Genomic DNA, 57671 nt, shown 5'->3' with positions numbered 1-57671 from the left:
AGTCATGGCGCTGACAGAATTTTTGCAAGCGATGCAGCAACAGTTAAAGGTTCGTTGCAAACTTTCTGAAGCTGAAATTCAAAATTATGCTGAAGATATCAATATATTTATCCGTGATAAATCGGTTAAAGAAATTCTTGGTCAGGCTTTTGATATTAAATGTGATTCTCTAGATTTTAAAACACTAGCAGATAGTTGGAAAAGACTTCAACTAGAACCTCTACCGCCTAAATTTAACTGGCAAACAATTATAGAGCAGTATCTGATACAAGTTCAAGATATTCTTTCGGATTCAGAAGAGTTACGCTATATCTTGGAACTTCAAAAATTATCTAGTATTGACAAGACTTTAAAAGAAAACGCTGATATTCCCAAGGATTTTAATTTACCACAATATTTAGAAACTATTCGGGAACGCTACGGCAATCTGAAGTTAGATAGTTTAGAAACTACATCCCGCGAACATCCGGTAAACTTATGGCAAATGTTTATCCCGCAAAATGTGCGGCAAGTTTATCAGGTTTTACCAGAACTGCCTAAAGAATATCTTCGCAGGTTACAAGAAAGTAACCAATTAGATGCGGAATTTGAAATAGAAAAATTTCAAGAAGAAACAGAACGTTATCAACGTACTTATTTTGAACAGCCAATCCGTTCAGTATTAGATGTTGTCCAAGATAAGCAACGCAAAAATTATCTAGTTATTTTAGGCGATCCTGGTTCCGGTAAGTCTACATTGTTGCAATATCTAGCATTGGATTGGGTCGAAAAAAGTCTCGAACAGAATGATTTTAATTTGCCAATTCCTTTGCTGATTGAATTACGCAATTATATGCGCGATCGCGATGCGGGTAGTTGTAATAATTTTCTTCAATTTTACCATAATAGTCCCAATTGTTTTTATCACCTCAATCAGCATAAATTGCATGAGCAGCTAAAGGCTGGTAACGCTTTAGTTATGTTTGATGGCTTGGATGAAATCTTTGAATCTGCCAAGCGAGAGGAAGTAATTACCTGTATTCATCGCTTCACTAATGAATATCCCGATGTGCAGGTAATTGTCACTTCTCGGATTATCGGCTATAAGCAGCAACAGTTGCGAGATGCAGAGTTTCGCCACTTCATGTTGCAAGATTTAGAACCAGCACAGATTCAAGATTTTATTCAACGTTGGCATGATAAAACTTTTACTCAAGCCGAAGAAAGAGATAAAAATATCAAACGTGAGCGTCTACAAAGAGTAATTAATGAATCAAAAGCAATTGCCGAACTAGCACAAAATCCTCTGCTGTTAACGATGATGGCAATTCTCAATCTCAAGCGAGAATTACCCAGAGATAGAAGTGAACTGTATAAAGATGCTTCAGAGGTTCTGTTGCATAATTGGGACGAGGGACGCAATTTAAAGCCCGATGAACGTCTGGACATTATTGATTATAAAGATAAACAGGCAATGTTGCGTCAAGTTGCTTATCAAATGCAAACCAGTGAAAAAGGTTTAGCTGGCAACATTATCTATGCAGATGATTTAGAAACAATCTTCACTAAATATCTGCAAAGCATACCAGTGAGTGATGCCAGAGATAAAGCCAGACGGTTGATGAAACAACTGCGCGATCGCAATTTTATTTTATGTTTTTTGGGTGCAGATTACTATGCCTTTGTGCATCGGACTTTTTTAGAATATTTCTGTGCTTGGGAGTTTGTCTGGCAGTTTGAGAAGGAACGCAGTATTACAAATGAGTATCTCAAAACTGAAGTTTTTGGCAAACACTGGCAAGATGAAACTTGGCATGAAGTATTGCTGCTAATTGCGGGAATGATTGAGGCGAAATTTGTTGGTGAAATTCTGGAATACTTAATGGCGCAAGATGGGGAAGAGGAAAAATTTATCAACCTGTTTTTAGCGGCTAAATGTCTTGCAGAACTGAGAAATCGCTCGGTAATTGTGTCAACGGCTAATAAATTGCTTGACAAGCTAAAAGAATTAACTAAATATGACCTTTGGTACTATTACTCCTTCGATGATCGCGAAGAAACTAAGCTAGTTCAGGAAATTTGCACTCAAGCAGTTGCAACAATCGCCACAATTTGGAAAGATAACAGCAATACTTTACACTGGCTCAAAGACTGCGCCACTGCTGATAATGAATCGTATGTGCGACGTGCAGCCATCCAAGCATTAGCCAGCAATTTCCAAGATGACCCGAACACCCGCTCGTTTCTCAAAGACCGCGCCACTGCTGATAATGAATCGTATGTGCGAGGTGCAGCCATCGAAGCATTAGCCAGCAATTTCCAAGATGACCCGGACACCCGCTCGATTCTCAAAGACCGCGCCACTGCTGATAATGAATCGTATGTGCGAGGTGCAGCCATCGAAGCATTAGCCAGTAATTTCCAAGATGACCCGGACACCCGCTCGATTCTCAAAGACTGCGCCACTGCTGATAATCAATGGGCTGTGCGAGGTGCAGCCATCGAAGCATTAGCCAGTAATTTCCAAGATGACCCGGACACCCGCTCGATTCTCAAAGACCGCGCCACTGCTGATAATCAATGGGCTGTGCGAGGTGCAGCCATCGAAGCATTAGCCAGTAATTTCCAAGATGACCTGGACACCCGCTCGATTCTCAAAGACCGCGCCACTGCTGATAATGATGAAGATGTGCGACGTGCAGCCATCCAAGCATTAGCCAAATACTTCAGAAATCAGCCTGAGTTGTTTGAAATTTACTACAACTGGGCTGTCAATGACTCCTTTGAGCGTAAGTATAACTATAAAACCAACCCTCGCCGCATTGCACTGGAGATAATTATCAAGCAATTTCCTCAGCATCCACAGACTTTACCACTGTTGCGTGACAAGGCAGAGAATGACGCAGATGAGCAAGTGCGAAACTTTGCTCAACAGAAGTTGGCAGAATTAGAGAAGTAAAAGAGTTTCAAAAATATGAACAACACAGAAGTTTGTCAACAAATCAACCAATATCTAGATGGGTTGTCTTCAGAACGCCTAGAACTGGTTGCTGACTTTAGCAGATAAAGAAAGTGAAGACGCTACCCAAGAGTTACTTGATAATTCGTAATTCGTAATTCGTAATTCGTAATTATGTTTCAGAAGAATGAAATATACAATAATTATTCAGTGGTCTGATGAAGATGAGTGTTTTTTTGTGAGTCTTCCTGAATGGGGAGAGTTTTGTCATACTCACGGAGATACTTACGAAGAAGCTTTCAAAAATGCTCAAGAAGTTTTAGAAATGCTGATTGAATCATCTTTAGCAGACGGTCAACTTTTACCAGAGCCAAAAACACTAGAAAAGTCTTTAAAATAATTCGTAATTTGTCAAATTAGAGAAGCATACGGCGATGCCTTCACGATAGGCATCGCGGATTTTAGATTTAATCTAATCTAAAATCCCAAATCGAGTTACCGATTCACCGCCGCTGCTTCTCTTGCTGCTGCTGCTTGGTCTGGGTGGATACCCAAGCGGGTGAGATTAATGCGACCTTTGTTATCAATTTCGCGCACTTTGATAATCACTTCATCGCCTACCGCTACTTCATCCTCAACTTTGCCAACGCGGTAGTCAGCTAGTTGTGAGATGTGAATCATGCCTTCTTTTCCAGGCAAAAATTCCACAAATGCACCTATCGGTATAATCCGAGTAATGCGTCCTGCATAGACATCCCCTTCGTGCAACTTGCGGGTCATGCCTTGGATGATATTTCTGGCTCTCTTCGCCTTGTTCTCATCCACAGCGGAAATTGTCACGGTGCCATCATCTTCGATGTCAATTTTTGCACCAGTTTCCTCTGTAATGCCCTTAATAGTCTTGCCTCCAGGCCCGATGACCAAACCAATCATGTCTGAATCAATCTTGATTGTTAACAGACGTGGAGCATAAGGTGAGGTTTCAGTCCGTGGTGTGTCAATGCAGGCGAGCATTTTCTCCAGAATGTGCAACCGAGCTGCTTTCGCTTGGTGGACGGCTTGGGCAATAACCTCCAACGACAAACCGGAGATTTTCATGTCCATTTGCAAGGCGGTAATCCCGGTATCCGTGCCGGCAACTTTGAAGTCCATGTCGCCCAAAAAGTCTTCAATGCCTTGGATGTCGGTCAGGACTCGTACTTCGTCCCCTTCCTTAATCAGACCCATTGCTGCGCCACTGACGGGTTTGATAATTGGTACACCAGCATCCATCAGGGCGAGGGTGGAACCGCAGACTGAACCCATTGAGGTGGAACCGTTGGAGGAAAGTACTTCCGATACGATGCGAATCACGTAGGGAAATTGTTCTTTTGACGGTAACACAGGTATTATCGCTCGTTCTGCCAATGCTCCGTGACCAATTTCGCGCCTTCCTGGGGCTCGCATTGGCTTGGTTTCACCGACTGAGAAGGGGGGGAAGTTGTAATGATGCAGGTAACGCTTGTGCTGATCTAGCTGCATGTCATCGTTGAGGTTTTGAGCATCCCCAGGTGTACCCAGAGTACAAGTGGATAATACCTGAGTTAGTTCTCGGTTAAATAAACCGCTACCGTGGACTCGCTTTGGTAAGACATCAACTAAACAAGAAACCGGACGCACTTGATCGAGTTTACGACCATCAACGCGGACGTTATCTTCGATGATTTGTCGCCGCATGAAGTGTTTGGTAATATCTTTAAAAGTGTTACCAAGTGCCTTCTTATTTGCAGTTGCAGCAACTCGAATGGGGTCTTCTTCTGACAGTTCAGTAATCGTCGCGGCAATTTCATCCTTAACGACATCTAAAGCTGCATCGCGTTCGGGTTTGGTCAAACTAAATTGAGACAGGATTTTCTTAATCTGACCGTTGGCGCGATCGCGGATATAATTTTCTAGGGTTTGGTCTACTTCTGGTGGTGCTTCTTGCACTATTACTAGACCCAGTTCGGCGATTAAATCTTGCTGCGCTTTGATTAAGTCCCGCACTGCTTCATAACCAAAGTCAATCGCCTCAAGAATATCTCGCTCTGGCAACTGATTGGCTCCCGCTTCTACCATGATCACGCCATGTGGTGAACCTGCAACTACCAGATCCAAATCTCCAGCTTCAGTTTCTGCATAAGTGGGGTTAATAATGAAATCATCTCCCACTAAACCAACCCGCACTGCTGCCATTGGCCCATTAAAAGGAATCTGGGCAATCAGGGTAGCAATGGAAGCGCCTGTAACTGCTAACACATCGGGTGGAACTAACTCGTCCATCGACAGCGTTAAGGCAATAATTTGCAGGTCATCCCGTAACCATGACGGGAACAAAGGACGCATGGGACGGTCTATAAGACGGCTGGTGAGAATTGTTTTTTCTGGTGGACGACCTTCGCGCCGCATGATCCCGCCGGGAATCCTACCAGCGGCATATAGCCTTTCTTCATAATCTACAGTAAGGGGAAGAAAATCTATGCCTTCTCTGGCTTGCGATCGCGTAGCCGTTACTAAAACGGATGTGTCCCCTGATTCTATCAAAACCGATCCACCTGCCTGGGGAGCTAGTAGGCCTACTTTCAGTCGAATATCCCTTCCATCGAAGGATATTGACTTATCAACTTCTGCCATTCAGTTTTTTTTCCTTCTCTTTCGCTATTCTCTTTCTGTGGCAATCCTAACATTTATGCCCTATGGCTGACTTCTACTACATACAAAGATAGACAAGTCGTTTAACGCAAAGTGTGATAAAAGATTAGCGCGTCTACTACCTGCCCATTCTCTAGCTTCGCCGCGCCCGGAATTCGCCCAATAATCTCAAATCCTAACGACTGCCAAAGTGTAATTGAAGGTATATTAGTCTCAAAGACCAAATTAAACATTACTGCTTCGTAGCCCAGGTTTGCTGCTATCGAAAGCATAGCCTCTCCCATGAACCGTCCTAAACCTTGACCGCGTAACTCAGGTTGTACAATAAAACCAGCGTTGCAAATATGGCTACACCGACCAGGAAAGTTTGGCTTTAAATAAAACGCCCCTAATATTTCTTTTGGCTTATGTGTAGGATCTACAACAGATGTCCTGACAACAAAGGCATCCTTGCTTAACCAGTAAGCTGAAAATTCTGTAGGAGAGAGAGGTTGCTTTTGGGGATAGGTTTTACCTTCAAAAATTACAACATTGAGTAACGATCTGACAACCTCGTGTTCTTGAGGATGCATATAATCCAGTTCCACTAACATCCTATTTTTTAAGACTTTAATTAGGGGAAAATTCATTATTAACAATGTTTATGTGGAATAATTACTTAAATTTTATTATATGAGAAAGTTTGCGAATAAATCTTATTGAAAAAATGTGAAAAGCAGAATATTTGCGATTTTAATTCTAGAATTTTGGGAAAATCTGAGTAGTTAGAAAATGGCTATTTTACACTGTAATTGGTTACTAAAAAATCAAAATGGTTGTTTATTTATTTGGGGGGAAACTTGGCGATCGCCACGAGTGAATTTCGAGTCTAATGGATCTGGAGATATACCAGTACATCCATTGGCAATGACATCAGTTGAGTTGAGTGAGTGGTTGCGATCGCAGAACATGGCAATTACCAACTTCATCCAAAAACCTCAAGTTGCGATCGCAACTACTGGGCGATCGCGCAAAGCCGCCAGTGCCACTGAGATCAGTTTACCAACGCACTCTCAAATCATTGCTCTACCAACTTATATCCCAGAAGATACTAACAAAGGAACAACAGCGATTTTCCCTGTACATTCTGCCAGCTTGGGCGAAAATACAGACTCCCCGCAATATTTGCAACCGTGGCGAGTTGAAGGTTTTTGTCTTAATGCCAACGAAGCAGTAAAATTTCTCGCCGCGATTCCCCTAAATGCTGCTAAAGGGGAAGATGCTTTTTTGGGTGGAGATTTACGCTTTTGGTCGCAGGTTGCCCGATGGAGTTTAGATTTAATCTCAAGGTGTAAATTTTTACCAACAATTGGCCGAGAATCAGATGGTGCATTTGCTGCCAAATGGCGAGTACTTCTAGACAGTGCTGTAGATGGAACCCGCCTAGAAAAATTTTCTGCGAACATACCGTTGGTTTGTCGTACTTATCAAGAGGAAGTGGGGACTGGGGAGGATTTTTCCCAATCCCTACTTTATGTAGACTTTCCCACAGAACCTCAAGAATTACTTTTGGGATTTCTCAACAGTACGATAGATGCCCAAGTGCGAGAAATGATGGGTTCTCAACCTCCAATGGAAGCTAAGGCGATGTCTACGACGGGCTCCGCCTACGCATCTTTACCGTCTGGGGTGCGACAGTGGTTGCCAGCCTTAACTAGTGCATCTCATATAGTCAATGCAGATGCAATTGAAGTGGAAAGACTGGAAGCGGCATTGAAGGCTTGGACTATGCCGCTACAATACCAATTAACTCTTAAAAGTCTATTTCGTACCTGTTTTCAACTGCGTTCTCCAGAGTCTGGCGAAACAGATTGGACATTGGCGTATTTTTTGCAAGCGGCTGACGATCCAGAGTTTTTAGTGGATGCGGCAACTATTTGGAACAATCCAGTTGAACGATTGGTTTATGAAAATCGGACAATTGAGCAACCACAAGAAACATTTTTGCGAGGTTTGGGGGTAGCTTCCCGATTATATCCAGCGATCGCACCCAGCTTTGAAACCGAATATCCCCAATCTTCTCGGATCGCTCCCATTCAAGCTTATGAGTTTATCAAAGCTGTAGCTTGGAGGTTAGAAGACAGTGGTTTAGGAGTAATTTTGCCTCCTAGTTTGGCGAACCGTGAAGGATGGGCAAATCGTTTGGGTTTAAAAATTACTGCTGAAACCCCAAAGAAAAAGCAGGGACGTTTAGGATTGCAAAGTCTACTAAATTTCCAATGGCAATTGGCAATTGGTGGACAAACTATTTCCAAAGCTGAGTTTGATAAACTTGTGGCTTTAAATAGTCCGCTAGTAGAAATTAACGGCGAGTGGGTGGAATTGCGCCCCCAGGACATCAAAACAGCCCAAACATTTTTTACCACTCGCAAAGACCAAATGGCGCTTTCGTTGGAAGATGCCTTGCGTTTCAGTACAGGCGATACTCAAGTAATTGAAAAGTTACCAGTGGTTAGCTTTGAGGCATCTGGGGCATTGCAAGAGTTGATTGGGGCGTTAAGTAATAATCAAGCGATCGCACCTTTACCCACACCAGCCGGCTTCAAAGGGCAGTTGCGACCTTATCAAGAACGTGGCGCTGCTTGGTTGTCATTCTTGGAACGTTGGGGTTTGGGCGCATGTCTTGCAGACGACATGGGACTCGGTAAAACTATCCAGTTTATTGCTTTTTTGCTACATCTTCAAGAACAAGATGCACTAGAAAATCCAACCCTGCTAGTTTGCCCAACTTCGGTTTTAGGCAACTGGGAAAGGGAAGTCAATAAATTTGCACCAAGCTTGAAAATTTTGCAATATCACGGTGACAAACGCCCAAAAGGAAAAGCGTTTTTAGAAGCAGTGAAAAATCACGATTTAATCGTTACTAGCTATTCACTGCTTCATCGAGATATCAAGTCATTGCAAAGTGTTTCTTGGCAGATAATTGTTTTAGACGAAGCCCAGAATGTGAAAAACCCAGAGGCGAAGCAGTCAAAAGCAGTGCGGGAATTAGAAGCGACATTTCGCATTGCATTAACGGGGACACCAGTAGAAAATAGGCTGCAAGAACTATGGTCTATTTTGGATTTTCTGAATCCTGGGTATTTAGGGAATAAGCAATTTTTTCAGCGGCGGTTTGCCATGCCAATAGAAAAGTATGGTGATACTGCTTCTTTAACTCAGTTACGTTCATTAGTGCAACCATTTATACTGCGGCGATTGAAAAGCGATCGCGACATCATTCAAGACTTACCAGATAAGCAAGAAATGACCGTATTTTGCGGTTTGACTGGCGAACAAGCTGCACTTTATCAACAAATTGTAGAACAATCTTTAGTAGAAATTGAATCTGCTGAAGGATTGCAACGTCGGGGGATGATTTTGGCTTTATTAATCAAACTCAAACAAATCTGCAATCACCCAGCCCAATATTTAAAAGAAGCGACATTAGAGCAACATAATTCAGCTAAACTTCTGCGCCTAGAAGAAATGTTAGAAGAAGTTTTAGCAGAAGGCGATCGCGCTTTAATCTTCACACAATTTGCTGAGTGGGGGAAATTACTTAAACCCTATTTAGAAAAACAGCTTGGGCGAGAAATATTCTTTTTATATGGCAGCACCAGTAAAAAACAACGAGAGGAAATGATCGACCGTTTCCAACACGATCCTCAAGGGCCACCGATTATGATTCTTTCTCTAAAAGCTGGTGGAGTAGGACTGAATTTAACACGAGCCAATCATGTATTCCACTTTGATAGATGGTGGAACCCAGCCGTGGAAAATCAAGCCACAGATAGAGTATTTCGGATTGGCCAAACCCGGAATGTGCAAGTACATAAATTTGTTTGCACAGGCACTTTAGAAGAAAAAATTCATGACATGATTGAAAGTAAAAAACAACTAGCTGAACAAGTTGTAGGTGCTGGTGAAGAATGGTTGACTGAACTGGATACAGATCAACTTCGTAACTTACTAATACTCGATCGCAATGCAGTAATTGACGATGATGCAGAATAATTTCGCATGCATTAGACTTTTCAAATAAATATTTTTTTAACTCACACAGAGGCGTAAATAAATAGTTAAAAATTGATACTTTTGCAAGGCATCTATTGAATTTTTCTATTTAAAAGCCTCTTAAATTTGTTTTTGATTTAAATCTATGGACGATCGAGAAGCATTGCAGAGAACTCTCAACCGCGCCCATCGCGCCCTCCATATATTAGAAGAACAAAAAGCTGGTTTTGGGATTCGAGTTCCAGTAGATTTGCAAATCGAACTGGAGGAAAAAGAAAAAGAAGTCGCTAGCCTAGAGGCGCGATTGAGTCATCTTAAAAACAGCATCAGTAAAGTAGAGTCAGAAAGCAAGCAAAAGGAAGTTTTTATCTCCTACACTTGGCGAGATAATCACAGCGAAACATTTGTACAAAAACTGGAGAAAGCATTTTACGCAAAAGGCATTACAATCATTCGGGATAAAAATTCAATTGGCTACAAAGGACGATTTCAAGAATTCATGCAGCGATTGAGTCATGGCAAATGCATAATTGTGATAATTAGCGACCAATATTTGAAGTCTGACAATTGTATGTATGAACTAGTTGAAATTGCCAAGACTGGAAAACTTTATAATCGAATTTTTCCCATAATTTTAGCAGATGCCCAAATTTATAAGCCTATTGAAAGAATTAAATATGTTGAGTATTGGGAAAAGCAAATTCAAGATTTAAATGACGCTATGAAAACAGTTAGCGCTGCTCATTTACAGGGATTCCGAGAAGAAATTAACCTATATACTGAAATTCGTAATATGTTTGCTAATCTCATAAACCTGCTGAAGGATATGAATGCTCTGACGGAAGAGATTCATATACAATCAGATTTTGAGGCACTGCTCAAAGCGATCGCAGAAAGTTTAGATGAGTAAGCTAAGAGCGGATGTACGAAGCGTCTGCCAAAAGCGATCGCCCTCAACAATCTAGGATTAGTTGCGCAATCGCAGGGACAATATAATCGTGCTGAGTCCAACTATAAGCAAGCATTGGCAATCGCTAAAAAGCTAGGTTTGAAAGAAGAGGAAGCTTATATTTCTGGCAACTTGGGAAATCTAACCCTTGACTGTGATCGCCCTTCAGAAGCCCGCTCCTGGTACGAGCGTGAGTTAGCCCTAGCCCAGGAAGTGGGACGGCAAGACTTGGTGGCTAGCGCTCAATCTGGTCTGACGCAAGTTCTGGAGAAAGAGGAACGCTACACAGAGGCGCTACCGTTAGCACAGTCTGCCCTGGAAATCCGAGAGCGTCTGCGCGATCAGGGCTTGGATTTTTCGCGCCAATTAGTTGAGCGGTTGCGGCGCAAGGCAGGAATGGAATAATTTATAATTCGTAATTAATTCAAGGTTTTACGTCTCTGTTTAGTCCCAGACTTCCAATCTGTAGGCGTATATTTGCGAAACTGATATACTCCCAACCATAAACGCTATAGTCTGAGGTAACTGTCACAAAATAAGATTAACTCATCCATTGCATAGTTCTAAATTTTAAATTGACTTATGACTAATTACACATTACAAGCAAGTCGAGAATGGTGGTCACAACAATGGCTAGATTTGCTAGATTCCTATCGTTTTAAAAAGCGTTTAGAACGTGCTAGAAACTATGCTCGTCAAGGAAATGTTTTGAGCATCGAATTTAAAGGTGCAAAAGTATTAGCTAGGGTTCAAGGTAGCGAAGTAGAACCCTATAAAGTTTCCCTTTCCCTTGAACCATTTACCGATGAACAGTGGGGTTATGTAATTGAAACCATGTCCCAAAGGGCAATTTTTGCTGCCAAACTACTAGCAGGAGAAATGCCACAAAATATAGAAGAAGTCTTCACGGCTAATGGTCTTTCGATATTTCCATTTACCCTTGGTGATGTTCACAGTAAATGCTCTTGTCCTGATAAAGAAAATCCTTGTAAACACATTGGTGCGATATACTATCAGTTAGGCGATCGCTTCAGTGAAGACCCCTTTGTACTATTTCAATTACGCGGACGTTCCAAAGAGCAAATTATCAGCGATTTGCGTAAATTACGTAGTGCCAAAATTGAACCCAATACTACAGAAACGCCTGATGTTCAACAGTCAATTACTAATAACAAATACTCAGTAAAAATTGACTCTTTCTGGCAATACAATGAGCCACTAGAGTCATCCTTGGTAGTGATTGTACCGTCTAGCAGCGAGACGATATTAGATGTATTGGGAGCGATTCCCCTAGCAAAGGAAGAGGAAAACACAGTAAATTCAACTTCGAGTGATGTGGTAATGAAATATTTGAATACCGTTTACAGAGATGTAAGCCAGAAGGCTGTTTTAGCAGCGATGAATGTAGGAGCAAGTTGATACTAATTCGTAATTCGTAATTCGTAATTCGTAATTATGAATTAAATTGGTTGGAATCTTCTTGGCTTAAAACTCTATCCTTTTATGGGTAGGTATTTACCAATTATGTATTCTGATTTATTGTCCAAACTCAAGCCTAGCCTGTTCTACCAAATCAGCAGTCACAACATCTTGGCCTGCTTCACGAGCCAGCTGTTCAATTCTGGCTTTAGCTTGAGAGCGGACAAAAAAGGGAATATTTTGTAACTTTTCCTTAGCTTCAGATGTCCATCGCAAAGCATCAATAAAATTGGAATCATTCATAGATTAGTTACCTTGGCAAGTCGCTCACTTTAATTAATAGATTACTAATTTTCCTATAAAAAAAGCCCTTGCTTTTATGCAAGAGCTTTTAAATTAATAGTCAGTGATGAAATAAACTTTACAACCTAATCTAGGTCGTCCATGAACATCACTGGCTCAGTATCACGGTTAATTCCTTTCTCAAAACCACCAGCAGCAGCCCGTGCGCGACCAGCGTGCCACAAGTGACCAACTAGGAAGAAGAATCCTAGTACGAAGTGAGAAGTCGCCAACCAAGCGCGAGGAGATACGTAGTTGAAGGAGTTAATTTCGGTAGCCACACCACCTACGGAGTTCAAAGAACCCAGAGGAGCGTGGGTCATGTATTCAGCAGCGCGACGAGCTTGCCAAGGCTGAATATCATTCTTGATTTTTTCCAAGTCAAGACCATTGGGACCACGTAGAGGCTCCAACCAAGGGCCGCGGAAATCCCAGAAGCGCATGGTTTCACCACCAAAGATGATTTCACCAGTTGGAGAGCGCATCAGATATTTACCCAGACCAGTAGGACCTTGGGCAGAACCGACGTTAGCACCCAAACGTTGGTCACGAATCAAGAAGGTCAAAGCCTGAGCTTGAGAAGCTTCTGGACCAGTAGGACCAAAGAATTCGCTTGGATAAACGGTGTTGTTAAACCAAACAAAGATTGAGGCAATGAAGCCCATCAGAGAAAGAGCGCCCAAGCTGTAGGAGAGATAAGCCTCACCAGACCAGATGGATGCACGACGTGACCAAGCAAAAGGCTTGGTAAGAATATGGAAAATACCGCCAGCAATTAAGATAAAGGCAACCCAGATGTGACCACCGACCACATCTTCCAAGTTATCGACGCTGATAATCCAGCCTTCGCCGCCAAAGGGAGACTTGATTACATAACCGAAGATAACTGCTGGGTTCAATGTCGGATTGGTAATAATCCGAACATCACCACCACCTGGTGCCCAAGTGTCATACAACCCACCAAAGAACATTGCTTTTAACACTAAAAGCAATGCACCGAATCCCAAAATAATCAGATGGAATCCGATGATGTTGGTCATCTTGTTCTTGTCTTTCCAGTCGTAACCAAAGAAAGAAGAATATTCTTCTAAGGTTTCTGGACCACGAACCGCATGATAGATACCGCCAAAGCCAAGGACGGCTGAGGAAATTAGGTGGAGTACACCGACAACAAAGTAGGGGAAGGTATCGATGACTTCACCACCAGCACCAACACCCCAACCCTGAGTGGCGAGGTGAGGTAACAGGATCAAGCCCTGTTCGTACATGGGCTTTTCAGGAATGAAGTGAGCGACTTCAAACAAAGTCATCGCTCCAGCCCAGAATACAATCAAACCAGAGTGGGCAACGTGAGCACCCAGTAGTTTGCCAGATAGGTTGATTAAACGTGCGTTACCAGACCACCAGGCAAACCCGGTGGATTCTTGGTCGCGTCCAGCGCCGCCTAAGATATTTGGTCTATTAGAGAGCGTTACCACGTGGTAATACCTCCTCAGGGAATACAAATTGTTCGTGGGGTTGATCTTGAGGAGCCATCCAAGCGCGGATACCCTCGTTCAGCAAAATGTTTTTGGTATAGAAGGTTTCAAACTCAGGGTCTTCCGCCGCCCGCAATTCTTGGGAGACGAAATCATAAGCCCGCAGGTTGAGTGCTAAACCGACGATGCCGACGGCACTCATCCACAAGCCTGTGACTGGCACGAACAACATAAAGAAGTGCAACCAGCGCTTGTTAGAGAAAGCAATCCCGAAAATCTGTGACCAGAAACGGTTTGCTGTCACCATTGAGTAGGTTTCTTCCGACTGGGTTGGATTGAAGGCGCGGAAGGTGTTAGCACCATCACCATCTTCAAACAAGGTGTTTTCGACTGTGGCACCGTGAATAGCGCACAATAAAGCACCACCCAATACACCCGCAACACCCATCATGTGGAAGGGGTTGAGTGTCCAGTTGTGGAACCCTTGCAGGAATAGCAGGAATCGGAAAATTGCTGCGACGCCAAAGCTGGGTGCAAAGAACCAGCTTGATTGTCCCAAGGGGTACATCAGAAATACGCTGACGAATACTGCAATGGGAGCGGAGAAGGCGAGAGCGTTGTAAGGGCGAATACCTACTAGACGGGCAATTTCAAATTGGCGCAACATGAAGCCAATTAAACCGAAGGCTCCGTGTAGGGCAACGAATGGCCACAAACCACCCAGTTGGAACCAACGGGTGAGGTCGCCTTGGGCTTCTGGTCCCCACAACAGCAATAGGGAATGTCCCATGCTGTCGGCGGGGGTGGATACTGCCACTGTCAGGAAGTTACACCCTTCTAAGTAGGAGGAGGCTAATCCGTGGGTGTACCAAGAGGTTACGAAGGTGGTGCCGGTCAGCCAACCGCCTAGTGCTAGGAAGGCGCAGGGGAATAGTAATATCCCTGACCAACCTACGAATACGAAGCGATCGCGCTTGAGCCAGTCGTCTAGAACGTCAAACCACCCTCTACTGGGGGCGCGTCCAACTGCGATGGTCATCGGACTTAAATCCTCTTTTTTTACTAAAATTGCAACGTTATCTAAGGCATTACGGAAAGCCAATGTAACCGACTGCCGTGAGGAATTAACGTTTTTTTGACAATCTCAACTGCTTTTAAGTAACTGAGATTCTGAGAGCTTACTGACTTATTAAGTCATTATTTCTCAGGGTTATGACATTACACGTACCATCGGCTAGTAATCTAGCTTCTGGTAACTTAATGATTCTTAACTTATCACACTACTCAGGGTTTTTGCCTGATACACAGAAGCAAATTAGGCATGAAACACGAACCTTATAAATAATATGAATATCAGAAATTTTACAATTTGACACAACTTTTCTCAGAAATCTGAAAAAATTTAATATAGATAGACGTAGGTAGGTAACTCATTTCAAGAGGTCAAAAAGAGGCAGGGAGAGGGTAGCAGGGAATAAGGGGGGCTGAAGGACACAGAGAAAGAATTTTTATCAGCCATGAGTAAAAAAATAGTACAACCTTCCCTAAAGAATTATATCGGTAGCAGGAACATAGAAGGGCGCAGTTGAGTTTTTGTCAACGATGTTTGGTAAAATGTCGATAATGACTTTGCCGCCACGTCGTTGATACACCTCTGGAAAATCTATGTGAAACGTTAGACAAGGAGAAGGGAAGTTGGCATATCTTGACTAATACAAATAGCCTAAGTGGTTTGTCCCGTAGTACAAGTAAGCCAAGTACAAGTAAGCCAGCATTATCCGGGACAGTAAAATTTGTAGGGTACAAAGTGAAAAATTTATAGTCTGCGGCAGGGTTCCCGTGGACTTCAAACATAGCTCTCCGTGCCTCCTAAGCAATAGCCGGATTGGCAGAGGAACCCACCACTCTATGCAAAAGCATTTAGTGTGCGAGTATGTGACAGCGAGTATCTCACGGGCAATGGTAGTTCAATGACGACATCAACAACGATTAACAAAGGCGATCGCCTCCTGCACCAAAATGTTCTCGGTTCTCGTCGGTTCAGTAACTACTGGTGGGCAACTATCGTTACCTTGGGAGCAAGCGGCTTTTTATTATCTGGAATATCCAGTTATTTAAAAGTTAATTTACTCATAGTTTCCGATCCCACTCAACTGGTATTTGTCCCCCAAGGATTAGTGATGGGGTTATATGGTACTGCTGGCTTGCTATTAGCTACATACCTGTGGTTAGTGATTTTATTGGATGTTGGAGGCGGTTACAACGAATTCGATCGGGAAACTGGCGCAATCAAAATCTTCCGCTGGGGGTTTCCTGGTAAAAACCGCCGAATTCAGATTGATAGCCGCATAGAAGATGTCCAATCTGTACTAATAGACGTAAAAGAAGGTCTTAACCCCCGTCGCGCTCTCTATCTACGCATTAAGGGACGGCGAGATATACCATTAACACGGGTTGGACAACCGTTATCTTTAACAGAGTTGGAAACAGAAGGCGCAAAGTTAGCCCGCTTTTTGGAAGTGTCGTTAGAAGGACTTTAAGAAATTAGGGTAGAGAATAGAGGTTATAAGGTACAGATTATTCCCTGTTACCTGTCACCTCTCCCCTAATCCCAATGCTTCTCAAAACGATAAGATACTTTGGTTAAATCGGTAACAGGCAATGCGGTTAAAAATTTCTCAATTTTTGCTTTCTCTTGCGATCGTCAGTGCTTTGATGTTGGGAGGATGTTCAACACAGCAAGTCGCTTCTAATAGCTCTTCTCCAAACTCGACTGCTACCTCGGCCACAAGCGAGGCAAGCACCAAGACAACTACTGAAGCAAGTTCTGTATCTCAAACTACTAGTGAGAGTATTCCTGGAATAACAGATTTACCAAGACTAGAAGGCAAGGCTACTGTGGTAATCACGGTTAAAGGTTCGCCGATTACTATCGAAGTAGACGGCACTGATGCCCCCATTACAGCTGGCAACTTCGTAGATTTAGTGCAAAAGGGTGTGTACGATGGTTTAGCTTTCCATCGAGTTGTGCGCGATCCCCAACCGTTTGTAGTTCAAGGGGGCGATCCTCAAAGCAAAGACCCGAAAGTTCCAGCAGATAGGCTGGGAACAGGTAGCTATATTGACCCAAAAACGGGAAATGCTCGTTATATACCTTTAGAAGTTAAGCCCAAAGGTTCAGATACTCCGATTTACAATAAACCATTTGATGCTACTGCTCAACCCGTCGTATTGCCCCATAAACAGGGTGCAGTAGCGATGGCGCGATCGCAATCACCAGATTCGGCTTCTGCCCAGTTTTACTTTGCTTTAGCGGATCTAGCATTTTTGGATGGTAACTACGCCGTGTTTGGCAATGTCACTCAAGGCTTTGATGTAGTAAACAAAATTCAGCAAGGCGATCGCATTGACTCCGCTAAAGTCACTCAAGGTGCTGAAAATCTGAAAGCACCTGGACAGTAGGAGCAGGGGAGCAGGGGAGCAGGGGAGCAGGGGAGCAGGGGAGCAGGGGAGCAGGAGGCGGGCGAGGGAGATAGTAAAAAAACTCTTAACTCTTAACTCCTAACTCTTAACTCCTCACTTTTAACTCCTAACTCCTAAATTGGTCAAAATTGTTGTTACTGGTATTGGTCTAGTTTCCGCTTTGGGTGGAAGCTTAGAGGATAGCTGGCGAAATTTAATCGCAGGTAAATCTGGAATTGGGTTACATCAACCATTTCCAGAAATTACACCACTTCCTCTAGGTTTGATTAGTCAACAACCATCCGAGTTGACAATGTTAACTCGGATGGTTGTTGATTCTGCTTTACAAGATTCTGGGTTAGTTGCACCTTTAGCTGATTGTGCTGTAGTCATTGGATCGAGTCGCTCTTATCAAGCTTCTTGGGAGAAGTTGGCGCGGCAAATATATAGTGACGCGGAAAATTTTCCCGTATCCTCTTTTGGAAATTGGCTAGATATATTACCTCATATCAATGCGATCGCAGCTGCAAGACAAATCGGTGCATCAGGGATAGTTTTGGCACCAATGACAGCTTGTGCTACTGGAATTTGGTCTATTGCCCAAGCAGCTATGCTTATCCAAAATGGGCAATGTCAACAAGCGATCGCAGGTGCAGTGGAAGCACCAATTACACCTTTAACTTTAGCTGGATTTCAGCAGATGGGTGCTTTGGCGAAAACTGGGGCTTATCCCTTTGATTTGCATCGAGAAGGCTTAGTGTTGGGTGAAGGCGCGGCTGTGTTTGTCTTAGAATCAGCAGAGTTTGCAAAGCAGCGTCAAGCAAAAGTGTATGGTGAAATTCTCGGTTTTGGCTTAACTAACGACGCATATCATAGTAATTCACCAGAACCCGAAGGGAAAAGTGCGATCGCTGCTATCAAACAATGTCTAGAACGTAGTTGTCTATTACCAACCGATATCGATTACATTCATGCTCATGGCACAGCTACCCAGCTAAATGACCAGATGGAGAGTAGGGTAATCCAGCGTTTGTTTCCTCAAGGCGTGGCAGTTAGTTCCACCAAGGGAAGCACAGGTCATACACTAGGGGCATCTGGAGCTTTAGGTGTAGCTTTTTCTCTCATGGCGCTAAAGCATCAAATATTACCGCCTTGTTTAGGATTGCAGCAGCCAGAATTTGATTTAGATATCGTGACATCTGCACGTCTAAGTAAAGTTCGGCAGGTATTATGTTTGAGTTTTGGTTTTGGGGGACAGAATGCCGCGATCGCGTTAGCAAGGTAAAAACTTGTGGATTTAACTATCTGACCAACATAATATATTAATTTTTATTAAGACCCACACAGCTGCGTGCCTTTAGAAAAGGTGATTTTTGAGTATTTTTCATGTATCAGAATATAAAATATAAAACTGTAACAAAAACTACAAAATTCCTCCTTTTTCAAAAAAAAAGGATAAGCTTAAGTACAGATGAGATCCGGTTCGCAAAGATACCGTGATTAGGAGAAAATTTATGATTTCAAAATCCTCGTTGCTGTCAGAACCTGCTTCTCCAGCGCATATATGCCCATTTGACCAAGCCTGTAGCTACTTAGAAGCAGCAGCTAAAGAATTAAATTTAAATCAGGGTTTGCTGGAAATTCTCAGCCACCCGCGTAAAGTTGTTACGGTTTCCATTCCCGTGAAGTTAGATGATGGGGAAATACAAGTTCTCGCTGGACACCGGGTACAGCACTCTGATGTCTTAGGCCCCTACAAGGGTGGAATCCGTTACCATCCGGCTGTGACATTGCGGGAAGTATCCGCTTTAGCAATGCTGATGACCTGGAAATGTGCCTTGTTAGGTATTCCTTACGGTGGCGGGAAGGGTGGCATTGCTATAGATCCCAAACGCTACAGTGTTGGCGAATTAGAGCGAATCAGCCGCCGTTATATCAGCGAGTTGATTAAAGATATTGGGCCTTCCGTAGATATTCCTGCGCCAGATATGGGTACTTCTGCCCGTGAAATGGCTTGGATGATGGACACCTACTCTGTAAATGTTGGCCATGCTGTACCAGGAGTTGTAACTGGAAAACCCCTTTCTATTGGTGGTTCTCTGGGACGAGAAATGGCAACTGGACGTGGCACGATGATTATTGTTCGTGAGGCGTTAGCAGATCGAGGTAAATCTTTGGCAGGAGTGCGAGTAGCTATTCAGGGTTTCGGTAACGTCGGCTGTGCCGCAGCGGAATTACTATATGAAGCAGGTGCGAAGATTATCGCCGTTTCAACAGGTGCTGGAGGAATATTCTCTGAAACTGGTCTTGATATTCCCAAGTTAAAAGTCTACGCCGCTGAAAATCGCAAGAGTATTGTAGGTTTCCCGCAATCTGTACCTATTAGTAATGCAGATTTATTAACCTTACCCTGTGATGTCTTGATACCAGCAGCTTTAGAGAACCAAATCACTAAAGAAAATGTCAATCAGGTGCAGGCGCAAATTATCGCAGAAGCAGCTAACGGCCCGGTTACTCTTGAGGCTAACTTGGCATTAGAGGCGCGAGGTGTGACAGTGTTACCAGATATTTTGGCGAATGCTGGCGGTGTAGTAGTCAGTTATTTAGAGTGGGTGCAAGGTCTTTCTTACGTATTTTGGGATGAGGAGCGCGTCAACCGCGAAATGGAGCATTTGATGGTACAAGCGTACCGCAAGGTGATTCATCAGTCAGAGGTACGGCAAATTTCTTTAAGATTAGCAGCTTACACACTGGGGGTAGGTAGAGTAGCTCAGGCGCTGACTGACAGAGGTCTTTATCCTTAATATTTGGGCATAGACAGCAGTTTTTAATTGAATAGATAACATATAAGGGCACAACTATAATATTGTGCCCTTATTATGTTATGAATAGCCAGTGTTTCTGTTAAGCTAGGGTACATTTAATCCTGGATTTTTAAGCACGCTTTGTGCTTACTACAAACTCATCAAAATTAATGAGACACACTGCCTTTGATCTGACAATAATACACTTACTACCTAATAGGAATAGCTGATTAGAGGCTGCTGCCTCCAGTTAGACATTGAGTCAGCAGCCTACACTAATGCATTCCCATTCTGAAACCAATCTTATGACTCCCCAGAAGGTGCAGCAGCGTGGATCAAGTCTGGCTTCTCATCATTAGGAGGACGCTCAATAGTTTGCTCCAATGTGGGATGTTGATGGCGATCGCGGGTTTGGATCTGCACAGGTTGACCAGTTTCAATTGACTGATAAAGTGCTTGAATGATACTAACATCAATCAATCCTTCCGTTCCAGATGGCTCTGGATCTTTATTTTGCAGAATACAATCAGAGAAGTAGGTAAATTCAGCTGCTAGCTGATCGCGATCCTTAAAAGTCCGCTCTTGGGTTTCACCATTAATTGTTAAATAATGCTTGATTTCTCCTTGCCAAGGATATGCAGGTTCTACCCGTAAATCGCCTTGAGTCCCTACAATCTGATAGGTTGAAACACTTGCTCCTCCAAAGCTACAGGTAAATGTTGCCAATCGCTCATTGGGGAAACGTAATATAACACTAGCCATTTCTTCCACTTCGCTAAAGCGTTGTTCTCCGTTATTGGCAGCTACAGCAAATACTTCAATTGGTTCATCTTGAAATAGGTAACGTGCAGCATTAATGCAGTAGATGCCAATATCATAGAGCGTGCCGCCACCTGTAACATCTCGTAAACGAATATTGCCTTCTTCTACTTCCTGGGTAAAAACCGAGTTGAAAATCCGTGGTTCACCAATTTGCTTTGAGCGCAAAATTTCGACTGCTTGTAAATTAGCTTCTTCTAAATGTAAGCGGTAGGCAATCATCAGCTTCACATTATTGTCATTGGCAGCTTTAATCATTGCCTCACACTCTTCTTCTGTTACTGCCATTGGCTTTTCACATAACACATGAATTGCCTGATTAGCAGCCCGCACAGTGTAGTCAGAATGCAAGTGATTAGGTAACGCAATATAAACTGCATCAATCTCGCCGCTTGCCAAACAGTCCTCATACTCTTCGTAGGAGTAAGTATGCTCAATACCATACTTTTTGCTCAGTTCTTCGTTTTTAGTGGGGTCATCTGAAACTAGTGCCACTAATTCTGAGTTTTCGGCGTTGGCAAACGAAGGTAAAGCAGCTTCTTGAGCAAACCAACCTAAACCAACAACGGCATAACGAATTTTATTCTTACCATTTGTAGCAGTCATTTTTCTACTCTTTGATGAAGGAATATTTTGGTAATTTAACTAATGCCCTAATTACGTGTAAAATCTAGAAAACTATTTATGCAAACATTTACAACCAAGTGCATTACTACATTGCTAATGCAGCTTCTACATTTGACACCAACTTAGCTTTAGTTTCTTGAAACTCCTGTCCCAACTCAGTTATTTCCCGATCGCTCATACATTCGCGCACAGCATTAAAAATTTCGCTTTCTTCTTCTTCTACATGATGCTCAAGTGTTTCCTTCAATTCGCTCATTTTTTCTTTAAACTCAGGTTGAGTAGGCTTAAGCGCCTTAATTTCTTCTAAAATAACTGAAACTTCTTCATGTTCTTTTTCAGCTTCTTCAACATATTGTTCAGTTTCTTCGTATTCTCGCAAAGCTGGGTAGAAAACTAATTCTTCAGTTTTTGCATGTAAGATCAATGCTATATATATTTGATTGAATTGCTCAACCAACTTTGCGCCCTTAACTTTTTCTGCTTCTGCAAAAAGGTTCTCAACTTGGCGATGCTCTGCTTCAATTAATGAAAGAATGTCTGTTGATTTAGCTTTAGTTTTAGCCATTTTTACCTCAGTAATAATCGATTTTTTAGACTGATATTTGGAGGTTAATGAATGGGAACTCGTATATTCTCAATGACTTGGGAAATGAAAACCTCATTCTTTGAGTAAGCTTTAATTTAGACTTAAGGAATATTTTCGGTATTGCACCTTGACTGAAATTCATAACCTCAGCATGATGGATGCTGAGTATGTAGCGTTAGCAGGTCAAAGCTACAACCCAAACCTCGAACATCGGCTAAAGATTCCCACGCAGTACAGTACTCGCTTGCTACGAGATCAAGGTGCTGGTTTTACTCTTGTGATTTCGCCATTGCTAGCTTTGATGCGAAACCAAATTACAGCAGCACAACGTATTAGTGTAAAAGCCGAAACAATTAACTCCAGTATTGAGTTAGAGTCAGAGGCCATAGGCAATTTTAGATAGAAGCTCAATTGCGCTAAATTAAAAAAATAGTAGGAGTTCAGCTAGTATATGGTGAAACCAATAATCCAATCAGGAACTCAAACCTTATACGACCAAGATTATTACCTGTGGCTGAGGATAACTATCAATCAACTTCGTGCTGGACAGTTTTCTGATGTTGATGTAGATAATTTGTTAGAAGAATTAGAAACTATGGGTAGAAGAGAGAAGCGAACAATTGAAAGTTTATTAATTAAGCTTCTTCAACATCTACTAAAACTCAAGTGTTGGGATGAAGAGCGAGAACGTAATCTAGGACATTGGAAAGGGGAAATCAGGACTTTTCGTAGAGAGATTAAAAAAGCTTTGAAAGATAGTCCTAGCTTAAAACCTTATATTTTAGAAATATTTGATGAATGTTATCAAAACGCAAGGACAGAAGCAAGCGATCGCTCTCAACTCGCCATTGACATATTTCCTGCTATACCCATTGGCTCTTTAGAACAAATCTTAGATGAAAACTGGTTTCCTGAATATAACCACAATCATCACGGTAAACCCGATTAAAATGAATACGCAACTTGGGTTTCCATAGGAGTATGCAGACGTGCAGCCGGATTTAATAGGCTTGGAAATTAGTAAGGGTGAACTAAGACGTTTGACTGGGTTCGATCCAGAAGACGTTTTTCGACCCTCGATTTTGCGAGATGGTAAAAAACGATTAGGGTTTTTTATCAGTGAAATGCTGGTGACGCTGGCGCTAACGCCAATAATTGTGGGCTTTGTTTATGCGTTTATTATTCTGCCAACTATTGGTTCTTCAGTTCGACTAGGAATTCTTTTACTAATTTTAGTCCCAATGCCGATATTAGTGGGACGATGGCTATGGCGACAATTAACCTGTCCTGAGGGACTGACAATACTTTTAGATGAAGTTGATAAATATCATGACCTGGTTGCTGCTATAGATATTAATGACCAATTAGCAGCATCAGGAAACGTAGAAAGCAGTTTCCATGACCGAGATCAAGTAACCGCCGCCCTACAATTAATTAGAGAAGATTTAGTCCGCGCTCTGAAAACGGAACGAATTTTGCGGGATAATAAAAAATTGCTTGCTAATAACCAAGAGTTATTTGTGAATAATTTAGCCAGTCTGCAAGCTTTACAAGTTAGTAGTCAAGCAGGCGAATATGCTCAACTGCTAAATCAATCATTGCAAATTGCGATCGATGTGCAAGCAGAAATCAGAAAATTGCAAAAAGGCTAAGAGAATGTTTGTAAAAGTGGTTACACGAAAATTTACCTGCCTCCGCAGGTTAGAAAACCTTTGATTTTTGATTAGTTCACGGAGGTGGACTTTACTCATCTAGTAGCGACTTCTAGTCGCCCAATACTTTCCCAGAAAACAATCGCCCCGTTGACTTAAATGAGCAACAAACCCAAAATAATTGTCCTGGATGATGACCCTACAGGTTCTCAAACAGTCCACAGCTGCTTGCTGCTAATGCACTGGGATGTGGAGACTTTACGCCGTGGGTTGCAGGATGATTCGCCGATTTTCTTTGTGCTGACTAATACTAGAGCGCTAACGCCAGAGTCAGCTGCATCTGTCACCAAAGAAGTTTGCCAGAACCTGAAAATCGCTTTGAAGGCTGAAGGAATTGATGATTTTCTGATTGTCAGCCGTTCTGATTCTACTTTGCGGGGACATTATCCCATTGAAACAGATGCGATCGCACAAGAACTCGGCCCCTTTGATGCTCATTTTCTCGTACCAGCATTTTTTGAAGGCGGACGCATCACCCGTGACAGCGTGCATTACTTGATGATTGACGGCGTAACCACCCCAGTCCATGAAACCGAATTTGCCCGTGATTCAGTCTTCAGCTACCATCACAGTTATTTACCCAAGTATGTTGAAGAAAAGACTCAAGGACGAATTAGTGCTGAAGTAGTAGAAAGGTTTCTCCTCGCCGATATTCGCGGTGGTAGTTTGGAACGATTGTTACAACTTCATGGTAATCAGTGCGCTGTCGTCGATGGTGAAACCCAAGGCGATCTCAACCGCTTTGCAGTAGATATATTAGCAGCCGCAAGTCAAGGGAAACGCTTTTTATTTCGCAGTGCAGCAAGTATTTTAACGGCTTTAGCCGCTTTACCACCCCAACCCATTGCTGCCGAAAACATGGCTCAGTATGTGCGCCAAGGCAAACCAGGTGCGGTGATTGTTGGTTCCCATGTGAAAAAGACTACCCAGCAATTAGAGGCGCTGTTGCAACTAGAAGGAACTGTGGGCATCGAAGTGAATGTAGCGCGATTACTTGATGATACAAATCAATCTGCGGCACTACTAACTGAAATCCAAGAAAGTACACGGGCGGCACACGAAGCTGGCAAAACACCAGTGGTTTATACTAGCCGTCAGGAACTAAATTTTAAAGATGCCAAGACACGATTGGAGTTTGGGGAAAAAGTTTCAAGTTTATTAATGGATATTGTGCGCGGTTTACCATCTGATATAGGATTCTTAATCAGCAAGGGTGGCATTACTTCAAACGATGTCTTGAGTAGTGGACTAGCTTTAACTTCAGCCCGTTTACTCGGTCAAATTTTAGCTGGTTGTTCAATGGTGTTAACGTCATCCGATCATCCCCAGTTTCCTGATTTGCCTGTGGTGCTGTTTCCAGGTAATGTCGGCGATGCTGATGCCTTGGGGACAGTTTATCAGAGGTTGACGTTGCCAATTTGAGATTTTAGACTTTCCTGCGGAACGCTACGCATAGCTTGCTTCCCCGGAGGGGTACGGCTACGCTCAGTCGAACGATTTGAGATTAAAGAGTCTTTTGGTTAATGTCGGACTAATATCCCGCTACGCCAACACCCTTGTGAGTGACACAAATCCAAAATCCAAGTTGCGCTGTCAGCGCACCAAAGGTGCGACCCAAAATTGAAAATCTGTTGTCTTTTGGCTAGTACTATATGACTTCTGATTCTGCGATTCCCAATCTAAAGTCAAATTCTGCACTTCCTAATGCAGAATCAAACTCTATCCTTTCTGAGATAGAGGTAAATCCTACTGTTTCTGATGTAGAGTCAGATTCTATCCTCCCGGATGCTGAGTTAAAATCTGTCCTCCTTTATTTAAAATCAAATACTGTTCTTGGAGATGTAGAGTCAAATCCTGTTGACCCAGATGTAGAGTCAAATACTGATGCCGGATCGGATTTTATCCTGACCGACTTAAATCCTGATGAGTTAGCATTACCAGGGCATCGTGTAAATGACAATAGTCAAGTCCAGTTAAAAAGTAAGGAGGGGCGACTGTTATTAATTTTGCCCTCAGAATCTCAAGTATCTGCTTCAGAACTCACTTGGTCTGATATTTGGCAACAAATCAGGCAACGTCTGAGTGCAGGCGATCGCTTCCGGGTATCTAATACACCTGTGCATTTAATGGCACAAGACCGTTTGGTAGATACCAGACAACTCCAAGAACTCGCCGAGGCTTTGAGTGAAGTCCAACTGCGACTGATATCTGTGTCGACTAGTCGGCGGCAAACTGCGATCGCTGCTGTGACATCTGGGTATTCTGTAGAACAATTACAGCCCGTAACTTCCCTGAGTACCGAGCCAACAGCTACAGCGATCCCCCAAGAAGATGCCCTCTATTTAGAAATGACAGTCCGCTCTGGAGTAGAAATTCGTCATCCTGGGACAGTAATTCTCTTGGGAGATTTAAATCCAGGTGGTATTGTAATTGCAGATGGAGATATTATTATCTGGGGTCGTCTGCGTGGAATTGCTCATGCTGGGGCTGGAGGCAATAGTGAGTGTCTGATTATGGCCTTGCAAATGGAACCAACCCAACTGCGGATTGCAGATGCTGTAGCTAGAGCACCAGAAAAACCGCCAATGCAGTTTTCTCCAGAGGTGGCACATATTACGCCCCAAGGAATTCGTATCGCTAGGGCGACTGATTTTTCCAGAAACCAATTCACCAAGAGCAATCAAGAACCATAAATATTTACTTAAAGAATGAAGTATATAAGTAAAGATGAAATAAAACAAATATTCATGCCTCACCCTCATCAGGGAGAACAGATATTTCTTCATACTTGATACGATACTTCATACTTTATACTGCAATTTACTGTTTTATATTTCCTGAACCCTCATTGACCGCATTTCTATCATGACTCGCATTATTGTGATTACCTCCGGTAAAGGAGGAGTGGGTAAAACCACAGTTTCAGCAAATTTGGGTATGGCTTTAGCCAAAATGGGGCGTCAAGTTGCTTTGGTTGATGCGGATTTTGGTTTGAGAAATTTGGATTTGCTCTTAGGGCTGGAAAACCGCATCGTTTATACTGCGGTAGAAGTTTTAGCCAGAGAGTGCCGGTTAGAACAAGCCCTGGTGAAAGATAAGCGCCAACCCAATCTCGTACTCCTGCCGGCAGCCCAAAATCGCTCCAAAGATGCAGTCACACCCGAACAGATGAAGTTATTGGTGAATGCACTAGCACAAAAATATCAGTATGTGATTATTGATAGCCCTGCCGGCATTGAAAATGGGTTTAAAAATGCGATCGGCCCGGCCAAAGAAGCGCTAGTTGTCAGCACACCAGAAATTTCCTCAGTTCGCGATGCGGATCGGGTAGTAGGGTTACTAGAAGCACAAGGTATCAAGCGTGTTCATTTAATAATTAACCGCATCAGACCCGCAATGGTGCAGGCAAATGATATGATGTCAGTGCAAGATGTTCAGGAACTTCTCGCCATTCCCCTGATCGGGGTAATCCCTGACGACGAGCGTGTTATTGTATCTACCAATCGTGGCGAACCCTTAGTGTTAGCAGAAAATCCTTCTTTAGCTGCCACAGCCTTTGAGAACATTGCTCGTAGATTAGAAGGGGAAAGTGTCGAATTTCTGGAGATCGACTCGTCCCAAGACAGCATCTTCGCCCGCCTACGAAGGTTGTTGTGGACAAAGATTGTTTAACTTACCTTTCCAGTCTCCGCGCCAGACCTATTCGTAATGATTGAACTTCTAGAAAAACTTTTTTTTCGCGGCCCTGATAGCAGTCGAACTCAAGTTAAACGTCGCCTGCAATTGGTGATTGCTCACGATCGCGCTGATATAGACCCTCAAACGTTGGAAAAAATGCGCAAAGAAATCCTAGATGTAGTCTGTCGCTATGTTGAAGTTGAGACAGAGGGCTTGGAGTTCTCCTTAGAAAGCAACCAACGAACTACAGCTTTAATCGCCAACTTGCCCATCCGTAGGGTGAAGGGTGCCATACCTGAATGGGAAAGAGGTGATAAGCCTCTCTAGCTTGAATTTTAAGTATTTATATTTATGATTTAGTCAAATTAAATTGTTCGTTTCTAGTGGGTACTTTAGTCTTGGCTTTGATCGCTAAAGTACCCACTAGAAACTGCTTTTTATAGATGGTTTGGCAGATATTATATTGCTGATTGAAAATATGAATTTGTTTCACCAAAACAGTAAAAATTGAAGATATCCAACCTCTGTCACTCTCCGAAAACAGCGATAAAAAAATCCCGTTGTCAGCAGTGACGACAACGGGAGTATGTAGGGTTTTTTATAATCTATCGGTAGGCAACTTGTGGGCCTGCCCAAATTTCTGTCACCTTTTTACCAAAAGTAATCGGCCGATCGTTGTCTGTTGTAGTGATAGTCTTACCATCATTAGCAACTTGCATTAATGGCCAGTTTTCCTCGCCCAATTCCCCTGCACGGAATAATACATGATCCGGTTGGCTTTTACTCCAGCCTAACAATACGGCAATTTTTTCATGTTCTTCCTCACTCACAGGAGCGACTGTGTTAGCGTGATTTTTTTGCCGATCCCAAATCACTGCACTATCTGTAGAATCACCTGTGTTAAAGATACCATCAAACTTGCGTGCTAAGAAGCGATCGCCTTTTTCTGACCAGCTAACTGGAACTAATACCCCAATTTTACCGCTCGGATCGGTTTCTTCTGACGATTCCCCCTTTACAGCCTTTACCTTTAATAAAGGATCGCTAACTGGAGTCGTTGAAGCCATCACCCACAATTTCTTAGTGTGCATATCTTGGACAAACATGACGCTGGTGACACGGCTGTTGTACATTTGGGGTTTGACCTCCAGTTGCACCCGGCTATAAACAGCATATTTACCATCTGGAGAAATCACGGGTACGCTACGATAGTGACGCACTCCAGAACCGCCATTAGCAGCAATAGCTTCTTGAGTTGCTGTAATCCATTTCCAAGGAATCGGATGAGGACTACCGATGGGATCTATTTGTTCTGCTTGGGACTCATTAGCTGTTTCCACAACGGGTATTTCGGCCGTTGTGGTTGATTGAGATTCTCTAATAGCTGGTGCTACTTGAGTTGCTGTCAATGATTCAGTAAAAGACTTTTCTCTAGAGAGATAATTTTCTTGTCCTCTCAAAGACTTGACATTAGCAGCTTTAAGTTTGCGTATTAAATTAAGTTGACTAACAGGAACATCTGTTGATGGTGCGAGTTCAACTGCTGCCAAAGAATCGGGAACAGTTACATCACTTACATCTAAATCGCTGCTTGAGAGATAATTATCTACTTCAGTTGAAGACTCAATTTTATTTGCTGGTAATACTTGCGGTTCCTGAACAGCAGTACTTTGCGTTGGTACAGAGTCAAATTCTTCTGTTATCGATTCGATTTGATCTGTTTTTAATATTTCAGCTATCTCAGGTTCCCCAACTACAGCTATTTCCTTTGATACAGAGTCAGATTCTTCAGTTATCGAAGTTAGTTTATGTACTTCGGATTTTACTGGGATCGAGTGGGCCGATGCTCCTAATAAGGGTGCAATCAGCATCACAACGACAACGTAATTGAGAAATGGTTGGGTGCGGAACCATCCTGACAGCAAAAGGGGTTTAAGCATTTGTAGACTCTCTAGAGGGGGCAATTGCTATGTGAGAAGCAATACATCAACAGCAACGAGCAGGTGGTAGTTATATGTATAACAAGAAACTAAAACTAATGACGAAATAATATCTTCAAAGTTTGCAGAGGTTTACAAAAATTAAGTATCATTGTCTACACCTTTTCTTACTTAGGTACGGAATATTTTTTTGCAAAAATATGCGAGTATAGTAAATATGCTGAGAACTCAGTAATTACTACACGATATATAATGTCCCTATACCCAAACACACCAAAAATAAGTCTTGGTTAAGGAATATTTAGGATATAGTTTGGGGAATGACGCTGGCGAACAAGAGTTAGATAACTCAGCTATCGGGGATCGTACTAGCGATCGCTAGTACACAGCAACTAAGCTAGGTTACACACAAAATATAACAGCGCAAACCCTCATGATAGTAAACGTGAGGCGTTAATTAAAAACCTGGGAAAGCGGACGCATAATACATCATACTCAGAAGATATTGCTATCAGCAACCCAAAGTTATAAATTGCTATCTAAACTACAGAAATAGTTAGAAGACGCAATAGTTTTTCGGAAATTTAACTACATTTAAAGTTAATTTCGGGCAGACGATCGGGAACACAACAAAATTCACTCGGTAGATGCTCTAGCGACTCGCAAAGAAAAACCACTAAGTGATTAGTTTCACTAGAGGCAAATGCGGCTAATACTAGCTTTTACGCTTGTCAACTTAACCCGGCAAGTTAATCAAGCAGCCTTTGGTTTCATGAATACGAAAATATTGTACCACCAAACAGCCAATATTATTTACAGCTAACAACTGTATTTTGCAACTGCCTCCCGAATACAGGAGCCTGTTAGATGCTGGCTTAGTGAATTCTGTTTCAACATGCAACTTAAATGTTGTCAGTTGTGAGGGGCGCACTTACGATGAACTAATGACTCACGACTAAAAACTACTAATTATTAATGAAAATTGTATTTTTTGGTACACCCCAGTTTGCTGTACCTACCTTGGAAAAATTATTGAATCATTCAGAATTTGAGGTGCTGGCGGTTGTCACCCAACCAGATAAACGCCGGGAACGCGGAAATAAACTTACGCCAACACCAGTAAAAGCGATCGCAACTGCTCACAACTTACCAGTATGGCAACCCGAACGGGTGAAAAAAGACACTGAAACTTTAAGCAAACTCAAACAATTAGATGCAGATGTGTTTGTTGTTGTCGCTTATGGACAGATTTTATCGGCAAAAATCTTGAATATGCCAAAGTTGGCTTGCATTAATGTGCATGGCTCGATTTTACCCAAATATCGCGGTGCAGCGCCGATTCAGTGGTGTTTGTATAACGGAGAGAGAGAGACGGGGATCACCACTATGTTGATGGATGTGGGGATGGATACTGGCGCAATGCTCCAAATAGCCACTACACCGATTGGATTACTGGATAATGCCCAAGATTTAGCCGATAGATTAGCAGAGATCGGTGGGGATTTGTTGGTAGAAACTCTGTTGAAGTTGGAACGTAAAGAAATTCAACCAATACCCCAAGATAATTTAGCAGCTACTTATGCGCCTCTAATTCAAAAACAAGATTATGGTTTGGATTGGTCAAAAAGCGCGATCCAATTACACAATCAAATTAGAGGCTTTTACCCTAACTGCACGGCTACTTTTCGTAACAACTTGCTAAAAATCACCGCTTCTGCTCCTTTTGGTTCTGTAAGCGATCGCGATCTCCCACCAGAATTACAAGAATTGATGCATAAATTGCCGGATTTGTCAAATGTATCAGACAGACCAGGAGAAGTAGTTAACATTACCAAAGGAATTGGCGCGATTGTCCAGACTGGGGAAGGATTCTTGTTGTTGCGAGAGGTTCAGTTAGCCGGTAAACGTCCCCAGTCGGGATGGGATTTTGTTAATGGTAGCCGCTTAACTGTGGGAGAAGTTTTTGGTGCAGGAAGTTGAGGGGGAGTTAGTCAATTGAAAGCAGTAGCAATTTTGAATGGTATCCTTATTTTTACGGCAGTTTAGTTGGGTTCAACACAATCTAGCAGTAATAATAATATGCTCTTTCTTAATCGCCCTCGTCTTAGCCTTCAGCAGTTTAGTAGTTTGATTTGTTAAATAACTCACAGATGTATCAAAGTAAACCAATTGATTTTATTGAACGAAACGATTTTAAAGCTTTTCTAGCTTTAGTGAGAGACTGGATTGCAATTTTTCTGATTGCGGCTTTTAGCATTTGGATAAATAATATATTTGTCTATTTAATTTCCGTATGGACAATCGGCATTTTTCAATTTGCTATGGGAGAAGGATTAGTACATGAAGCAACACACAATAATTTATTTGAGAGAAAGATGTGGAATGAAAAGTTAGAGTTTCTCTATGCTTTTCCTGTCTTGAGAACAGTATCTGCTTATCGTAAGCACCACTTTCCCCATCATACTTATTTTGGGAGCGATAAAGATTACATACCTGAATATTATGAAATGTTGGGCTTATACAAACCGAATAAAAATTTGTTATTTGTCTTATTTATTAAACCAATAATGGGATTTGCTGCCTATCTATTCTTAGAAGACGCCTACCTTCACATGAAAGAATTGGACTGGCGTCCGTTCAAAAGCGGCTTTAAGATATTTCTATTTTGGTTCGTTGTTGTTCTCAGCTTCTTTTTATCAGGACATCTACAAATCTTACTGTTGTACTGGTTTGTCCCCCTAGTATGGTGTTATTCTTGTTATTCATGTTGGTCTGAGGTACACGAACACTTTAATACTGTATCCGGTACGAGATCAAACCTTAACTCGATAATTAATCTTTTAACTCATAATACTGGGTATCACTATCTTCACCATCTTTACCCGACTATTCCTTGGTACAAACTCCCAGAGTCACATCAGGTTTTGTGCCCAGAAAGTTCAGACATTTCATACGGCTTATTCAATGTCTATAAGCAATTATCACGCAGTTAAGTAAATGCCTAAGTCAGCAAGCCAACCCTCTGGCTCGGCTACAAAATGGTGTTTGAATCTTTTGTATTCACCTTATAAATTTGGAGCTAGAAAGGGTTTAGAGTTAAGATACGTAGTTTTTCACTTTCCTCCTTGCACGATAGTTCGCAGTGTAGGTAAAAAAGAGAGAGAGTGAAAAACTACCTTTTAACTCCTAACTTGTAACTTCTAACTTTTCATAAAAGCGGCAAGATTCACAAGGGCCATCTGGGTTAACTGCACAGCGAATGAGTTCTGAATGAGCATTGTAACAGCAGGTGGCATCACCGATTACCCAACGTCCCGCTACCAAACTTTTCTCAGATGGTCGTTTAGCAGACTGTACATAAATGGCAATATTATGCAAGCGGTAGCGCCCACCTTTAAGTTGGTATCGATGACGGCGTTCTAAAACCGCGTAGGTTTTACCTTCAAAATCGAGATAGTTTCCGGGTTGGGGTGTCCAATCAAGTTGCACTTTACCGAGTGACTCACGCGGATGCGTCAGAATCACCTCGGTTTGTAAAGAGTCTGGCTCCATAAGCTTATGTGATTTGATTTACATTATAAGGATGGTATCGCGATCGCTTTCTTTAGCTTACCGAATTTAGATTACAATTATTGATTCACTCTTTGCGTCCCTACGAATTAGGGCAACCAAAATTCAGGTAGGATAGATTTGCTCAAGGCACGCAAAGTTTGGTTGAGCGATCGCGCCACTTGGATATGCACTTCATCCTCTTCTACAGCTAAAATCTCAGATGGCTGACCTTTTCCCAAATAAGACACTACCAAATTTGCTGCCTCTAAACCAGTAACATAAGCCTTTTCCTGTGACCAAGAACCATGACGGTTCACAATCCAATCCCCACTCATAAACACATTCTCAAAACTTGTCTTAGCGGGCAACATATAACGATAGCTGCCAGGTGCAAAGTGAGTCACCGCTTGAGGTAGCCGAATTATACTGCTATCAATTATCTTTGCCTGCCGAAACGCTGGCACACAAGTTGCTAAATAACCCTGAACAATTGCTAAAATCTCCTCATCGCTCAAATTGAGAAACTGATTGGCGTGATAGAAATCAGCTTCAATCACTGTTCCCGGCTCATCTCGATATTCATCATGTAGAGCATTCAAATCAAAAAATGTCCAACCTGTACTTGCGTCGAATCCAAAACAAGCATTAGAAGGGCGAGGAATATCAATTTTGCGGTCAAACCATAGCCGCGTGGCTAAAACATCAATTGCTCCTAAATTGCTCAAATTACGGAATTCTTCACGACTTTGTAAACTAGGGCTAGTTGAGACAATTTTCTTCATCCCGGTGATTCCAACCGCAAAAATTACGGCATCTGCTTCAATTACTTCATCACCACAAACCACACCCTTGACTTGATTACTATCAACAATTAAGTCTGTAACCCGACGCTTAGGCAATACTCTCGCACCAGCTTTTTCAATACGTTCCACCCAAGGACGAAATATCTTTTCTCCCACAGTTCCCCGACACCAGACCACATCAAAATCGGGTTGATGAGCCAGAATAAAAAAGTAAAGCATCCCTAAAGTTGCGGCGGCTGAACACTGTTCGCCAGGGGCAAATAAGCCCACCAATAACATTGGTTCAAAAGCCTCGCGGTAAAGTCGTGCAGAAACGTTAAAGTCTTTGAACAATTCACGGGCAGTTACAAAGTCGTAACGCCGCCAAGCTGCATCAGAATTGTCAAAATCAACGACAGCATAAAGTAAAGGCAGGGCGCTGAGACGGTCAATTAGTGGCAATCGTTTAAACTGAGTGTAAAGAAAAGTTCCCAGTGGAGAGGGGAGTCGCGGTAAATCTTGAAAAATCGGTGATTCAACTTCCAAACCTGCTGGCGAATATTGCGAAGAACGAGTCCAAGTAGTAAAAGGATTAATTTCTAATTCATTGATTAGGGAAAAAATATTTTTGTAAGGATACCAGAACCCATGAATGCCAGCTTCAACAGATTTTCCGGCGGCTGTTTGCCAACCTGCCACCAATCCACCAGGATAGGGGCCTGCTTCGAGAAGTGTCACATCATAACCTTGTTTTGCCAAATGGTAGGTTGCTCCTAAACCAGCCCAACCAGCACCTACAACTACCACCCGTTTTTGTTGTAACCCTCCTACCATCGCAGCCTCCAATTGTTGCAGTCCATCAACTAATGTATACGAACTTGTGTTTCGATCGAGCAAGGGTTGTCATTATAGCGGTTTTCACTTGGATGCAATAGGGGCTTTGCTAGCACATTCCATCGAATTTAAAATAGTTATAGACTTTAAAAAAGGCTTAGGGAAAGCCGTTCAGTAAAAATCACTTGCGGTTAATGCTGAGTTAAGAGTATAACAGAAAACAGAATTGACTATTGATGAGGATAATCATAATGTCTCAATTAGCAAATGTAAAATCCAATCTAAATGACTTTGAATTACGAGATGGAATTTATTTTCCTAGCGACTATGAACAATTAACTAATACTCAACATAAAAAAACATGGGATGCAATTGGTAAAACATACTATGGTTCCCAAAAGATTGAAAAAATTGCAGCAACATCGCCCATTAAACAAGATTACACTCTGCTAACTGGCACGCCTGGAGGTACTTGGAACAAATTTCCGTTGAATAAATCTGTCGGTTCTATTCTGGAAATTGGTTCTGGTTATGGTCGCGCACCTTTACATCTCTCGAAAGCGAAAAATCTGAAATGTGAGAAATATTACGGAATTGATATTTCTGAACCTTTATTGCGGCGGCTAATCAAAGTTAAACAAGAATACAATTTTTTTCCAGAAGCTGAATTTAACTTGATTTGCACTTCTGCTGAAACATTGCCTTTAGAAGATAATTCTATAGATTTGGTAATTTCTAATTGCGTTTTTATGCATATTCCAGATGCCCAATTAAGAAATTTATTGGCTGATATCTCTCGTGTGCTAAAACCTGGTGGAATTTTTGTTTTTAATCATTCCTTTCACAATAAGTCTTGCCCTTCTCATATTATCCATAATTTTATCAGAAGGCTGAATCCATTTGTGAGAAATCCAGTTTATCTCAAACAATATTCATCTGCTGAAATAGAAGAAATGTTAGCTACTGCTGGGATGAAAGCGAAGTGTCCAGAATACATTGTCGAACCAACAGCAGAGTATGCAATTTTGCCGGAAACCATCAAAGGGATTCCCGTACCTTTTGCTAATGCTATCAACAGAAGTCTCAAGCCATCAGACAATTTAAAAGAAACTTTGGCTTACGGTTTTAGTGCTTACAGTACTCAACTGGACTGATTAAGAAACTATTTGGTTGTCAGAATTAACTGAATACAAATAATCTACAAAAGCACAACAATGTTGTGCTTTTATTTTTCAATAAATTCCTATGAACTCCAATCATTATCAGCAAATAATATGACTTCTAGTTATGGAAAATTCAAGGTTCACCAATAAAGATTAAATTCGCCAAAACTTGTACTTTGCTTAACTCGCGCACAAGACGTTGAGCTTGATGTTTATAAAGTGATATCGGCAACACTCTAGGCAAATCATTCATCCATTGCCTAGCGGTAGTGGAACTACATCCCGTAATCAAAACTATCTCTTCAGCACCATACATAATGGCATTTGTAGTCAGAGCTTTTTCAATCTGCACTTGCCAAAGGCGAGGCAGCATTTCACCCCATTCAATTCGCTGTAAACTACTGCTTGTGGCTAAAACAATCAAGCGATCGCCAGTATCAAGCTTAACATCATACCAGGGCATTAAAGAGTAATTGTCTTGCTGATATTTCTGGTAGAGAATCGGTACAACGCTGTAGCCAGATGCTATTTCAGATAAAAGCAATCCATTCAGGGTATCGCCATCTTCAATTTTGTATTCCGTCACCATGACTATTTGCTCATTCAAGTGAAACAAGCTCAGAACATTTTCTCCAAAAGCAGCACAAGCAAAGACTTCTGCCGACAAAGCTGCACCACATATAACTTGAGCGTAGGGAAACAAAGGGGCGACATTATCACTAAATTGGCGGTCTTGAGAGCGGATAATCAAGGTAGTGGCGGGGTTCATTGCATGAGCCATCAAACCAATTTCCAGATTTTCCATATTATCGTCCCCAACTAAAATGATGCTTTTGGCATGGGAGATATTCGCCTTCGTGAGTGCTTCGGGAGCATTACCAACGATAAGGGGCATATCGGGTAAAGTTTCTTGGTCGAGAGTGGTAGGATGAATTCCTACTAACGGCTGGTTGAGTTCTTGCAAAAGAGCAGCTACTTTCTGTCCCAAGCGATTTAAGCCAATAATTATCAGATGGTTGCGTTGTGGTATGGGAGGGCGGGAATTGAAAAAATGAAATCTTGAAGTGACGAGAGCATCAGTCAACAGTGCATATAATACTCCTACGAAAGCTTGACCTGTCAACGTTAGTCCCAGGCTAAACAACCGCAACCACCAAGGGATATCATCTGAGGGTTTTGATTGCGCTGCAAACTCAACACCGCCAAATAAATCTCCGTATCCTCCCAAGAGCAAAACTGCTGTTGCATAAAAAGCTTCTTGGATGGTGATGCCAGGATAATATAAGCGGTAAAGAACTATTCCAACAAACCACAGGATGAGTACAGTAATCGCATAGATTGTCGCAATTCGCCGGATTTGATTTTGGCTTTGGTAGTAAGATTGCCAAAATTGCACTATTTTTTTATCCTTGAGATTTTTCGCTGTGATGCCTTGAATAAACTGTTGCCACTGCCACTTTTGGTTATGAGATTGCCGACGTTGTTCAGAGAAAGCTAAATCGTATGCCACATCAATGTAAACTAGCGTGTCTCCTATCTGCACTTCTGCCTCTGGGTTCCAGCCAAACAATTCTTTGAGTGGTTTAGATGAAACAGATTTGTGACTCAAGATGCGGCGAGTTGTCAGATTGAGTCTATGTACTGGCTTGCCATTACACCAGCTATCCTTCGCTTGTACCTGGTGCTTTATCACTTGCAATAGTTGCCCTTCTAAAGTGAAATATCCAATAGCTTCAGAACCAAGGGCTGTCAGAGCGAAGGCGTGAGCTGAAAGATGAGTAGGTTCAAAAGCAACAAAATTACCGAGATTTTCCCACAAGAGTTTGTTGAAATTTTGTTTGTCAGAACGCACAATCAAGCGAACGTGCGGATTAAGACGGCGTGCTGCAAAGGCAGCTTCTATATTTATCCGCTCATTTCTAGTTACTAAAAGTATTGAACGACACTGCCTTATACCTGCCTGCTCTAAAACACTTGGCTGGCGGCAGTCTCCTACGATTAACTTTTCTAGTAAGTTAGGTATTTCTGGGACTTCCCAATGTTCGGGCTGCACATCCTCAATGGCACTGACTTTAACATCGTATTCCTTGAGGATTGCAACGGAATGTTGCCCTAAACTTTTGAGTCCGCATACTAAGAAAAGGTCTTGGGGTTTTTTTTGATTGCTGATAGGAAGGGAATGCACTTTCCGTTGACGGTAGCATTAGATACTGCTAACAGGATGTGTTTAATAGGGTTTTTACACTTCGGTAATTCCTAACAATACAATTTTACCAGTTGGTTTCAAGATGAGTATCAGATGATAATAAACCGTATCGAATTCTGATATTTGATACCCAACTGAAGGCGAATCTTGTTTAAAGTTTGGATAGTTTTTGGGATTTTCTTGATTGATTGTGATGTAATTTACCAACTTTTTCCAACATATTAAAGCCAAAGTTGGTAAATTAGGGATTAGTTGAGCTAATTTTTCCCTACGCAACTATGCCATTGGATTTATCGCCTCTTTGGATATCACTCAAAACTTCATTACTTGCCACATTTATTACCTTCTTTTTGGGTATCGCTGCTGCCTATTGGATGCTGGGATATCGTGGCAAAGGTAAATCGTTGATTGAGAGTATCTTGATTGCGCCTCTAATTTTACCGCCTACGGTTGTTGGGTTCTTGTTACTGCTATTTTTTGGCAAAAATGGCCCTGTAGGGAAATTCATGGGGGCTTTTGACTTCAGCATCGTCTTTACTTGGTATGGTGCAGCGATCGCAGCCACGGTAGTTTCTTTCCCTTTAATGTATAAAACTGCACTGGGAGCCTTTGAACAAATAGATGGTAATCTACTGCGAGTAGCTAGAACTCTTGGTGCAACTGAAACTACAATCTTTTGGCGCATCAGTTTACCCCTAGCACTACCCGGCATTGTCGCCGCCACCATGCTTGCTTTTGCCCGTGCTTTGGGAGAATTCGGTGCGACGTTGATGCTAGCTGGTAACATTCCCGGACAAACGCAGACAATTCCAATGGCGATTTATTTTGCTGTGGAAGCGGGAGCAATGAACGAGGCGTGGTTTTGGGCGATCGCGATTATGGTGATTTCTCTCTCTGGAATTATTGCAGCCAACTTATGGCAAGAATTGAGGGAAAAGGGGAGAGGAGAGGGGGCAGGGGGCAGGGAGCAGGGAGCAGGGGGAGAAATTCTCTACACCCCAGACTCTAACTTTGAATCTGGGGGATTGTTTGTCAATATTGAAAAAATACTTCCTAGCTTTGATTTAAAAGTTGCTTTCACCACTGACGATCAACCCTTGGGATTGTTAGGGGGTTCTGGAGCAGGTAAGAGCATGATTTTGCGCTGCCTTGCAGGGATAGAAACGCCCACAAATGGCCGCATAGTTTTAAATGACAGAGTACTGTTTGACTCGGAACAAGGAATTAATGTACCCAGCCGCGATCGCCGGATCGGTTTTTTAGTGCAGAATTATGCACTATTTCCGCACATGAGTGTGGCGCAAAATATCGCTTTCGGTTTGCCCAAAAAACTATCTGCTGGGAGTATTAGAGTGCAGGTGGAGGAGCAATTAATAGCGATGCAGTTGCAGGGATTAGGCGATCGCTATCCGCACCAACTTTCTGGAGGTCAACAACAACGGGTAGCTTTGGCAAGAGCATTAGCAAGTCAACCGGAAGCATTGCTCTTGGATGAGCCGTTTTCGGCACTTGATACACATCTGCGTAGTCAATTAGAACAGCAAATGACAGAAACTCTTGCTGGCTATCAAGGTGTGACTTTATTTGTCACCCATAATATGGAAGAAGCTTATCGGATTTGTCCGAATCTGTTGGTATTGGAGCATGGCAGAGCCGTTCATTATGGTAGCAAATACGATATTTTCCAGCATCCTGCTACTGTGAGTGTCGCCCAACTCACTGGATGCAAAAACTTCTCCCGTGCTGTTCTCCAATCATCACAACAGCTGGAAGCGATTGATTGGTGTTGTACTCTGCAAGTAATTGAGCCAGTCAAGAGCGAATTATCCCACGTCGGCATTCGTGCCCATCAGTTCATTTTTACCAACGACTCATCACAGGAAAATACCTTTCCCTGCTGGGTAGTACGAACAAGTGAAACGCCCCATCGAATGACATTGTTTCTCAAATTACATTCGGCTGGCAAGAATTCTCAAGATTACCATCTGCAAGCTGAAGTCTTCAAAGAAAAATGGGCGACAATGAAAGACCAGCCTTTTCCTTGGTATGTGCGTTTAGATCCGCTGCGCTTGATTTTGATGGAATAAACGCAGAGATACACATCGCGATCTCAATTCCACAAACATAAGCATTAGTTTAGACTTGCATCAACCGATAATTCTAGAAGTCCTTACTTCAAGCGCCCAGACCGAAAGAGCCTGAGCGCTTGAATATTAGGTTGCAGAGAAACTTCTGCTAGATTGTAATAGAATTATGCGGGCATCATCTGCATACTTCTGCAAGACTCTGCACACTTACGGCAAGCGACAGCACATTCCATCATTTTCGCATCATCGCTCATCATCTCACAGGCCATTGCAGTGCGATCGCACATTTCCGCGCAAAGCATACAAGTGCGTTCCATGAACTCAGAACCGCTCATCATCATGTTCATGCACATCATGCACATTTCAGAGCAATCGCGCATCATGCTCATCATGCTCATCATGTTCTTATCCATGTGCTGACCACCTTTACTCATGCAATGAGTCATGGTTTCCATGCACATTTTATGACAGTCCATACAAACATCCATGCAAGTCTGCATTTCTGGAGTCATGGTTTCAGTCATCATCATCATCATCATCGGAAATACCTCCTGATTTTTTGATGGATAAAATAGTGTCCCTGAAAGCACTACTCATCACATTAGTCTTATCCTTTTAAAGAGTCAATGGGGTTTTTAATGCAGAATTTTTAAGCCTACTATCCCGATATAATTACCGGAAAATTGAAGGAATTCTACACTAGTTTGGTGTTGTTTTTCTGGGAAATACTATACATTAAGGTTTAGAATCCCTCGGTTACAAGTGTGGTTTCCTTTGGCAAGTCAACTTTATATCGGGTATCAAAAGTTAAAGTTAAATTTAACTTGAAAATAATGTTATTGTTTTTAACAAATGAATGCCTAAACTAAGCATTTGTAAATTTACATTAACCTGTATTTTATTAACTTATATTAACTAGAAGATATATGTCCTGAAAAATTCGTAATTCATAATGGAATTTCAACTGCACTTCAAAAAAATTTCTCAAGAAAAATAATTTTCACAACTTACATAAGATATGATGTAGGTTATAGATTTGATTGCAATTTGAGTAAGCGATCGCTCGCTGCTTTTAATGTCTCAGGTCTTTTACTGAAGCAAAATCTGATTAACGAATGTCCCTTTTCTGGTTGGCTAAAAAAGCTGGAACCGGGAACTACAGCAACACCGATATCTTTAATCAGATGGTAAGTGAATTCAACATCTGTTTTATAGCCAAATTTGGAAATATCTGCAAGAACGTAATAGGCTCCTTTGGGAACGAAATAGGGAATTCCAACTCGGTCTAGAATTTGTAAAATGCTGTCTCGCTTTTGGTGATAAAGTTTGGCTAATTCTTCATAATAGGATGGTGGTAGTTGCATGGCGGCAACTCCGGCTCGTTGCAATGGTGCGGGTGCGCCAACGGTGAGAAAATCATGGACTTTGCGAATCGCCCCTGTCAATTCGGGGTTTGCCAGAATGTAGCCGACTCGCCATCCAGTGACGCTATAAGTTTTAGATAAACCGTTAATAGTAACGGTGCGTTCTTCCATACCGGGAAGGGTAGCTAGGGCAATATGTTGAGTGCCGTCATAGAGAATATGTTCATAGATTTCATCAGTGAACGCTAACACATCCCATTTTTGACAAAGTTCAGCAATTAGAGTGAGTTCTTCACGGCTGAAGACTTTACCTGTGGGATTATGGGGTGTGTTGATAATAATTGCTTTGGTATTGGCATTGAAAGCTTGACGCAACTGTGCTTCATCAAATGTCCAATGGGGAGGATGCAGCGTCACGTAGCGGGGTATAGCACCAGCTAAAATCGCATCGGGGCCGTAGTTTTCATAATATGGCTCAAATACAATTACTTCGTCACCGGGATCGACTGTCGCTAGCATTACAGATGCCATTGCTTCTGTGGAACCACAGGTAACGGTGATTTGGGTTTCGGGATCGATATCTAAACCGAGATACCAACGGACTTTGTTAGCGATCGCATGACGAAATGGGCGATCGCCCCAAGTGATGGCATACTGATTAACATCTGCCTCTATGGCTTGATATGCTGCCTGTTTCAACTCCAAGGGACAGGGAAAATCAGGGAACCCCTGCGCCAAATTCACCGCATCGTGTTGCAGTGCTACCCTGGTCATTTCTCGAATCACTGACTCTGTAAACTGTTCTGCCTTCGCTGATATTTTTTGCCGCCCAATTTTACTCACCCCTATACCTCCGTCGATCGTTATTGCCGTTATCCGAGAATTTCTGTAACCCAGACAAAAAGCATAATGTTGATAGATTTATCGTAGTATACTCAAATTTTTGATCTAGAGGAAGACGCAAGGGGGCAGAGGAGCAGGGGAGCAGGGGAGAAATTGCAGTAAGTTTTCCCCTCTGCCCCTCTGCCCCTCCGCCCCTCTGCCTCTTGTGCCCAATGTCCAATGCCCTTATTATCTATATACTTAATTATTGAGATTAATAGTCAATTATTGAAGTACCGATCCAGAATCATCATGAAATCTTTGCACCGTCCCGATCTGTATAGCTGGTCTAATTTCAATCCGGCAAGAAATATTGATTTCAATGGGATTGCCTGGATTCGCCCAGATGGCAATATCTTGATTGACCCAGTAGCCCTATCAAACCATGATTGGAATCATCTAAAATCCCTCGGCGGTGTGGTTTGGATTGTGCTGACGAATTCTGAGCATGTCAGGGCAAGTAAAGAAATTGCCGATCAAACCTATGCTAAGATTGCTGGCCCGATTGCAGAAAAAGACAGTTTTCCTATACCTTGCGATCGCTGGCTATCTGATGGTGAAGAATTTGTCCCAGGACTGGAGGTAATTGAACTCAATGGTTCTAAAACTCCCGGTGAGTTGGCTTTGTTACTGGAAGAGACAACTTTAATTACAGGGGATTTAGTTCGAGCACGTAAAGCAGGTAGCTTGACGATTTTACCAGATGACAAGCTGCTGAATCGAGAGGAGGCTGTTGCTTCGGTTCGCAGGTTGGCTCAACTGAGTCGGGTAGAAGCAGTGTTGGTGGGGGATGGTTGGCCAGTCTTTCGGGATGGACGCGATCGCTTAAAGGATCTTGTAGCGACGCTGTAGCTGTAAAAAATTAGGGTAGCACAGCTAGCTATGCTACCCTACAGGCGATTGTGGTTCAAATAGATCGAAAAGGCTCTCAGACGAAAATCAAACAACACCGTATCATGGTAGTTAGTAGCATTTCTGTCTGATACTTTCTTTTTTGCCATAAAAGAATATCAGGTAAGTAATATCCTGATTTCCTGACGGCAGAATGCGAAAGCTTTTACTGATTCACCTAGTTGGAGAACGCTGATGTCAAAGGAAAGAAAAAGTAATAAAGAAGCTAAAAAACCTAAAAAAGATCCTAAAGACAAAAAGGAGAAAAAAGAACCAGGCAAATAGAACGATTTAGGTTATCTTTAGCGAAGACCAAGAGTTGCACTTTCATAAATTGACAATATTTCGTCCAGTAGCATTGAGTAAGACAAGTTATTGTCAAAAATTTGTTCACCCTTGGTCAAGCTCCAAAATCTGATGATTTAGGTTGTGTGTGCAATGTCACGACGGGCTACGCCTACCCAACTTAATTAAGCAGGAGTAAACTTCAGCGAAACACCGTTCATGCAGTAGCGCTTCCCAGTGGGTGCAGGGCCATCATCAAAAACATGACCTAGATGACCACCACAGCGACTACAATGCACTTCAGTTCTGGTCATAAACAACGACTTGTCTACAGTAACGGCGATCGCACCTTCAATTGGATTAAAGAAGCTAGGCCAGCCAGTACCACTATTAAATTTGGTATCAGATGTAAACAGTGGTAGTTCACAGGCGGCACAATAATAAGTGCCTTGGTCGTATTCCTTATCCAATGGACTGGTGTGAGGGCGTTCAGTCCCATGTTTACGCAATACATTAAACTGTTCTGGCGTTAAAATCGTGCGCCACTCTGACTCTGGTTTGGTAACTTCAAATCCACTTTGAGAAGTTGTCATTGCTTGTGACCCCCAATTGATATACCTTGATAACAATGCTGTGCCGACTATGACTGCACCAGCCTGTAAAAAATAGCGTTTGTCCATATATCTATTATTTTCTATTTTCCGGTTCACTGGCTAATCAATTCCAGTACGGGATTCCCTACATGAATGACTATAATCAGCGATCGCTCTGAATTAGCCCTGATAAACTGATTAAAATTAGCTAAGAAACAACAAATTATTTTTCAGCCAAATACTAGGTGAGAATCCGATCTATTTCACCTGATTTTTGGACAATACAAGTATAGTTTTCAATTGGAGGATAACGATAGTCAATCATCATCTTCATCAGAGATGGTTGTGAGATCCTGAGTAGTCCCTTGTTTACCCTGACTCGTCAGAAATACAAATGTGCGATTGAGCCGCTTCACGCCACTTAGGGTAATCAGAGTCAGTAAGCCTCCCAATAATCCCATTTGCCATAGACCACAACCAATTGCAGCCCCCAACCCGGCCGCTGTCCAGACACAGGCGGCTGTAGTTAAACCCTTTACTTTTGGCGTTGCAGATTTTCTCGGAGACTCTTGTAAAATCAATCCGGCTCCAAGAAATCCAACCCCGGTAGCTACACCTTGAATTGTGCGACTCAGTGCATTGGTAGCAGCATAGGGACTCTCGCCCTCAGCCTGCAAAGGAATCATCACAAATAATGCTGCTCCCATACTCACGAGCATGAATGTTCTCATCCCTGCTGGTCTACCCCCTTGCTGACGGTTAAATCCAATCAAGCAACCAACCAGGAGCGCCAAAGACAATCTAAACGCTATATGTGGCCAATCGTTGGCAGCAATAAACATCGGCCCCATTGCCTTATTTCTCCTAGAGACAGAACAGAATTTTGCACCTATTGGCAGTGGGCTGGATGGCTACCCACTTTTGTCGCTGAAAACTTAAGCACAGCAAATCAATAGGTTTTTAGTATATTAAGGTTAATTTAACAAAAGGTTATGAGTAAGTAAATAAGTATACACAAAGCTACCATTGCTGGATTCTTCCTAGAGACAGAAAGGGGGTAGAGGAGCAGGGGAGCAGGGGAGCAGGGGAGAAGAGGGGCAGGCAAGAAGTTGCAGTAAGTTTTTCCCTCTGCACCTCTGCCTCTTGTACCTAATGCCAATACCCAACGCTAGCTTATTGAACACCGACTAATATACATTGGTCTGATAGGAATACCGGAGTTTCTGAAAAAACTTCTTGCTTACTTAAGTAGAATATGTGATACTCTACATCTATAAACAAAATACGGTAATTTTATCGCTTTACCGTAGTTTAAAAGGACAAGATTCATGCAGCTACTATGGTTCATCCCAACCCACGGCGACGGACGTTACCTTGCAACTGCTACAGGTGGAAGGGCAGTAAGCTTTCCCTATCTGCGGCAGATTGCCCAAGCGGTGGATGACCTTGGTTATACAGGGGCATTGCTGCCTACAGGCCGCTCTTGCGAAGATGCTTGGATTGTAGCGTCAACGTTGGTATCACTGACGCGACAGATGCGTTTTTTGGTAGCGATTCGTCCCGGCTTGGTATCACCTGGAGTAGCGGCGCGGATGGCGGCGACTTTCGATCGCCTCTCTGGGGGACGCTTGCTGATTAATGTCGTGACAGGTGGCGATCCCGTGGAATTAGCGGGAGATGGCTTGCATTTGGATCACGATCAGCGCTATGAATTAACAGATGAATTTTTGACAGTATGGCGAGCGATCGCTAGTGGAGAACAAGCCAATCTCCAAGGCGACTATCTTAATATCCAAGATGGGAAACTGCTGTTTCCACCTGTTCAAAAGCCATATCCGCCCTTGTGGTTTGGCGGTTCCTCTCCTGTTGCTCAAAAAATTGCTGCCAAGCACGTAGATGTCTATCTAACTTGGGGCGAACCACCGGCGCAAGTAGCTGAGAAGATTGCAGCAGTTCGGAGACTTGCTTTATCAGAAGGCCGGACTTTGCGGTTTGGGGTTCGTCTACATGTGATTGTGCGCGAAACCGAGAGTGAAGCTTGGGATGCGGCGAATGATTTGATTAAATATGTAGATGATGAGGCGATCGCTAAAGCCCAAAAAGCTTATGCCCGAATGGATTCAGTTGGACAACAGCGAATGACTCAATTACACCACGGTAATCGTGAGGCATTAGAGATTAGCCCGAACCTGTGGGCGGGAGTCGGTTTAGTGCGGGGTGGCGCAGGAACAGCCTTAGTCGGCGATCCCCAAACCGTAGCTGCCAGGATACTAGAATATGCAGATTTAGGTATTGAGTCCTTTATCCTCTCTGGCTATCCCCACCTAGAGGAAGCTTATCGAGTTGCAGAACTTCTATTTCCCCATCTGCCATTAGATAATTTACCCGCAGTGGAGAAGCAACACGTCTTAAGTCCATTCGGCGAAATTGTGGCAAATGAAGATTTCCCTAAGCAAAAGCCTCAAGAAAGAGCAACGTCCATATCCTAGTAATTAAGAACTAGGAGATTAACAGCAATGCTGCACCAACAAATCGACCAAAAAATCTCAGAAAAAGAAGCGTGGGCATTGCGTCGTCAGTTGGGAATACCTAACAATAAACGCTTGTGGGTGCTAGCTTGCATGGATGAACGTTTACCAGTGGAGAAAGCATTAGGAATTGGTGAAGGAGACGCTCATATTTTCCGTAATGCTGGGGGGTTAGTTACAGATGATGCAATTCGGTCAGCGATGTTAACTACACAGTTTTTTGGCACAAAAGAAATCATCGTCATTAATCATACCGAATGTGGCATGATGACAGCATCAGGAGACTTTCTCAGTGAGGTATTGCGAAATCAAGGTATTGATGTGGATCGAGTTAGTGTCGATCCTGCTTTGCCAGAATTGAAGCTACCAAAAGGCGTTTTTTCCAAATGGATCAAAACCTTTACCGATGTGGATGAAATCTGCACACAGCAAGTGCAATTACTGCGTAATTCTCCTTTAATTCCCCAAGATGTAGTTATTCATGGCTACATCTGGGAAGTAGAGAGTATGAGTTTGCGCCATCCTTACAAACGCCTGAGTGAGAAAGTCAACACAGCATCAGCTATGAATACCAAAACCACAAAACATACTGAACCCGTTTTAGAAATTGGGAGTTTAATTGAATGACAAATATTTTAGCGATCGCAGGTAGTCCAACCCACCCATCTAGAACCTATGGTGTTGTCGAATACACTGCCCAGCTGTTACAACAAGAAGGCTTGCATGTAGACATTATTTCAGTTCGAGATTTGCCTGCTGAAGATTTAGTTTTTGGACGATACGATAGCCCTGCTTTAGAACAGCCAAAAGAATTATTAGCAAAGGCAGATGGTGTGATTATTGCCACCCCAATTTACAAAGCTGCTTACACAGGAGTGCTAAAAACATTTCTAGATTTGCTGCCACAAAAATCATTAACAGGTAAACCCGTGTTACCAATTGCTCTGGGTGGAACGATCGCTCATTTATTGGCAATTGAATATGCCCTAAAACCTGTATTATCTGAATTAGGGGCACGGCACATACTAGCCACTATTTATGCAGTAGACAAACAAATTCAACGCCAAGCCGATAACAGCGTTCTGTTAGATGAGGAAATTGAGCAAAGACTCAAAGACGTTCTCAAGGAATTTGTTAAAGCTGTAGAATATGATGCCGCAGCGCCTCAAGAATTGGTTCATGCCAATTAAATAATTAAGTTTATACCTCCGTTTGCTTGTAGCAGAAGGGTAACTTTTACCCATCTGTTACTTTTTTTTAAAGTTAATCAGACGTACATAACTTTACTTTCATAAATTGCACTTTTCTTGCAATATTAAAATTATTTATAGACTACGCTCATACTTATCTCCCAACTTCTATAGTCTATTCAACTAACACCGCTATAATTTATTATTTTTTATAAAATATCTTGTATATATGCAAATTGTCTCCTAACTCTACCTGTAGTAGATGAGTGAAATTTACTCATCTACTACTTTCTCCACTTAAATTTCAAACTTTATTAGGACTTACGCACACTTTACAAATTCTTGGCGTCTTGGCGTCTTGGCGGTTCGAAAAATTAAGCTTTTGGGCGATTTTTGCGTAAGTCCTATTTATCAACAAATTCACAAAATTATAGGTTGGATAAGGCTAATACCTTAGAGGTTGTTTGAAAAGTGTTTCGCTGTGATTTTAGGCACTTATTGATCCCCCCTAACCCCCCTTAAAAAGGGGGGAACCGGAATCAAAGTCCCCCTTTTTAAGGGGGATTTAGGGGGATCTAAAACGTTTTGCTACCAAGAAGAGAACTTTTCAAACATCCTCTTACAGCAGTTTTCATATATTTGAATTACACCTGTGTTGGCGCAACCAGCCGTAGGAATCGCTTTTCATATTAAAGCCACCGTATATTAATGGCAATGCGCTTTTTTGGTCAGGTTAGCCAGTAAATTAGAAGTAGGGCGTAAAAAAATAAACTCAATGAAAGCGATGTCTAACGACAAGCCGCAAGGCGTCTGCGCTTCTGAACTTGCATCTATCGTCGGTGAAGAAAATGCTATTAGCCTTTGGGAAAATATCGAACTCAGTCAGCAAAAACGTATTCAACAGGCTATAGCTTCTGGAAATTCACCCAGTTGTATTGTCTATCCCCGCAGCCAAGAACAGCTAGCCGCAGTCATTACCAAGGCTCACGCAAATAACTGGCGCGTCCTTCCCTGTGGTAGTGGCAGTAAACTTAGTTGGGGTGGTTTAGCAAAAAGTATTGATGTTGTAGTTAGTACAGAACGCATCAACCAACTGATTGAACACGCTGTTGGTGATTTAACTGTCACAGTAGAAGCTGGGATGAAGTTCTCTGATTTGCAAGCACTTTTGGCAAAATCGCGGCAATTTCTTGCCCTTGACCCCACAGCACCAGAGTCAGCAACCATTGGCGGTATTGTTGCCACAGGTGATACAGGTTCTCTGCGGCAACGTTATGGCAGTGTACGCGACCAGTTACTAGGTATTACCTTTGTCCGTGCTGATGGAGAAATCGCCAAAGCTGGGGGAAGAGTAGTTAAAAATGTCGCCGGATATGACTTAATGAAGTTGCTTACGGGGTCTTATGGCACATTAGGCTTTATTAGTCAACTAACTTTTCGCCTGTATCCGCTAGCAGAGGCATCGGGGACGGTGGTACTAACTGGAAAAGCTGAGGCTGTCTCTCAAGCGGCTGATGTCCTTCGAGGTTCGGCGTTAACACCAGTTCAGGCTGATTTACTATCGACTAAATTGGTGTCTAGCTTAGGTTTGGGTGAAGGACTGGGATTAATTGCTCGCTTTCAAAGTATTAGTGAGAGTGTTAAGGAACAATCAAACCGAGTTTTGGAAGTTGGGCAAAAGTTGGGCTTAGATGGGGCAATTTTTGCTGATGGTGATGAAGCTAATCTATGGCAGAGATTGCAAGAACGAATACATACTACTGCTATAGAATCGGTAATTACCTGCAAAATAGGAGTGTTACCTACTGCTGCTGTGGAGATTTTGACTCAGGTGGAGTTGGGTTTAATTCATATTAGTAGTGGTTTAGGTTTGTTACAATTAGAGAGTAAAAATCAAGTTTTGAAAATCCGCGATGAGCTAGGCTCTGCTGGTAGCGATGCCTACGGCGGGCTGCGCCTACGCACTCAAGCGAATAAAGGTTTTTTAACAATTCTGTCAGCACCAGTTGGGGTTAAAGAACAAATAGATGTTTGGGGTTATACGGGGAATGCTTTGCCGTTGATGCGCCGTATTAAGGAACAGTTTGATAGTAAGAATATTTTAAGTCCTGGTCGGTTTGTGGGTGGAATTTAGTTTTAAGAAAACGAACCGCCAAGGACGCAAAGGACGCAAAGGAAGAGGGGAAAAAGAGAAATATGCAAGTTTCCGAAAATTCTGTTAATAATACGGCTAGTTTAAAGAATTTGAAGGGCTTTGATGAGAGTCATCCGCCTGACCCGAAGTTAATTGATAGTTGTGTACATTGTGGATTTTGTCTTTCGACTTGTCCTAGTTATCGGGTGTTGGGTAAGGAGATGGATTCTCCTAGAGGACGCATCTATTTAATGGATGCAATTAATGAGGGTGAAATTGCCCTCAATACGGCAACAGTAGAACATTTTGATTCTTGTTTGGGGTGTCTTGCTTGTGTGAGTACTTGTCCTTCTGGCGTGCAGTATGACAAGTTAATTTCTGCAACTCGTCATCAAGTTGAACGAAATTATCCCCGCAGTTTACCAGATCGATTTTTTCGTCAACTAATATTTTCTTTGTTTCCTTACCCCAATCTTTTACGGGTTTTATTAGTTCCGTTATTGGTTTATCAAAAGTTAGGATTTGCCAAATTCTTTCGCGCTACGGGTTTACTGAATAAAATATCGCCCCGTTTGGCAGCAATGGAATCAATTCTGCCAGAAATTACTCTCAAATCTTTTCAAGATAATTTGCCTACTGTGATTCCCGCTAAAGGTGAGAAGCGATACCGAGTTGGGGTAATTTTAGGTTGCGTGCAACGGCTGTTTTTCTCTCCCGTAAATGAAGCGACAGTGCGCGTTTTAACAGCGAATGGTTGTGAAGTTGTGATTCCCAAATCTCAAGGTTGTTGTGCGGCGCTTCCCGAACACCAAGGACAAACAGAACAGGCGAAAGCTTTAGCAAGACAGATGATTGATAGTTTTGCCAAGACAGATGTCGATTTTGTAATTATCAATGCTGCTGGTTGCGGTCATACTTTGAAAGAATACGGCCACATTTTAGAAAGTGACCCAGAATATCGAGAAAAGGCGAAGGATTTTGCGGCTAAGGTTAAAGATGCTCAAGAGTTTTTGGCAACTGTTGGGTTAACAGCAAAACTTTCACCGTTGACTGATAAACCATTGAATTTAGTTTATCAAGATGCTTGTCATTTATTGCATGGACAAAAGATTAGCGTGCAACCGCGTCAGGTGTTGCGGCAAATTCCAGGGGTGAAGTTGAGAGAACCAATAGACGCGGCTTTATGTTGTGGCAGTGCTGGGGTTTATAATATGCTGCAACCGGAAGTTGCTGAAGAATTGGGTCGGCAAAAAGTAGAGAATTTGTTGAATACTGGTGCTGAATTAATTGCTTCTGCTAATCCGGGGTGTACTTTGCAAATTACTAAGCATTTGCAGTCGCAAGGTAAGAAGATTTCAGTTATTCACCCGATGGAGTTGTTAGATTATTCGATTCGCGGTGAGAAATTGAAATTGTAGACGTTTGCTAGCTGCGTTGTGCATTTACTTTTGTCCTCTCTTGGTAAAGGCAGAATGTCCCAGATATGCTTTACCCACCCTAACCCTCTCCTTGTAAAGGCTACGGTGTACACACATCTTTCTAGAAAACCAAAATCGTCGTAGATCCCCCTAAATCCCCCTTAAAAAGGGGGACTTTGAGAGCTTTTTGCCCCCCTTTTTAAGGGGGGTTGGGGGGATCAAAAGGTTGTGGTGCAACTCTAGAAGACTTGTGTGTACACCGTAGCCTTGTAAAGGGGAGGGAACTAGATTTTCTGGTTTCCACCCTTTACAAGGGGGGATTAAGGGGGGTAATTCGACTTATGTGTACACCATCGCTTGGTAAGGGGAGGGGCAGTTTTGGCTTTAGACAAAACCGGGGTGGGATGACGCGGTGAGTAACCGTAAGTGAATGAACTCAATATCAGGGATTGATAAGGGTTTCGCGTTAAATTGACACCAATACACAGCTGTGAACCCCTACTATTGGGATATTTTTTATTGGAAGTCTCTTAATCAGCTAGCTTAAAGACTTTTTTCCGAAATAGCCGCTTTATCGTCTGTATAATCACTGAAATGGGCAAGAGCGTCAAGCTGATTTCGGGTAATTTGTGATGAAACTAGATTTAGTCAGGTTTTTTCAAGCTTGCAACCCCAGTAAGACTCTGGTTGTGAGCAAACCGGAGGATAGACAATATTATATTGATTTCTCTAAAGTGCGTGGTGCAAAAATTATTGAGGAACTTGGGCGAACTATCACCCGCCTTTCACCTGAGCAGCCTACTTGTCAATTGTTTACCGGACATATCGGTTGTGGTAAATCCACTGAGTTACTGCGGCTAAAGGCAGAGGTAGAGCAGCAGGGATTTCATGTGGTTTATTTCGAGTCTAGCCAAAGCCTGGATATGGCTGATATTGATGTTACAGATATTTTATTAGCAGTAGCTCGTGAGGTGAGTCAAAGTCTGGAAGCAATCAAAATTAACCTGAAGCCAGGATACTTTAAAAATCTATTTACGGAAATTTCTGAGTTTTTGCAAACGCCGTTAGACATTGGGGTGGAGGCTGAATTATCTGTAGGTATTGCCAAGATTACCGCCAAAACTAAAGATAGTCCCAAACTTCGCGGTCAGTTACGGCAATATTTAGAACCGCGCACCAATGGCATTTTAGAATCAATTAACAAAGAATTGCTCAAGCCTGCTAGAGAAAAACTCAAGCAGCAGGGTAAAAAAGGACTGGTGGTAATTATAGATAATCTCGACAGAGTAGATAATTCTCAGAAACCTTCCGGTCATTACCAGCCAGAATATCTCTTTGTGGAACGGGGCGAACAGTTAAACCAGCTAAATTGTCATGTTGTTTATACTATTCCGTTAGTGTTGATTTTTTCCAACGCTTTAGGCAGGTTAACAAATCGCTTTGGCGTAGACCCCAAGGTTTTGCCGATGGTTCCTGTGCAATTACAAGATGGTTCGCAATTTTCACAAGGAATCACGCTGCTGCAACAGATGGTCATGGCGAGGGCTTTTCCTGGTGTCAGTTGGGAACAAAGTCGGAATTTAATTACTGAGGTTTTTGATAGTCCTGATACTTTAGAGCGACTTTGCCAAGTTAGCGGTGGTCATTTGCGTAATTTGTTGATGTTATTGTTTCGCTGTCTTCAGCAAGAAGACCCGCCTTTGTCGCAAGAGTGCGTAAATAGAGTGATTAAACAACGCCGCAATGAGCTAACTTTGGCAATTACGCCCGATGAATGGGAATTACTACGTGAGGTGGCGCAAGAGAAAAACCTGAGAGGTCATGAAAGATACGAACTTTTGCTCCGCAGTATGTTTGTATTTGAATACCGAAATGAAGATGGTTCGTGGTTTGATATCAATCCGATTTTGGCACAAGCCAAGGAATTTAGGTTATAAATCGGCTGTAGAGGCGTAGAGTTTTACGCCCTTAACTATCAGGTATTTTGTAAAATGGCACAACGTTAGCGGTATCAAAAAGTGCGGGAGCTAGATCGGCAAGTGTGGGAGCTAAATCGACAAGTACGGGAGCTATATCAGCAAGTGCGGGAGCTAGATCGACAAGTGCGGGAGCTAGATCGACAAGTGTGGGAGCTAGATCAACAAGTGTGGGAGCTAGATCGACAAGTGTGGGAGCTAGATCGACAAGTGCGGGAGCTATGTCAGCAAGTGCGGGAGCTATGTCAGCAAGTGCGGGAGCCGTTTCAACAAGTGCGGGAGCCGTGTCAGTTGTCATCTTCACAACTACAGCTTTTTACAACTAGCAGAAATTGTCCGTCGTCTTTCCTGCCTCCTGCCTCACTTCTCTACGAGAGGCTGCGCCAACGACTACGCTCAGTAACCACCTGCCCTCCTGCCTCACTTCTCTACGAGAGGCTGCGCCAACGACTACGCTCAGTGACCACCTACCTCAAAACCCGTAGCTTTGTACTTCATGCAAAAGAAAACTGCTGTATGTTATGAGTAATCAGCAAGAACCGGAAAATTTAGCCTTTGATAATGAGAGTTCATTACAAACTTTAGTCAGAGCAATTACCTTTTCTCAAGGGCAATTTTCGCTGATTTTGCTGCGCTGTAACTATGCTGCTTTACGTCAGCGTATGGTAGAACGCCTGCACCAATTAACTCCTGTACCCATACGCGAAATTACTTTACCTGCATCAGTTGAAACGCTTTACACAAATATTCGCGAACAACTGGGAGATGAACAGCCACCTGCATTAATGATTTTTGGTTTGGAGTCGATTAAAGATATTGATAAGGTTTTGACTTCAGCTAACCAAGTACGGGAGGAGTTTAGAAAGAACTTCCCGTTTCCGATATTGTTGTGGGTTAATGATTTAGTTCTACAAAAATTTATTCGATTAGCAACTGATTTAGAAAATTGGGCAACTATCACTGAATTTGAAAACCCTACCGATGAGTTAGTCAACTTCCTTCAGCAAAAAAGCGATGAAATCTTTGCTGGTGATGTCACGCCGAATCCCCAAATGTGCCGGGAACTAGAAACTGCTCGTCAAGATTTGCAAAACCGTCAAGAGGTATTAGAGCCAGCACTGCAAGCAAGTTTAGAATTTGTGCTTGGTTTAAATGATTATCTACATGATGAGATAGATTCTGCTTTAACACATTATCAACAAAGCTTGGGGTTCTGGCGACAAAGTAATTATTTAGAGCGACAAGGTATATTACTCGTTAATATTGCTTCAGTTTATAACCGCCAAGCTGAAAAAAATCAGACAGAAAATCAACGCTATTGGCAAGAGTCTAGAAATTACTTTCAGCAAGCTATTGAAATTTTTGAACAAGCACAACGTTCAGATTTAGTTGCAAAACATATTACTAAACTGGGTGAAGTGCTACGACGTTTACAAGCATGGTCAGAGTTGCAAAGCCTTGTGGAAAAATCTCTGCCGCTACATCAAAATTATGGCACGCCGTTGCAGTTGGCTAAAGATTATGGTTTTTTGGCAGAAGTAGCCTTAGAGCAATCACGTTGGAATGAAGCTCATCAACTCGCAGGGCAAGCATTAAAAATATTAGCTGACATCCCTAATCTTCAATCAGATGAATTGGGATTGCATCGGTTTATTTTAGCAAAATCACAACAGGGTTTAGGTCAATATCAAGTAGCGATTAATAGTTTAAAAGCTGCAAAGCTGGAAAGTAATCATCAGTACAACCCACAATTATATATATCTATATTAGAAAGGTTGCGTTTACTCTACTTTGAACAAGGCGAATATCTGAAAGCTTTTCATATTAAGCAAGAACAATTACAAATTGAACAACAGTATGGTTTCCGCGCTTTTGTTGGTGCATCTTATCTCAATCCGCAGCGACAGGCAATTAATTCTGCACAGTTGCAGGTAGAAAATTCTGAAACAATTGCTCAAGAAATTGCCGCTTCTGGTCGGGGGCAAGATGTGAAGCGGTTGCGAGAAAGAATTGGTGGGACTGAGCATAAATTGACTGTAATTCATGGTCAGTCAGGAGTGGGTAAAAGCTCGATTTTGCAGGGTGGATTAATCCCGGCGTTGCAACAGCAAGCAATTGGAGAGCGAGATGCTTTACCTGTTTTGTTGCGAGTTTATACAGATTGGGTGGGGATGTTGGGGCAGAGTTTAGCTAAGGCTTTTGAGGAAGTCAGAGGTAATAAATTGTTTGCTAATCTTGATTCTTCAACAGCTATTTTAGAACAATTACGGAGAAATGCTGACCGAAATTTGTTGACGGTTTTAATGTTTGACCAGTTTGAGGAGTTTTTCTTTGTTTATCCAGACCAAGGTCAACGACGAGCATTTTATGAGTTTTTGCGAGTTTGTCTAGATATTCCTTTTGTTAAGATAATTTTGTCTTTGCGGGAAGATTATTTACATTATTTATTAGAATTAGACCGTCTGTTTAATTTGACTGCAATTAATAATAATATTCTTGATAAAAATATTCGTTATTACTTAGGTAATTTTTCTCCAGCAGATGCTAACTAAGGCTGTGGTGCAGAGTTTAACAGAACGTTCTCAATTTTATCTTGAGCCTGCGCTCATCGATCAATTAGTGCAAGATTTAGCAGGTGATTTGGGGGAGGTACGCCCAATTGAGTTACAAATTGTGGGGACGCAATTGCAAACTGAGAAAATTACAACTTTAGATAAGTATTGTCAATTTGGTACGAAAGAAAAACTGGTTGAGCGATTTTTAGAAGAAGTCATCCATGATTGTGGTGCGGAGAATGAACAGGTTGCACGACTGGTTTTATATTTACTCACAGATGAAAATGGGACTCGTCCCCTGAAGACTCGTGCTGAGTTAGCAGCAGATTTGGCAGCAGAAGCCGATAAACTAGATTTGGTGTTAGAGATTTTTGTGGCATCGAGGTTAGTGTTGCTATTACCAGAATCTCCGGCTGACCGTTATCAATTGGTTCATGATTACCTTGTGTCGTTCATTCGCCAACAACAGGGCAATGAAATATTAGCAGAACTAGCTAGAGAGCGAGAACAACGCTTGCAAGCAGAAGAGAAGCTGAAGCTTGAACAAGATGCAAGGCAGATATTAGTTGATGCTCAACAAGAAGCCAAGCGACAAATTCGCCAAGGACAGATGCAGTTGAGGGTGAGTTCTGGTTTAGCGGTATGTCTATTATTATTTGCAGGCATATTATCCTTATATGCATTGAGTCAAATTCAAGTGGCTAAAAAAGCTGATGATAAAAAGCAACAAGCAGAAAAGACAGTTAAAACGGCTGAAACTAAATACAATTTAGTAACTCAACGTTTGCAAGCTACACAGAAGAAACAGGCAGAAATACAGAATATAGCGCAAAAATTAGAAACTAAAAAGAATGATGCAGAGAAAAAGTTTGAAGTAGCAAAAGTAGAAACTAAAAAGGCAAAGGAAAGCCTGCGTACTGCTAAAGCAGACTTGGATAAAGTAAATGAGCAAACAGGTGGACTACAAAAGCTACAACAGAAAAATGCCCAAGCCCAGGAAAGAATTAAAACGGCAAGCGAAAATATAAAAGCTGCTCAAGTAAAATTACAACAAGCAGCGACAAAACAACAGCAAGCAGAATCTCAAGCTCAACAAGCCCAAAGCACCCTCAACCAAGCGCAAGCAAAACTTGCACAAGCACAGAAAGCAACAGAAGGAGCAGAGACAGCACAAAAAGAATCACAAAAGGGAACGGAATTAGAACGGGCAGGTGTTAATGCTTTAAGACAGTTTGAGTATGTTGAGTTAGAATCACTGGTGGCAGCAGTGCAGAGTGGGAAAGAGTTAAAATCTTTGGTAAAAGATGGTCGCCCTTTAGAAAAATATCCAGCTATCAGCCCTATTTTGGCTTTGAATACTATTCTCGATAAAATTAAAGAACGTAACCAGTTTCAAGGGCATCAAAGCTTAGTCAGAAGTGTGAGTTTCAGCCCGGACGGTAAAACCATCGCCACGGCATCATCTGACAACACAGCGCGGTTGTGGACGCTCAACGGGCAACTGCTACAAGAATTCAAAGGGCATCAAGGCGAAATCAACAGTGTGAGTTTCAGCCCGGACGGTAAAACCATCGCCACGGCATCATCTGACAACACAGCGCGGTTGTGGACGCTCAACGGGCAACTGCTACAAGAATTCAAAGGACATCAAAGCTTAGTCAGAAGTGTGAGTTTCAGCCCGGACGGTAAAACCATCGCCACGGCATCATCTGACAACACAGCGCGGTTGTGGACGCTCAACGGGCAACTGCTACAAGAATTCAAAGGGCATC

The 57671-nt window shown here is 42.3% G+C and carries 45 protein-coding genes and 1 pseudogene (1 of these 46 running past the window's edge); 29 read left to right on the top strand and 17 right to left on the bottom strand.

Annotated elements, in window-relative coordinates; genetic code table 11:
• Positions 1 to 2938, top strand: partial view of a HEAT repeat domain-containing protein gene (locus AC1F2U_RS18185; protein ID WP_480262434.1) — the 3' portion only. The gene continues 182 nt to the left of window position 1, outside the view; 2938 of the gene's 3120 nt are visible here — the last part of the coding sequence; its start codon lies off the left edge, out of view; its stop codon occupies positions 2936 to 2938.
• A 187-nt stretch (positions 2939 to 3125) separates the two neighbouring features.
• Positions 3126 to 3338, top strand: coding sequence for a type II toxin-antitoxin system HicB family antitoxin (locus AC1F2U_RS18180; RefSeq protein ID WP_480262371.1), 213 nt, complete (start codon positions 3126 to 3128; stop codon positions 3336 to 3338).
• A 95-nt stretch (positions 3339 to 3433) separates the two neighbouring features.
• Here AC1F2U_RS18180 and AC1F2U_RS18175 read toward each other — a convergent pair whose 3' ends face one another.
• Together AC1F2U_RS18175 and AC1F2U_RS18170 are read right to left on the bottom strand one after the other, a co-directional pair.
• Complete coding sequence (locus AC1F2U_RS18175; RefSeq protein ID WP_480262370.1) at positions 3434 to 5590, bottom strand: polyribonucleotide nucleotidyltransferase; 2157 nt, start codon at positions 5588 to 5590, stop codon at positions 3434 to 3436.
• Between the two features lie 101 nt (positions 5591 to 5691).
• Positions 5692 to 6237, bottom strand: coding sequence for an N-acetyltransferase family protein (locus tag AC1F2U_RS18170; protein ID WP_480262369.1), 546 nt, complete (start codon positions 6235 to 6237; stop codon positions 5692 to 5694).
• A 142-nt stretch (positions 6238 to 6379) separates the two neighbouring features.
• Here AC1F2U_RS18170 and AC1F2U_RS18165 point away from each other — a divergent pair, with 142 nt between their 5' ends.
• The 4 genes from AC1F2U_RS18165 (at position 6380) to AC1F2U_RS18150 (ending at position 12011) form a co-directional block, all read left to right on the top strand.
• A complete protein-coding gene (locus tag AC1F2U_RS18165; protein ID WP_480262368.1) occupies positions 6380 to 9643 on the top strand; it encodes a DEAD/DEAH box helicase in 3264 nt (1087 codons plus the stop codon).
• A gap of 145 nt (positions 9644 to 9788) precedes the next feature.
• Positions 9789 to 10553, top strand: a complete 765-nt coding sequence (locus AC1F2U_RS18160) for a toll/interleukin-1 receptor domain-containing protein (RefSeq protein WP_480262367.1) — start codon at positions 9789 to 9791, stop codon at positions 10551 to 10553.
• A gap of 24 nt (positions 10554 to 10577) precedes the next feature.
• Positions 10578 to 10997 (top strand): tetratricopeptide repeat protein, encoded by a 420-nt coding sequence (locus tag AC1F2U_RS18155; protein WP_480262433.1) that lies wholly within the window; start codon positions 10578 to 10580, stop codon positions 10995 to 10997.
• Between the two features lie 177 nt (positions 10998 to 11174).
• Positions 11175 to 12011, top strand: coding sequence for an SWIM zinc finger family protein (locus AC1F2U_RS18150; protein WP_480262366.1), 837 nt, complete (start codon positions 11175 to 11177; stop codon positions 12009 to 12011).
• A 117-nt stretch (positions 12012 to 12128) separates the two neighbouring features.
• On the opposite strand, the gene AC1F2U_RS18145 is transcribed toward AC1F2U_RS18150, so the two are convergent.
• The 3 genes from AC1F2U_RS18145 to psbD form a co-directional block, all read right to left on the bottom strand.
• Entirely contained in the window at positions 12129 to 12314 is a 186-nt protein-coding gene (locus AC1F2U_RS18145; protein ID WP_322671257.1) for a PCP reductase family protein, read from the bottom strand.
• Positions 12315 to 12439: 125 nt separating this feature from the next.
• Positions 12440 to 13831 (bottom strand): photosystem II reaction center protein CP43, encoded by a 1392-nt coding sequence (gene psbC, locus AC1F2U_RS18140; protein ID WP_480262365.1) that lies wholly within the window; start codon positions 13829 to 13831, stop codon positions 12440 to 12442.
• Positions 13815 to 14870, bottom strand: coding sequence for a photosystem II D2 protein (photosystem q(a) protein) (gene psbD / locus AC1F2U_RS18135; protein ID WP_322694081.1), 1056 nt, complete (start codon positions 14868 to 14870; stop codon positions 13815 to 13817). Before psbD ends, psbC begins: the two co-directional genes overlap by 17 nt.
• A gap of 931 nt (positions 14871 to 15801) precedes the next feature.
• On the opposite strand from psbD, the gene AC1F2U_RS18130 reads away from it, so the two are divergent.
• The 4 genes from AC1F2U_RS18130 (at position 15802) to AC1F2U_RS18115 (ending at position 20097) form a co-directional block, all read left to right on the top strand.
• Positions 15802 to 16371 (top strand): photosystem I assembly protein Ycf4, encoded by a 570-nt coding sequence (locus AC1F2U_RS18130; protein WP_480262364.1) that lies wholly within the window; start codon positions 15802 to 15804, stop codon positions 16369 to 16371.
• A gap of 121 nt (positions 16372 to 16492) precedes the next feature.
• Positions 16493 to 17293 carry a peptidylprolyl isomerase gene (locus AC1F2U_RS18125; RefSeq protein WP_480262363.1) on the top strand — a complete coding sequence of 267 codons (801 nt, stop codon included), beginning with the start codon at positions 16493 to 16495 and terminating at the stop codon, positions 17291 to 17293.
• Between the two features lie 139 nt (positions 17294 to 17432).
• Positions 17433 to 18578 (top strand): beta-ketoacyl-ACP synthase, encoded by a 1146-nt coding sequence (locus tag AC1F2U_RS18120; RefSeq protein ID WP_480262362.1) that lies wholly within the window; start codon positions 17433 to 17435, stop codon positions 18576 to 18578.
• A gap of 229 nt (positions 18579 to 18807) precedes the next feature.
• Positions 18808 to 20097 (top strand): Glu/Leu/Phe/Val family dehydrogenase, encoded by a 1290-nt coding sequence (locus tag AC1F2U_RS18115; RefSeq protein ID WP_480262361.1) that lies wholly within the window; start codon positions 18808 to 18810, stop codon positions 20095 to 20097.
• A 303-nt stretch (positions 20098 to 20400) separates the two neighbouring features.
• Here the strand turns inward: AC1F2U_RS18115 and AC1F2U_RS18110 are convergent, their stop codons facing one another.
• Entirely contained in the window at positions 20401 to 21522 is a 1122-nt protein-coding gene (locus AC1F2U_RS18110; protein ID WP_480262360.1) for a Gfo/Idh/MocA family oxidoreductase, read from the bottom strand.
• 106 nt (positions 21523 to 21628) lie between these two features.
• Entirely contained in the window at positions 21629 to 22108 is a 480-nt protein-coding gene (locus AC1F2U_RS18105) for a hemerythrin domain-containing protein (protein WP_480262359.1), read from the bottom strand.
• Positions 22109 to 22256: 148 nt separating this feature from the next.
• On the opposite strand from AC1F2U_RS18105, the gene AC1F2U_RS18100 reads away from it, so the two are divergent.
• The 7 genes from AC1F2U_RS18100 to minE all read left to right on the top strand — a co-directional run bounded on the left by AC1F2U_RS18100 (position 22257) and on the right by minE (position 27846).
• Positions 22257 to 22532: a hypothetical protein gene (locus AC1F2U_RS18100; RefSeq protein WP_480262358.1), complete on the top strand. Its 276-nt coding sequence runs from the start codon at positions 22257 to 22259 to the stop codon at positions 22530 to 22532.
• A 48-nt stretch (positions 22533 to 22580) separates the two neighbouring features.
• On the top strand, positions 22581 to 23078 hold the full coding sequence (locus tag AC1F2U_RS18095) for a DUF29 domain-containing protein (RefSeq protein ID WP_480262357.1): 498 nt from the start codon (positions 22581 to 22583) through the stop codon (positions 23076 to 23078).
• Between the two features lie 40 nt (positions 23079 to 23118).
• A complete protein-coding gene (locus AC1F2U_RS18090; RefSeq protein WP_480262356.1) occupies positions 23119 to 23781 on the top strand; it encodes a hypothetical protein in 663 nt (220 codons plus the stop codon).
• A 159-nt stretch (positions 23782 to 23940) separates the two neighbouring features.
• Positions 23941 to 25263, top strand: coding sequence for a four-carbon acid sugar kinase family protein (locus tag AC1F2U_RS18085; RefSeq protein ID WP_480262355.1), 1323 nt, complete (start codon positions 23941 to 23943; stop codon positions 25261 to 25263).
• 230 nt (positions 25264 to 25493) lie between these two features.
• Positions 25494 to 26534 (top strand): septum site-determining protein MinC, encoded by a 1041-nt coding sequence (gene minC, locus AC1F2U_RS18080; RefSeq protein WP_480262354.1) that lies wholly within the window; start codon positions 25494 to 25496, stop codon positions 26532 to 26534.
• A gap of 172 nt (positions 26535 to 26706) precedes the next feature.
• Positions 26707 to 27513 (top strand): septum site-determining protein MinD, encoded by an 807-nt coding sequence (gene minD / locus AC1F2U_RS18075; RefSeq protein WP_012410009.1) that lies wholly within the window; start codon positions 26707 to 26709, stop codon positions 27511 to 27513.
• Positions 27514 to 27549: 36 nt separating this feature from the next.
• Positions 27550 to 27846, top strand: coding sequence for a cell division topological specificity factor MinE (gene minE / locus AC1F2U_RS18070; protein ID WP_480262353.1), 297 nt, complete (start codon positions 27550 to 27552; stop codon positions 27844 to 27846).
• 278 nt (positions 27847 to 28124) lie between these two features.
• Here minE and AC1F2U_RS18065 read toward each other — a convergent pair whose 3' ends face one another.
• Positions 28125 to 29459, bottom strand: a complete 1335-nt coding sequence (locus AC1F2U_RS18065) for a hypothetical protein (RefSeq protein ID WP_480262352.1) — start codon at positions 29457 to 29459, stop codon at positions 28125 to 28127.
• A 975-nt stretch (positions 29460 to 30434) separates the two neighbouring features.
• On the opposite strand from AC1F2U_RS18065, the gene fmt reads away from it, so the two are divergent.
• Together fmt and AC1F2U_RS18055 are read left to right on the top strand one after the other, a co-directional pair.
• On the top strand, positions 30435 to 31439 hold the full coding sequence (gene fmt / locus AC1F2U_RS18060) for a methionyl-tRNA formyltransferase (protein ID WP_480262351.1): 1005 nt from the start codon (positions 30435 to 30437) through the stop codon (positions 31437 to 31439).
• 170 nt (positions 31440 to 31609) lie between these two features.
• A complete protein-coding gene (locus AC1F2U_RS18055) occupies positions 31610 to 32452 on the top strand; it encodes a fatty acid desaturase family protein (RefSeq protein WP_480262350.1) in 843 nt (280 codons plus the stop codon).
• 193 nt (positions 32453 to 32645) lie between these two features.
• Here the strand turns inward: AC1F2U_RS18055 and AC1F2U_RS18050 are convergent, their stop codons facing one another.
• Entirely contained in the window at positions 32646 to 33011 is a 366-nt protein-coding gene (locus AC1F2U_RS18050) for a DUF6464 family protein (protein ID WP_190941779.1), read from the bottom strand.
• Between the two features lie 107 nt (positions 33012 to 33118).
• Entirely contained in the window at positions 33119 to 34627 is a 1509-nt protein-coding gene (locus AC1F2U_RS18045) for a hydroxysqualene dehydroxylase (RefSeq protein ID WP_480262349.1), read from the bottom strand.
• A gap of 251 nt (positions 34628 to 34878) precedes the next feature.
• Between AC1F2U_RS18045 and AC1F2U_RS18040 the strand changes: the two genes are divergently transcribed.
• Positions 34879 to 35781 carry a class I SAM-dependent methyltransferase gene (locus AC1F2U_RS18040; protein ID WP_480262348.1) on the top strand — a complete coding sequence of 301 codons (903 nt, stop codon included), beginning with the start codon at positions 34879 to 34881 and terminating at the stop codon, positions 35779 to 35781.
• 142 nt (positions 35782 to 35923) lie between these two features.
• On the opposite strand, the gene AC1F2U_RS18035 is transcribed toward AC1F2U_RS18040, so the two are convergent.
• Together AC1F2U_RS18035 and AC1F2U_RS18030 are read right to left on the bottom strand one after the other, a co-directional pair.
• Positions 35924 to 37975: a potassium channel family protein gene (locus tag AC1F2U_RS18035; protein ID WP_480262347.1), complete on the bottom strand. Its 2052-nt coding sequence runs from the start codon at positions 37973 to 37975 to the stop codon at positions 35924 to 35926.
• Between the two features lie 54 nt (positions 37976 to 38029).
• Complete coding sequence (locus tag AC1F2U_RS18030) at positions 38030 to 38203, bottom strand: hypothetical protein (protein ID WP_480262346.1); 174 nt, start codon at positions 38201 to 38203, stop codon at positions 38030 to 38032.
• A 71-nt stretch (positions 38204 to 38274) separates the two neighbouring features.
• On the opposite strand from AC1F2U_RS18030, the gene modB reads away from it, so the two are divergent.
• Positions 38275 to 40083, top strand: a complete 1809-nt coding sequence (gene modB / locus AC1F2U_RS18025; RefSeq protein ID WP_480262345.1) for a molybdate ABC transporter permease subunit — start codon at positions 38275 to 38277, stop codon at positions 40081 to 40083.
• 164 nt (positions 40084 to 40247) lie between these two features.
• Here modB and AC1F2U_RS18020 read toward each other — a convergent pair whose 3' ends face one another.
• Entirely contained in the window at positions 40248 to 40619 is a 372-nt protein-coding gene (locus AC1F2U_RS18020; RefSeq protein ID WP_480262432.1) for a four-helix bundle copper-binding protein, read from the bottom strand.
• Between the two features lie 492 nt (positions 40620 to 41111).
• The gene (locus AC1F2U_RS18015; protein WP_480262344.1) at positions 41112 to 42290 is read right to left on the bottom strand and encodes a pyridoxal phosphate-dependent aminotransferase; all 1179 of its coding nucleotides are present in this window, start codon (positions 42288 to 42290) and stop codon (positions 41112 to 41114) included.
• 291 nt (positions 42291 to 42581) lie between these two features.
• Between AC1F2U_RS18015 and AC1F2U_RS18010 the strand changes: the two genes are divergently transcribed.
• Positions 42582 to 43181: an MBL fold metallo-hydrolase gene (locus AC1F2U_RS18010; protein ID WP_099102462.1), complete on the top strand. Its 600-nt coding sequence runs from the start codon at positions 42582 to 42584 to the stop codon at positions 43179 to 43181.
• 509 nt (positions 43182 to 43690) lie between these two features.
• Here the strand turns inward: AC1F2U_RS18010 and msrB are convergent.
• Both msrB and AC1F2U_RS18000 read right to left on the bottom strand, forming a co-directional pair.
• Complete coding sequence (gene msrB / locus AC1F2U_RS18005; protein ID WP_094351006.1) at positions 43691 to 44185, bottom strand: peptide-methionine (R)-S-oxide reductase MsrB; 495 nt, start codon at positions 44183 to 44185, stop codon at positions 43691 to 43693.
• A 230-nt stretch (positions 44186 to 44415) separates the two neighbouring features.
• The gene (locus AC1F2U_RS18000) at positions 44416 to 44949 is read right to left on the bottom strand and encodes an MgtC/SapB family protein (RefSeq protein ID WP_480262343.1); all 534 of its coding nucleotides are present in this window, start codon (positions 44947 to 44949) and stop codon (positions 44416 to 44418) included.
• Between the two features lie 477 nt (positions 44950 to 45426).
• Here AC1F2U_RS18000 and ssuD point away from each other — a divergent pair, with 477 nt between their 5' ends.
• From ssuD to AC1F2U_RS17970, 6 genes are all read left to right on the top strand, one after another.
• A complete protein-coding gene (ssuD, locus tag AC1F2U_RS17995; RefSeq protein ID WP_480262342.1) occupies positions 45427 to 46587 on the top strand; it encodes an FMNH2-dependent alkanesulfonate monooxygenase in 1161 nt (386 codons plus the stop codon).
• Between the two features lie 27 nt (positions 46588 to 46614).
• Complete coding sequence (locus tag AC1F2U_RS17990; RefSeq protein WP_480262341.1) at positions 46615 to 47253, top strand: beta-class carbonic anhydrase; 639 nt, start codon at positions 46615 to 46617, stop codon at positions 47251 to 47253.
• Positions 47250 to 47816: an NADPH-dependent FMN reductase gene (ssuE, locus tag AC1F2U_RS17985; RefSeq protein ID WP_480262340.1), complete on the top strand. Its 567-nt coding sequence runs from the start codon at positions 47250 to 47252 to the stop codon at positions 47814 to 47816. Before AC1F2U_RS17990 ends, ssuE begins: the two co-directional genes overlap by 4 nt.
• 775 nt (positions 47817 to 48591) lie before the next feature.
• Positions 48592 to 49950, top strand: a complete 1359-nt coding sequence (locus tag AC1F2U_RS17980; RefSeq protein WP_480262339.1) for an FAD-binding oxidoreductase — start codon at positions 48592 to 48594, stop codon at positions 49948 to 49950.
• 62 nt (positions 49951 to 50012) lie between these two features.
• The gene (locus AC1F2U_RS17975; RefSeq protein WP_480262338.1) at positions 50013 to 51368 is read left to right on the top strand and encodes a (Fe-S)-binding protein; all 1356 of its coding nucleotides are present in this window, start codon (positions 50013 to 50015) and stop codon (positions 51366 to 51368) included.
• A gap of 632 nt (positions 51369 to 52000) precedes the next feature.
• Positions 52001 to 53305, top strand: a complete 1305-nt coding sequence (locus AC1F2U_RS17970) for a P-loop NTPase fold protein (protein WP_480262337.1) — start codon at positions 52001 to 52003, stop codon at positions 53303 to 53305.
• A gap of 31 nt (positions 53306 to 53336) precedes the next feature.
• Here the strand turns inward: AC1F2U_RS17970 and AC1F2U_RS17965 are convergent, their stop codons facing one another.
• Positions 53337 to 53642, bottom strand: a complete 306-nt coding sequence (locus tag AC1F2U_RS17965; protein WP_480262336.1) for a hypothetical protein — start codon at positions 53640 to 53642, stop codon at positions 53337 to 53339.
• Between the two features lie 223 nt (positions 53643 to 53865).
• On the opposite strand from AC1F2U_RS17965, the pseudogene AC1F2U_RS17960 reads away from it, so the two are divergent.
• Positions 53866 to 57671, top strand: a pseudogene (locus AC1F2U_RS17960) (nSTAND1 domain-containing NTPase); the annotation flags it as partial.

This window comes from Nostoc sp. LEGE 12454 (genome assembly GCF_056620565.1).
This window is presented reverse-complemented; position numbering and strand designations above follow the sequence as displayed.

Excerpts from the sequence above, each read along its gene's own strand:
- AC1F2U_RS17980 (WP_480262339.1), top strand. The coding sequence starts at position 48,592 with ATGAAAGCGATGTCTAACGACAAGCCGCAAGGCGTCTGCGCTTCTGAA.
- AC1F2U_RS18130 (WP_480262364.1), top strand. The coding sequence starts at position 15,802 with ATGACGACATCAACAACGATTAACAAAGGCGATCGCCTCCTGCACCAA.
- AC1F2U_RS18125 (WP_480262363.1), top strand. The coding sequence starts at position 16,493 with ATGCGGTTAAAAATTTCTCAATTTTTGCTTTCTCTTGCGATCGTCAGT.
- modB (WP_480262345.1), top strand. The coding sequence starts at position 38,275 with ATGCCATTGGATTTATCGCCTCTTTGGATATCACTCAAAACTTCATTA.
- minD (WP_012410009.1), top strand. The coding sequence starts at position 26,707 with ATGACTCGCATTATTGTGATTACCTCCGGTAAAGGAGGAGTGGGTAAA.
- AC1F2U_RS17990 (WP_480262341.1), top strand. The coding sequence starts at position 46,615 with ATGCTGCACCAACAAATCGACCAAAAAATCTCAGAAAAAGAAGCGTGG.
- AC1F2U_RS18110 (WP_480262360.1), bottom strand. The coding sequence starts at position 21,522 with ATGACTGCTACAAATGGTAAGAATAAAATTCGTTATGCCGTTGTTGGT.
- ssuE (WP_480262340.1), top strand. The coding sequence starts at position 47,250 with ATGACAAATATTTTAGCGATCGCAGGTAGTCCAACCCACCCATCTAGA.
- AC1F2U_RS18010 (WP_099102462.1), top strand. The coding sequence starts at position 42,582 with ATGAAATCTTTGCACCGTCCCGATCTGTATAGCTGGTCTAATTTCAAT.
- AC1F2U_RS18165 (WP_480262368.1), top strand. The coding sequence starts at position 6,380 with ATGGCTATTTTACACTGTAATTGGTTACTAAAAAATCAAAATGGTTGT.
- AC1F2U_RS17965 (WP_480262336.1), bottom strand. The coding sequence starts at position 53,642 with ATGACAACTGACACGGCTCCCGCACTTGTTGAAACGGCTCCCGCACTT.
- AC1F2U_RS18115 (WP_480262361.1), top strand. The coding sequence starts at position 18,808 with ATGATTTCAAAATCCTCGTTGCTGTCAGAACCTGCTTCTCCAGCGCAT.
- psbD (WP_322694081.1), bottom strand. The coding sequence starts at position 14,870 with ATGACCATCGCAGTTGGACGCGCCCCCAGTAGAGGGTGGTTTGACGTT.
- AC1F2U_RS18085 (WP_480262355.1), top strand. The coding sequence starts at position 23,941 with ATGAGCAACAAACCCAAAATAATTGTCCTGGATGATGACCCTACAGGT.
- AC1F2U_RS18020 (WP_480262432.1), bottom strand. The coding sequence starts at position 40,619 with ATGATGATGATGATGACTGAAACCATGACTCCAGAAATGCAGACTTGC.
- AC1F2U_RS18105 (WP_480262359.1), bottom strand. The coding sequence starts at position 22,108 with ATGGCTAAAACTAAAGCTAAATCAACAGACATTCTTTCATTAATTGAA.
- AC1F2U_RS17970 (WP_480262337.1), top strand. The coding sequence starts at position 52,001 with ATGAAACTAGATTTAGTCAGGTTTTTTCAAGCTTGCAACCCCAGTAAG.
- AC1F2U_RS17975 (WP_480262338.1), top strand. The coding sequence starts at position 50,013 with ATGCAAGTTTCCGAAAATTCTGTTAATAATACGGCTAGTTTAAAGAAT.
- AC1F2U_RS18055 (WP_480262350.1), top strand. The coding sequence starts at position 31,610 with ATGTATCAAAGTAAACCAATTGATTTTATTGAACGAAACGATTTTAAA.
- AC1F2U_RS18045 (WP_480262349.1), bottom strand. The coding sequence starts at position 34,627 with ATGGTAGGAGGGTTACAACAAAAACGGGTGGTAGTTGTAGGTGCTGGT.
- AC1F2U_RS18095 (WP_480262357.1), top strand. The coding sequence starts at position 22,581 with ATGGTGAAACCAATAATCCAATCAGGAACTCAAACCTTATACGACCAA.
- AC1F2U_RS18160 (WP_480262367.1), top strand. The coding sequence starts at position 9,789 with ATGGACGATCGAGAAGCATTGCAGAGAACTCTCAACCGCGCCCATCGC.
- AC1F2U_RS18150 (WP_480262366.1), top strand. The coding sequence starts at position 11,175 with ATGACTAATTACACATTACAAGCAAGTCGAGAATGGTGGTCACAACAA.
- AC1F2U_RS18050 (WP_190941779.1), bottom strand. The coding sequence starts at position 33,011 with ATGGAGCCAGACTCTTTACAAACCGAGGTGATTCTGACGCATCCGCGT.
- AC1F2U_RS18180 (WP_480262371.1), top strand. The coding sequence starts at position 3,126 with ATGAAATATACAATAATTATTCAGTGGTCTGATGAAGATGAGTGTTTT.
- ssuD (WP_480262342.1), top strand. The coding sequence starts at position 45,427 with ATGCAGCTACTATGGTTCATCCCAACCCACGGCGACGGACGTTACCTT.
- AC1F2U_RS18170 (WP_480262369.1), bottom strand. The coding sequence starts at position 6,237 with ATGAATTTTCCCCTAATTAAAGTCTTAAAAAATAGGATGTTAGTGGAA.
- msrB (WP_094351006.1), bottom strand. The coding sequence starts at position 44,185 with ATGGACAAACGCTATTTTTTACAGGCTGGTGCAGTCATAGTCGGCACA.
- AC1F2U_RS18175 (WP_480262370.1), bottom strand. The coding sequence starts at position 5,590 with ATGGCAGAAGTTGATAAGTCAATATCCTTCGATGGAAGGGATATTCGA.
- minC (WP_480262354.1), top strand. The coding sequence starts at position 25,494 with ATGACTTCTGATTCTGCGATTCCCAATCTAAAGTCAAATTCTGCACTT.
- AC1F2U_RS18000 (WP_480262343.1), bottom strand. The coding sequence starts at position 44,949 with ATGGGGCCGATGTTTATTGCTGCCAACGATTGGCCACATATAGCGTTT.
- AC1F2U_RS18145 (WP_322671257.1), bottom strand. The coding sequence starts at position 12,314 with ATGAATGATTCCAATTTTATTGATGCTTTGCGATGGACATCTGAAGCT.
- AC1F2U_RS18040 (WP_480262348.1), top strand. The coding sequence starts at position 34,879 with ATGTCTCAATTAGCAAATGTAAAATCCAATCTAAATGACTTTGAATTA.
- AC1F2U_RS18065 (WP_480262352.1), bottom strand. The coding sequence starts at position 29,459 with ATGCTTAAACCCCTTTTGCTGTCAGGATGGTTCCGCACCCAACCATTT.
- minE (WP_480262353.1), top strand. The coding sequence starts at position 27,550 with ATGATTGAACTTCTAGAAAAACTTTTTTTTCGCGGCCCTGATAGCAGT.
- fmt (WP_480262351.1), top strand. The coding sequence starts at position 30,435 with ATGAAAATTGTATTTTTTGGTACACCCCAGTTTGCTGTACCTACCTTG.